The sequence below is a fragment of the Actinoplanes sp. ATCC 53533 genome (assembly GCF_003947245.1).
This window is the reverse complement of the sequence record NZ_QHHV01000133.1, coordinates 1-46,788: the sequence shown is the minus strand read 5'-3', so window position 1 is coordinate 46,788 and position 46,788 is coordinate 1. Positions and strand designations below refer to the sequence as shown.

Genomic DNA, 46,788 nt, shown 5'->3' with positions numbered 1-46,788 from the left:
GTTCATCGACGAAGCTCTGCGGGCTTACGAACATCCCGGCATCGTCTTCCGGCCGGGCCCTACCGGCCGCAGGGCCGCGCTGTCGGGCGGACCTGATGTTTGGGAGGTCGTTGCGGCGCTGACCGCTGTTCGTGATGAGGACCCGGCGTTGGACGAAGAGCCTCTCCTGCTGGAGCTGAGCAACGTCACCGGGCTTACCCCGGCGCAAGTCGGCGTCGTATTGCGCTATTACGCGGCATACCCCGAGGAAATCGATGAGCGGATTGCGCTCAACAGAGAAGTCGCCGACCGGGAGGAACAACTGTGGGCAGCCCAGCAGAAGCTGCTGCGGAAGCGGAAGCCCTGACTGCCGCCATTCTTGACGAGATGTATCCACCCGCGCTGGCCCAACGGTTACGGACGGACGGCCATGATGTTGTGGCGGTGTTGGATATCGAGGTCGGCTTGGCATCGAAGTCGGACGAGGATGTGCTGACCTGGGCCGCACGCAACAGCCGATGTGTGGTCACGGAGAACGTCGGCGACTTCGCGCGGCTGGCGCAGCGAGGGGTCGCGCACTGCGGCTTGGTGTTCGTCTCGGGCCGACGGTTCCCTCGCACCCGTTCCGGACTCCATCGACTGGGTGACGCACTGGGTGCCCTGCTTTCGGCGAAGAAACTACCCGGGCCGGGGCGGCATCACCTGGCTGTAGGAGCCCTGACTGGCTTATCCCGCGGCCCGGTCAGCCCTTGACGCCGTCGGCCGGTGCGATATGCGCGGTTTTGTGAGATCAAGTCTGGCGTGTGGGACCGAATACCCAGGAGATGCGGGTCCGACGAGGGGCGCAGCCGCGAGTTCCCGGGCGTGATGCCCTGCGGCAGGAGTGCGCGGCGGTCAGACGTGCAGGCTGCGTACGGTCCGGTCGAGTGCCGTCGCGGTGCGGTCGCAGGTGTCCCGCAGGTCCGGCAGCAGCGTGCGGCCCAGCTCGACGTCGCCGGCCCGGGCCGCCCGGTGGATCCGCTCGCACAGCTGGGCGAGCCGGACCGCGCCGACGGTCTCGCTGGACGCCCACAGCGACTCGGCCGCTGCCGCCGCCTGTCGGGTCTCGGCCCGGCCCAGCGCGACCTGCAGCCGCATCCGGCTGGCCGGCAGTTCGTCGAGGTAGGTGTGCACGAGGTCGGCCACGGCGCGCGCGTCGCCGTCGAGCGCGTCGTTGAGCCGGCCCAGCGCGCCCGGGTCGAAGTCCGCCTGGTCCTTGTCCCCGCCGTCCGCCGGGGCGGCCGGCGCCGCCCGCGAGGTCACGTCCTCGATCGCCGCCCGCAGCTGCTCCAGGTCCAGCGGCTTGGTGAGGAAGCCGTCCATGCCCGCGGCCAGGCACTCCTCGCGGTGCCCGGGCGAGGCGTCCGCCGTCACCGCGATGATCGGCGTGTGCCGGGACGGGGTCCGGATGAGCTCACCGGCGCGGATCCGCCGGGCCGACTCGGTGCCGTCGATGTCCGGCAGGTGCCGGTCCATCAGGACGACGTCGAAATTGTCGTTGAGGACGGCCCGCACCCCCGTCTCCCCGTCGACGGCGATGTCCAGGTGGTGGCCGAGCCGGGCCATCTGGCGCTGGGCGAGGATGCGGTTCACCTTGTTGTCCTCGATCAGCAGGACGCGCAGCCGGACGACCTCCGGTTCGGCCGCCGCGGCGCGCTCCGGGGCGGCCGGCCCGCGGGCGGCCAGGTCCGGGTCGGTGTCGAAGAGCAGGGTGTCGAACTTGATGATCGTGCCCCGGTCGTCGCTCTGCGCCACGGTCAGCGTGGCGCCGAGCCGGCGTGCCAGCCGGGTGGCCAGGAACAGCCCGATCTGGGTGGCTTCCTCGCTGGGCCGGTCCTGGCGCGTCGACAGCTGCCGCAGCGCGCCGGCCGACAGCCCCGGCCCGTCGTCGGCCACGGTGAACTGGATCCGGGCCGGGCTCTCGGTGAAGTCGCCGAGCCGCTCGGCGTACATCCGGGTCTGCCGCGCGCCGTGCCGCGCGGCGTTGCTCGCCAGCTCCAGCAGGAGCTGGCGCAGGGCCTCCACGTCGCCGCGCAGGGTGGCCGGCAGGTAGGAGTTGGCTTCGGCCCAGACGGCGCCGTCCGGGCCGGCCCGGCGGGCGACGTCGCGCAGCAGTTCCGCGGTGGAGAACGGCTGCGCCGGGCTCGGCTGGTCGCCGAGGAGCAACCGCAGCAGGATGAGCAGGCGGTCGCCGGCGACGAGCAACTCGGTGCCGCCGGCCCGCGCCTCCGTCACGATGCTGTGCGCCTCGTCGTCGAGGTCGGTCGTGCCGAGCAGTTCGAGGAAGCCGAGCAGGGAGTGCAACGGCGTGCGGACCCCGTGGCTGACAGCGGCGATCAGCACCCGCGCCACATCGGCGTTGATCTCCGGGGTTGCGACGTCGTTGTCGGCACCGCGCATGACGATGGGCTCCTAGTTCGCTGGTTGGCTCGCCTCTGAACGATCGGCGGCATGGTGGGAGAACTGAGGCGGTTGCCTCACACCACGCGCAGTTCCCGGTCGACGACGTGCAGCAGTCGCCCGATATCAACCGGTTTTGACATGAAATCGGTGGCCCCGGCCTCGTGCAGGCGGCGCTCGATGCCGGCCGTCAGGTCGGCCGTGACGATCACCACCGGGGTCGCCGCGATCGCCGGGTCGAGCCGGATCCCGGCCAGCACCTCCTCGCCGCTGCGCCCGGGCAGGTGCAGGTCCAGCAGGACCAGGTCAGGCCGGTGCTCACCCACCATCTCCAGGCCGGTGTCGCCGTCGGCAGCGACCAGCAGCCGGATGTGCGGGCGCCGGGTGAAGATGCGCCGCATCAGCATCGTGTTGGACGGATTGTCCTCGACGTAGAGCACGGTGTACTTGGTGATGTCCTCGCTGTCGGCGCCGTCCGGGGCGGCACCGTCCGCGTCGTCGCCGACCGGCACCGCGGCCGCGGCCAGCGGCAGATCGACGTAGAAGGTCGAGCCGACGCCGTGCACGCTGCGCACGCCGATCCGGCCGCCCATCGCGTCCACCAGGTTCTTGGCCAGGGCCAGGCCGATGCCGGACCCGTCGATGTCGGTGCGCTCCGCGCCGATCCGCTCGAACGGCAGGAAGATGTCCTCGAAGCGCTCGCTGGGAATCCCCAGGCCGGTGTCGGAGACCTCGAGGCGCAGCCAGCCGAGCGGCGACGAGAGCTCCGGCGCGGTCTCGGCCGACGGCACGGCCCAGGCGATCCGCACCTCGCCGCCGCTGCGGTTGTACTTGACCGCGTTGGACAACAGGTTGACCAGCACCTGCTTGAGTCGTTGCCGGTCGGCGACGACGTGCGGGGCGACGCCCTCGCCGCGGGTGCGCAGCGTCAGCCGCCGGTTCGCCGCGTCCGGCCGGACCAGGTCGAGGCTCTCCTGGGCCACGTCCGCCACCGACACCGGCTCCAGCGACATCGACAGCCGGCCGGATTCGATCCGGGAGACGTCGAGGGTGTCGTTGATGAGGCTCAGCAGGTGCCGCCCGGCCCGGCTGATCATGGAAAGGTTGTCGGCGTCCTCGCCGCTGAGCTCGGCGAACTCCAGCAGCTGGGTGAAGCCCAGGATCGCGTTCAGCGGCGTCCGGAGCTCGTGCGACATCCGGGACAGGAACTCGCTCTTCGCCCGGCTGGCGCGCTCGGCCAGGTCCCGGGCCTGCTCGGCCTCGTCCCGGGCGAGCTCGGCCTCGTCCCGGGCCCGCTCCGCCTCCTCGCGGGCGGCCTGCGCCCGGGCCTCGGCCGCCTTGCGCTGGCTGACGTCGTGCAGCACGCCGGAGAAGCCGGCCAGGTTGCCGTCGCCGTCGAACACCGCCCGGCCCTTGACCTCCATCCAGCGCACCCCGCCGCCGTGCGCCAGGAACCGCACCTCGCGGACGCCGCCCGGCTCACCGGCCATCGCCGCGGCCATGTGCTCCATCGCCAGCGCCCGGTCCTCGGGGTGGACGTTGGCGAGCGGGTCCGCGCCGACGGTGTCGGCGATCGGGTTGCCGGTCAGCTCGTACCAGGCGCGGTTCACGTAGGAGAGCGCGCCGTCCGGCCCGACGCGCACGATGACGTCGCCGACCTCGTCCAGCACCGAGCGGTGCCGCAGCTCGGAGGCCTCCAGGCCGGCGATCGCGCGCTGGGCCACGATGGCGCTGGTGCACAGCGCGCCGAACGGCCGTAGCAGCTCGTGCACGCTCGGCGGCCACGGCATCGCGCCGAGGGCGTCGAACCGGATCACGCCGATCAGCCGGTCGGCGACCTGCAGGGGCAGCACGACGAACGCCAGGTCCTCGTCCGTCTCCAGCCAGTCCCGCCCGTCGGCCGGGTCGATGAACCGGTAGCCGGGGGCGCCGTCCGGCCCGGCGGCGAGCGGTTCCACGCGCACCGTGCGGTGCGCCAGGGGCAGCGCGGACGCGCTACCCGCGTGCCACTCGTGGGCCACCACGATCTGGGTGCGGTCGGTCGCGGTGCGCCACAGCGACGCCCGGCCCGCGCCGATGAACTCGCCGATGGCCTTGAGCGCGGCGACGAGCGCGGCGTCCACCTCCTGCGGCGAGAGGTGCACCAGGCCGATCGCGTGCTCGGCCAGCAGCTCGGCTAGTTGTGCGCGCCACTCGGCCGGCGCGGAGTCCGTCAGGGCATCGGGCGTAGCCGGTGTCGGGTCGGCCACCGGGCGGGTCGAAAGAGTAGTCACGAGTCCAGAGATCGGTATTCCGGACAGTCACTTGACGTTTTCTTGAGCTCGTCACAGGGCCCGCCCCTTTGCTCACCCCCGCCGGTCCGCAGCCGATTGAAGGTCCGCCGAGACGCGGGGTAGCGGCGACGACCTACGGGGCATGAGGGGACTGCGCATCCATGGCGAAGGCTGAGGAGCTCAAGCAGGCGTTCGACGAGGTCATCTCCGATGGGGTACGCCGCGGGATGCTGCACAACACCGCCGAGGACGAACGGCTGGACGGGCGCATGATCACCCTGGCCGGCCGGCCGTTGGTGAACTTCGGGTCCTGCAGCTACCTCGGCCTGGAGACGCACCCCGCGATGCGCGCCGGGGTGATCGACGCCGTCGAGCGGTACGGCACCCAGTTCTCCTCCTCGCGCGCCTTCCTGTCGGCCCCGGCCTACGCGTCGGCCGAGCGCGCCCTGACCGCGCTGTTCGGTCGCGAGACGATCCTGACGCCGAGCACCACCCTGGGCCACCTCGCCGCGCTCCCGACGGTGGTCGAGTCGGGCGACGTGCTCCTGCTCGACCACCAGGTGCACCACAGCGTGCAGACCGCCGCCAAGCTCGTGCAGGCCCAGGGCACCCGGGTCGAGCTGATCCCGCACAACGACCTGCGCACGCTGCAGCGCCGCCTCGACGAGTACCGCCGCGACCACCGGCGCGTCTGGTACGCGGCGGACGGCCTCTACAGCATGTACGCGGACTTCGCGCCGATCGAGGAACTCAACGACCTGGTCGCCGCGAACGAGAACCTGTGGCTCTACATCGACGACGCGCACGCGTTCTCCTGGCTGGGACAGCACGGGCGCGGCTACGCGCTGGAGCGGCTGAGCCCGCTCGCCCTGACCCGCAGCATCGTCGCCGGCTCGCTGAACAAGTCGTTCGCCGCAGCGGGCGGCGCGCTCACCTTCCCGGACGCCGAGACCCGCCGCCGGGTGTTCACCGTCGGCGGCCCGCTGATCTTCTCCGGCCCGGTGCAGCCGCCGATGCTCGGCGCCGTGCTGGCCTCCGCCCGGCTGCACCTGTCGGAGGAGGTGGTCACCCGCCAGGCGCGGCTCACCGAGGTGATCCGGCTGTTCAACCGGCTCGCCACCGAGAACGGGCTGCCGGTGGTCAGCCCGAGCGAGGCGCCGATCCGGTGCGTCGGCGCCGGGCGGCCCGAGGTCGCCTATAACCTGACCGGCCGGCTCCGCGACGCCGGCTTCTTCGTCGACACCGCGACCTTCCCGGCGGTGGCGGCCAAGCGCTCCGGCGCCCGGATCGCGCTGACCGCGCACCACACCGACGACGACATCGTCAGCCTGGTGGAGGCGCTCACCGACGCGCTGCCCAAGGCCCTCGCCGACGAGGGCGACGACCTCACGACGCTCAAGCGCGCGTTCTCCCGCCAGCTCGCCGGCCGGCCCGTGCGGCTGCGCCCGGCCCAGGTGGCCGTGCCCGCGGCGCGCTCCGGCGAGCAGCCCCGCGAGCTGCGGCTCGAGCACCACACCACGATCGACGCGATCGACCGCACCGAGTGGGACGCGATGCTGGGCGGGCGCGGCGCGTTCGACTGGCAGGGGCTGCGCGCCCTGGAGGACACCTTCGCCGGCGACGACGACGCCGAGCCCGAGCACCGCTGGGCGTTCCACTACTGGATCGTGCGGGACCCCGCCGCCGGCCGGCCGGTCGCCGCGACGTTCTTCACCACGGCCATGTGGAAGGACGACATGCTCGCCGAACCGCACGTGTCGGAAGAGGTCGAGCGGCGCCGGGCCGACAACCCGTACTACCTGACCTCCACGATGATCGGCATGGGCTCGCTGCTCAGCGAGGGCGACCACCTCTACCTGGACCGGACGGCCGACTGGCGCTCGGCGCTGCGGCTCATCCTCGCCGCCGCGCGCTCGGAGGAGGACCGCGCCGGCGCCGCCGCGGTCGTGCTGCGGGACCTGCCCGACGGCGACGCCGAACTGCACGAGGTCCTACTCGGCGAGGGGTTCGCCCGGGTGCCGGTCTTCGACACCTGGACCCGCCCGATCGACTTCAGCACCGACGACGACTTCCTCGCCGGGCTGCCCAAGAAGGCCCGCTACCACCAGCGCACCAACGTGCTGGCCTGGGAGGGGCAGTACCGGGTCGAGGCGTACGCGGGCGGCAGCACGGAGGCCGCGAAGCTCTCCACCGGGCAGCGCGACCACCTGTACGGGCTGTACCGCGACGTCCACGCGCGCAACCTGGAGCTCAACGTCTTTCCGCTGCCGCGCCGGGTGCTCGACGCGGTGCTGGCCCGGCCCGGCTGGGAACTGGTCACGCTCACCCTGCACGACGGCCCGGACAAGCCGGTCGCGTTCGCGCTCCAGCACGTCGGCGCCGACCATGTCCAGCCGCTCTTCGTCGGCCTCGACTACCGGTACGTGGCGAGCCACCGCTCGTACCAGCAGACGCTGTGGCAGGCGATCCGCGCAGCGCAGCGGCACGGCGCCCGGCGGGTGCTGTTCGGGATGAGCGCGGACCTGCAGAAGTCCCGGTTCGGCGCGAGCCGCGAGCGGCGCTGGGTCTATCTCCAGTCGACCGACGGCTTCCACCTCGACGTGCTCAACCAGCTCACCGAGGGCCTGACGGTCGGCGCCGACTGACCGCCGGCACCGGCGCGGTGACCCGGGTACGGGCACCGCGCCGCGCGGTCACCTGGCAGAGAATGGCTTCATGACTTTTCGTGGCTGGCCGAGCGAGGCCCTCGACTTCTTCGAGGGGCTGAGCGCCGACAACTCCAAGACCTACTGGACCGACCACAAGGCGGTCTATGAGACAGCCGTGCGCGCGCCGACGGTCGAGCTGCTCGCGGAGCTGGAAGCCGAGTTCGGGGCGGGAAAGATCTTCCGGCCGTACCGCGACGTGCGGTTCAGCGCGGACAAGTCGCCCTACAAGACCAACCTGGGCGCCTGGCTGGAATTCGGCGGCTATCTGCAACTGTCCGCCGACGGGCTGGCCGCCGGCAGCGGAATGTACGAGATGGCGCCCGACCAGCTCGACCGGTATCGCCGCGCGGTCGCCGACGACCGGACCGGCGCGCAGCTGATCGCCCTCATCGCCGCCGTCGAGCGAACCGGGATCCAGGTGCGTGGCCGCAGCACGCTGAAGACCGCGCCCCGGGGTTATCCGAAGGACCATCCCCGGATTGACCTGCTCCGCCACAAGGGGCTCGTCACCTGGCAGGAGTGGCAGCCGGCGGCCTGGCTGGGCACCTCGGCGGCGAAGACCCGGATCGTCAAGTTCCTGCGCACCAGCCGGCCGCTCCGGCAGTGGCTGGAAGACACCGTGGGACGGTGATCAGCGGCTGGTCGCGTCCGCCAGGGCCCGTTCCACCGGCACCGGCCGGCCCAGGTAGAAACCCTGCCCGAGGGGCACGCCGCAGGCGACGAGCGCGTCGCGCTGCTGCGCCGACTCGATGCCCTCGGCGATGACGGTGCAGCCGTGCTCGCGGGCGAAGTCGACCAGCGAGCGGATCGAGGCGCGCCGCGCGCCCTCGGTCTCGATGCCGGCCAGCGACGCCCGCCCCAGCTTGAGGAAGGCCGGCTTCAGCGACTCCATCCGCGCCAGGGTGTCGTATCCCGCGCCGGCGTCGCCGACCGCGATCCGGACGTCCGCGGGCAGCCGGTCGAGGTCCGCCCGGTCGGCCTCCGCGACCTCCAGCACCAGCGGCCGGGCGCTCTCCGCCAGCAGCGGCTCCAGCTCGCGGGGCCGCCGCAGCAGGTCGCTGGAGATGTTGAGCGCCAGCCACGCGCCGTCCGGCAGGGCGTTCGCGGAGGCCATGGCGGCGCGGATGAGGGCGGCGTCGAGGTCGATGTGCACGCCCTGCGCCTGCGCCGCCGCCAGCCCTCGCTCCGGCCTTGTGCCGTCGGCGAAGCGGGTGAGGGCCTCGTAGCCCACCGCCTCCCCGGACCGCAGCTCGAAGATCGGCTGGAAGACGGTGAAGAAGGTGAACTCCTCGAAGGAGTTCGACCGGGACGACGGGGTCTGCGCTCCCCGCGTGGACCGGCCGGCGGCGGGCCGGACCGCGACCAGGCCGGAGGAGCCCCGATCGGAACGGTAGTGCAGCACCGAGGCCCAGTCGCCGATCGCGCCGTTCGGTGCCAGCGCGCGGCCCTCGGCATGGGTGGCCGGGGCCGGCTGCTTGGCACCGCCGGCCTCCCGGGCGCGCTTCTTCGGGTGCACCGGGCGGTACAGCCAGTTCCGCAGGTGGGTGAACAGGTCGACCAGGATGTTGCCCGGCCCGACGTACGCGGCCATCGCGTACGTCGCCAGCACCAGGTTCAGCCCGGCGAAGACCAGGTTGTCCCACTGGTGCAGCTGGATGTCGCGGACCACCGTCCAGGCACAGAAGGCGATCAGGGCGAGCGGTGCGATCAGGTACGTGGTGGCCGACGTCGTCCGGTCGCGGACCTTCGGCGTCCGTTTGAACGCGCTCTTCTCCCCGGTCAGCAGCTGCAGGATCGAGGCGAAGCTGCCGGAGAGGTTGACCGGCAGCAGGATCAGGTTGAAGCCGTAGACGCGCAGCACGTCCAGGCGGCGGTAGCCGCAGGCCTTCAGGTCCGCGCTCATCATCAGGAAGTACGGCACCGACACCAGCAGCAGGATCGGGTTGAGCAGGTCGGCGTTGAACGGGTAGACGAGCATGACCACCAGGCACACGGAGCTCCAGAAGATGGAGGCCATGTAGTTCACCCGCAGGAACAGCTCACCGAACCGGTTCTTCTTGCCCCGCGCCGCCCGGGCCCGGAACTGGTCCTTCAGCCGGGACAGGATCAGCAGCCCGCCGTTCGCCCACCGCTGGCGCTGGATGCACAGCGAGCCGAAGTCCGGCGGGGTGGCGCTGTAGGCCATGCGTTCCGGGTAGTTGTAGAGCGTCCAGCCGTGCACCCCGAGGTCGATCGTCGACTCGGTGTCCTCGATGACGGTCCGGTCCTGGATGTAGCGGCGGATCTCCCAGTCGCCCTCGTAGGCGATCTCGCGGATGTCGTCCAGCGCCTTCTTGCGCAGCACGGCGTTGGCGCCGACCCAGAACGTCGCGTCGTAGTGCGTCATCCCCTGGTGCACGATGTGCTGGATGTCGGTGGTGGCGCCGGAGATGCGCTCGATCCGGGTCGCCGATCCGGGGAACGCGCTGTACGGCGTCTGCGCCACCGCGTCTCGCTCGTGGGCGCCCTGCTCCATCAGGTGCACCAGCCGCAGCGCGTACTCCGGCAGCAGCACGCTGTCGGCGTCCAGGGTCAGCACGTAGTCCGGGTCCGGGATGGTCAGCTCGGCCTGCCCGGGCCCGGCCGGCACGAGGGCCACCCCGAGCGGGGTGTTGACCTCCTGGTAGCCGCCGCCCATCAGGCCGATGTAGCTGTTGAGGTTCATCGCCTTGTTCGGCTCGTGCGACAACGAGACGTACCGTTTGCGCTCGAAGCTCGTCACCGAGGCGTCGAAGACGGCCAGCAGCCGGCGGTGCAGTTGAATGAGCCGCTCCACCGGCAGGGCGGCCTTCTCCTCGGCGCCGCCCTCCAGCGCCTCGGCGATGGTGCCGAGGTCGTCGGCGAGCGCGTTCAGGATGTGGTCGACGAAGAAGGCGTCGGTGTGGTCCACCATCTCCTGCCGGCGGCCCAGGCCGTAGAGCCAGCCGGCGGCGAACCGGTATTCGGCGGCGAGGTCGCGCATGTCCTCCACGGTGCTGGCGTGCTCGTCGCGCTCGTCGAGGGAGTGCTCAAACCTCTCGTACGCGGTCCGCACCCGCCCGTACGGTATGGCCAGCTCGGCCTCGATCGCGCCCGGCAGCGCCCGGGCGGCCAGCAGCAGGTCGCGGGCGGCCCGGGTGCGCGGTCGCTGCGGGTCGTCGATGAGCAGCACGACCCGCAGGCCGGGATATTCCTGCAGCGCCGCCGAGAGCAGGGTGGTGCGGATGACGCGCTCGTCCTCCTGGTACGACGGCACGATGACCGTCACCGACGGCGTCGCGCCCTGCAGGTAGTTGTCCAGCACGATCCGCGGCGCCCGGTGATGCGCCCGGCTGCGGTAGAAGTAGCCGATCCGGGTGATCAGGTAGGCCGTCGCCGAGGCCGCGAGCCCGGTGACGACGATCATGTACACGATCGCCTCGATGGCCAGCCGCGCGGTGCTGGCCCGCCCGGCGATGAACTGCTGGATCACCGTGCCGATGAGGTAGCAGGCCCACACGGTGATGGTCAGCACGATCGCGAGCCGTCCCCGGGCGATGCGGCCCTCGGAGACGGCCGGCGGCACGAGCGGGTGGGGTGCCGACCGCCGGTCGGCACCCCACTGGCGCTGGGTGTCCGGCACGCGCTGGTCCACCGAGTTGCCCTTCATGGGGATGCCTCTCACCGTCGTGCGGCACGGATCGCCTGCGGACCGTCGCGCCCGTTCGTCTCCCCATCGGCCGTCCTGCGGGAAGTCTTAAAGGTTTTTGCCGTCGCGGGCCTTCACTCGTCGCCGAAGCTGCCGATCCGAGAGGTAGACGACCCACGACGGAGAGGGCCTCATGCTCACCGACCGCGCCATCCAGCAGTCCGTGCGGCCGGAGGACGACCCCCTCGCCGACGAGAACTGGCAGGAGCCGGAGGCGCCGGCCGAGCGGCTGTCGTGGCTCAGGCTCGGCCTGCTGATCCTGGTGCTGGCCGGCCTCGGCACCGGCGGCACCTTCGCGGTGCTGCACCTGCGGGACACGGCCGGCCCGACCGCGAAGTCGTGGGCCGTGCCGTACGTGGATGTCACGCTGACCCCGACCTTCGAGTTCCAGGATCCCGAGGCGAACCCGGCGAACGACGTGGCCCTGGCCTTCGTGGTCGCCGACCCCAAGGACGGCTGCGCGCCCAGCTGGGGTGGCGCCTACACCCCCGACGAGGCGGCCGCCTCCCTGGAGCTGGACCGCAGGATCAGCCAGCTGCGGTCCTCAGGCGGGAGCATCATGCTCAGCGTGGGCGGGCTGAACAACTCCGAGCTCGCCGTCGCCTGCACCGACCAGGCGCGGCTGACCGACGCCTACCGGCAGCTGGTGCGGCGCTACGAGGTGCAGACCCTGGATCTGGACATCGAGGGTACGGCCGTGGCGGACCAGGCGTCGTTGCGGCGGCGCGCGCTCGCCCTGGCGACGCTGCAGGCCGAGCGGGAGTCGGCCGGTGACCCGCTGGCGGTGTGGCTGACCCTGCCGGTGGCGCCGGAGGGCCTGACCGCCGACGGGCTCGGCGCGGTGCGGGCGACGCTGGAGGGCGGTGTCTCGCTGCGCGGGGTCAACGTGATGACGATGGACTTCGGGTCGGAGCAGGGCTCGGACCCCGACATGCTGGAGCTGTCCATCCGGGCGCTGGAGTCGACCCACAAGCAGCTGTCCGACCTCTACCTGCGGCTCGGTGTGCAGCTCACGTCGCCGCAGGTGTGGTCGAGGATCGGGGCCACGCCGATGATCGGCCAGAACGACGTGGACGCCGAGCGGTTCACCGTCGACGACGCGCGCGGGCTCGCCACCTTCGCCGTCGACAACGGGCTCGGCAGGGTGTCGATGTGGTCGCTGAACCGGGACGCCCGGTGCCGGGGGACCTTCACCAACGTCGTGGTGCACTCCAACACGTGCAGCGGGGTGGCCCAGGACGCGCTGGCCTTCTCGTCGGTCTTCGCGGGGCTGCCGGGCAGCGCGGTGGGCACGTCCGGCCGGGAATCGGTCGCGATCCCGGACCAGGAGCCGATCGTGGACGATCCCCGGACGAGTCCTTACCCGGTGTGGCGCCTCAGCGCCCAGTACGTGGGCGGCTACAAGGTGGTCTGGCACGGCGTCGTCTACGAGGCGAAGTGGGCGAACCAGGGCGCCGACCCCGCGGAGGCGGGCGACTCCAGCACCCCCACCCCGTGGTCGGTGATCGGCCCGGTGAGCTCGACCGAGAAGGCACCCCGGCCGAGTCCGGAGGTGACCGGCGTGAAGGACGAGTGGGAACAGGCGACCGTCTACGCCCGCGGGGACCGGGTGCTCTTCGACGAGCTGCCGTACCAGGCCCGGTGGTCGACGAAGGGCGATGCTCCGTCCACCGAATACCCGATCGGCCCGGACGACCCGTGGCAGCCGCTGTTCACGGTTCCGGGCGAGCCGGTGACCAATTAGGACTACGCGCTCGCCGGCCGGCCGTGCTGCGCCACGACCAGGCCGCTCTCGTACGCGACGACGACCGCCTGCGCCCGGCTGGTCAGGCCCAGCTTGGTCATCAAGCGGTTGACGTGGGTCTTCACGGTCGCCTCGGCGATGACCAGGTGATCGGCGATCTCGCCGTTGGAGATGCCCCGGGCCACCAGGCGCAGCACCTCGGTCTCCCGGCCGGTGAGCGCGTCCGTGCCCGCCACCGCTCCCGGCTTCTGGGCGGCGCGCGCGGCGTACGCCTCGACCAGGCCGCGCACCACGCTCGGCGCGAACAGCAGGTCGCCGCCCGCGATCGTCGTCACCGCGTTGAGGAGCCGCTCCGGCGGGCTGTCCTTGAGCAGGAAGCCGCTCGCGCCGGCCCGGAGCGCCTGGTAGACGTACTCGTCGAGGTCGAAGGTGGTCAGCACCAGCACATGCGGCCGGTCGGTCTCGCCGGCGGCGGCGAGGATCTCGCGGGTAGCCGCGATGCCACCGGCGCCCGGCATCCGGATGTCCATGATGATGACCTGCGGCCTGGTGCGCGCCGCCAGCGCCACCGCGGTCTCACCGTCGGCGGCCTCGCCGATGACCTCGATGCCGGGCGCCGCGCGCAGCAACGCGACCAGCCCGGCCCGGATCAGCACCTGGTCGTCGACGACGAGCACCGTGATCTTCCGCTCGGTGCTCCGCACCCCGTACCGCCTCTCGTGCTGTGCCACCGGACCCGCACGGTGCGGCGGCGGGTCAACCCTGCGATGTAGACAGACGTACCGCAGTGGTTGGTGGCCGGCGCGGCTACCACGTGGGTTGTACGTCAACATCCAACCATCTACGGATGTGTGACCGGTCGACCCTCTCCTACCTTGAACCCGACCTGGTGTGCATCGGCACACGCTCATGACGTAGGCAGTTCGGGGGACCAGTTCGTGACACACCAGCATCGCTCGGTCGCCGCAGGCCAGGGCGCTGGGTGGTCGAGGCGGGCGCTGCTCGCCGGCTGCGGCCTGGCGGGTGGCCTGGCGCTCGCCGGCTGCGCCGAGAAGACCCGGCCGACGATCGTCGATCAGGGTAACCAGGCGGCGGCCGATCCGCATGCCCGGGCGCTCAAGCAGATCCTCGACCGCCGCGCGAAGGCGATGGAGCAGGGCGACGAGCGCGCCTTCCTCGCCGACCTGGACGCGAACAACGCGGAACTGATCACGCAGCAGAAGATGTTCTTCGCCAACCTGCGCCAGTTCAAGCCCACGACGTTCCGTTACATCACGAGCTTCTTCGGTGACGGAAAGGTGAAGGACGGCGTACACCGGTTCGCACCGGTGCACGAGGTGATCCAACTGGCGGCGGACGCCGGCCCGGGCGGTGTGTCTCCGGCCGCGACCTTCCAGATCCTGGCGGCCCAGCGGGGCGACCAGCTGGTGATCACCGAGTTGACCCGCATCACCAGAAGGAACGGCGCCAAACTGGACGTCAGCGGGTTGCCGGCCACGGCTCCCTGGTACACCACGCCACTGACCGTCAAGCAGGCCGGCAACGTATGGCTGGTCGCCGATGCGAGCGTCACCGACCTCGACCGCTATGCCGCGCCCGCCGCGGCGGAGGCGAAGGGCATCGAGCAGATGTGGGGCAGTCGCACCCGGTTCCCCGGCCACGTGCTGTTCTTCACCAATGACGACGAGAACTTCGCCACTTGGTTCGGGGCGGGCGACGGCGTCCTCACCGTGTCCAAGTTCGAAGGTTTCCAGTTCCCGCAGTTCGGTGTCCGCCAGAACGGCGAGGTCTACGACAAGCAGTACGCCGGTTCACGCATCACGGTCAACCTCAAGATGATCGCGGCCTTCGGCGATGATCCCCGGCGGGTGATGCGGCACGAGCTGGCACACGCCGTGACCTCTCGCGCGGCCGCGCTCAGCCCGGGCAACGGGCTGCTGGGCCCGCCGCGGTGGGCGATCGAGGGGTTCGCCGCGTGGACGGAGGGCACGAGCGAGGCGTACCGCCGCAGGGCCGCCGGCTCGTTCAAGGGCCGGCTGCCCATCACGAAGGAGTTCTACGACAAGGACATCAGCTACAACTACGCCGCTGCCGCCACCACGTTCGGCTTCATCGAGCGGATCAAGGGGCGGGAGGCCGCGGTGGAGTTCTACGAAGGCGTCATCCAGCACAACGACGCGGACGGCGACCCCCTGGCCGACCTGCCCATCTTCAACACCGTCTGCACCCGGGTCCTGAAGATGTCCGCTGCGGACTTCAAGCAGAAGTGGGCCAACTACGTCCGGACGGGGGCATGACCGTGTCGAACATGCAGCCACCGGCACCGCCCGGTGCGACGGGTCCACCCGGCCCGATCGGCCCGATCGGGCCGGTCGCCCAGCCCGCCGTCGACCCGGTACGGGCCTGGCGGCGCCTGCGTCTCATCGCCCTGGCGGTCGCGCTGGTGACGCTCGTCGCCGGGGGCACGGGCGGATACCTGCTCACGCGCAGCGAGCGCAAGGCGTCGTACCGGGCCTCGTGCGGGAACCTGTACTGCATCCCGTCGCTCAAGGCCTCCAGTGTGCTCGACGCGCTGAAGGGACGGGGTTTCACCTGCACCGAGAAGCTCAACGGCCCGGAGTGCGAACTGCGCATCGGTGACACGACCTACCGGTCCCGCGTCTCGGACAAGGACGATCTGATCTACAGCTACGACAGCAGTGTCAACACCCACACGGCCGGCGAGGCACCGGCCTCGACCAAGGCCTACCTGGTGTGGCTCGCCGCCCTGCCGTTCTCCGACGACCCGGTCCTGACCGAGGAGATCAGCGGTTGGCTGCTCCCGCGGCTCAGCGGCGGCGCCGACGTCACGGCCACCATCGGCGGCTACCAATACCGGCTGTCGGCCCTGGACCAGCAGAACCTCCGGCTCGCCGTATCGGTGGGTTCGCGATGAGCGCGCCGCGCAAGCCGGGCGCCGCGGTCACGGTCCTGCTGATCGTGGGCGCGCTGATCGTCGGCGGGGTGCTCGGCAGCGGCCCGGGCGCGGTCGCCGCGTACTTCACCACGCAGCCGGACGGACCGACCGCGCCGCCGTCGATGCTTCCCGAGTTCCCCGACGCCGCCCGGCGGTATCTGCCGGACCTGACGGTCGCCAGCCTTGCCAGCGGCTGGCTGGTCAAGGCCAACGGCTACCGATGCGGCCCGTCGGAGATCAAGAGCCGGAGAAGCGCTGCCAAGAACCTGATGAGCTGCACCACCACCGAGGCCGGGCTGTCCTCGATGAACGTCGGCATTGAGTACGACGGCGACGCCCAGATCCAGTACGTGTCGGTGCGCTGCGGACACAAGCCGGGCTCGAACTACTGCAAGACCCTGTTCGCCGGCCTGGGCGATGCGCTGTTCTTCAGCCGGCGCGAGCTCGCCAAGCAGGCGGCGGAATGGGCCGGCGAGAATGTCGACGGCGACAACGTCAGCACCTCGATCGGCGGGATCCGCCTCTCGGTCGACCTCGGCTCGCACAGCATCACGGCGATACCGGACGCCTGAGCCGGAGTCCTGTCTTCCTCGACTTTGCCCCTGAGCCCGACGACGGGAGAGCTTCTCATGCCAGATCACAAGGGACCGGTACTCGTCATCGGCGCCACCGGTCAGCAGGGCGGCTGGGCTGCGCGGCACCTGCTCGAACGCGGCCGAGAGGTGCACGCCCTGGTGCGCGACCCCGGCTCGCCCGGCGCCCGGGCGCTGCGGGAGGCGGGTGCCACCCTCGTCGGCGGCGACCTGGATGATCCGGCGTCGCTGCGGACGGCGATGGAAGGCATGCACGGAGTCTTCCTCGCCCTGACCATGATGGCCGGGCCCAGGATCAGCCCCGAGGGCGTGGTGGCCGAGGAACGGCGGGGCAAGGCGGTGGTCGGCCTCGCCCGGGAATCCGGCGTCGCGCACCTGGTCTACAGCTCGATCAACGGCGCGGACGCTGGTTCCGGAATCCCCTACTACGACAGCAAATCGCGGATCGAGGAGCACATTCACGCGGCCGGACCACCGGCGACCATCCTGCGTCCGGTCTCCTTCATGGAGAACTTCGCCACCTACAACCGCCCGGTGCTGACCAACGGCGAACTCGTGGTCAGCCTCGCCGTCCGGCCCGCCGTACCGCTACAGCTGATCTCGGTGCGCGACATCGGCGCGTTCGGGGCGATGGCGTTCGACCGGCCCGGCCGTTTCCTCGGCCGGACCATCTCGATCGCCGGCGACGTCGGCACACCCGAGGAGATCGCGGAGACCTTCGGCTGGTACAGCGGCCTGCCGACCCGGTTCCACCAGACGCCCATCGAGCAGATCCGCGCCTTCGACGAGCAGCTGGCGCAGATGTTCACGTTCTTCAACGAGCACCCGTCCGACCTGGCCGACCTCTCGCAGTTGCAGGCGGACCACCCGGACCTGCTGCGGCTGAAGACCTGGCTGCACGCGACAGGCTGGAAACCATGAGTACGGAAGGTGGGCAGAGATGACCGACGGACTGCTGGTGCCGCCCGGTGGCGGCCGCAGACTCCAGACCATGACCCTGAAGGCGGGCGCCGAACAGTCGAAGATCTTCTCGGCGTTCGAGGCCGAGGTCGCCCCGGGCTTCGACGTGGGGGCGCACCGGCACCAGCAGGCGGAGGAGGTGTTCTACGTCCTCGACGGCGAGCTCGACCTGCTGGCCTTCGAACCGACCACCCAGGCCAACGGCGACTGGCGCAGCTGGGAGTCGAAGGCCGGCGCCACGGTCTTCCGGGGCGGACCGGGAAGCTTCATGTTCGTGCCCGCCGGCTGCCCGCACGCCTTCTTCAACCCGGGAACCGAACCGGCCCGGATGCTCTTCCTCGTCTCACCCGCCGGCCACGAGCGCTACCTCCAGGAGCTCACCGAGCTGCTCGCCGCCGGGGGACCACCCGACCAGGCCGAGATCGCGGCGCTGCGCCGCCGGCACGACATCCACCAGCTCACGCCGCTGATGAACCGCACGCCCGGAAACTAGGAGCCGCCGTGCGACCGAAGCTGCTCACCGCCGCGGGTCTCGCCCTGCCGCTGCTCGCGGTCATCGTCCTGCTGCTGGCCGGCCGGACGTCATTGGCGGTCTCCGCCGACGAGGAGGCGGCGGGGATCCCGCTCGCCGCCGTCGTCGTGCCGCTCGCCGTCGGCCTGCTGCTGACCCGGCTGGTGCCGTGGCGGCTGCCGGCGCTGACCGTGTCGGCTCGCGCGCCGGCCGTCCTGGTCCCCCTCGGGCCCGCCGGGCCGGCGGTGGCGGAGCCGGCGGAACCGACCGGTGTGAACCTGCGCCGGCAGGCGGTCGGCCTGGTCGTGATCGCGGTCGTCTTTCCCCTCGTGTCGCCGGTGCGGTCGGCGCCGGGTGGCGACCTGCTCTACCCGGCGCTCAAGCTGCTGCTCCTGCTCGGCGGCGGCTGGCTGGTCCTGCGGCGGTGGCCGGCCCCGTCGCCCGCCCGCGGCCATCGGGCGCTCCTGCCCCGCCGCTGGTACTGGCTCGGCCCGGCACCCGCGGTGCTCGCCTGGGCCTGGCTCGGCCACTACAGCCCGCTGGCCGGCGAGCCGGACCTCTCCGGGTACGCGACGATCGACCCGGTGTTCCTCGCCGGGGCGGCGGTCTTCACGTTCCTGACCGCCAGCGTCACGGAAGAGATCTTCTACCGGGTGCTGCTGCAGACCCGGCTGGAGGCGCTGCTGGGCCGGTGGCCCGCGATCGCCGCGTCGGCGCTGCTGTTCGCCGCCCTGCACGTCCACCGCTACGGCGACGGCCCGGCCTGGGAGATCACCGCGGTGATCCTGGTGTCCAGCGGCGGCCTCGGCCTGCTGACCGGCTACCTGTGGGCGCGGTACCGCAACGTGTGGGCGCTGATCGTGCTGCACGGCGCGGCGAACGCTCTCGGCCTGCTGCCGCTGCTGTTCACCTGAGCGGGCTGGGTTCAGCGTTCGATCAGCCAGGCGAAGCCGAGCGCGGGCAGAACGGCCCGTCCCTCCCGCACCTGCAGCGGCCCGTCGCTGCTGAGCGCGGTCTCCATCCAGCCGTAGTGCCCGATCGCCGCCGCGGAGATCGACTGTGGCTGCTCGGCGAAGTTGGCCAGGCCGATGAAGGTGCCGCTGCGGGGGTGCCGGCGGCGGAAGGCGAACACGTGCCCGTTGTCCACGCCGAGGATGCCGCTCTCCCCGCCGGCCCGCAGGGCGAGCAGGTCCTTGCGGGCCGCGACCATCCGGCGCAGCCCGGCGTAGACCATGCCCTCCAGCGTGGCCGGGTCGTGCCGGCGCCCGGCCGCCGCCCAGTCCATGGTGGGGCGGTGCATCCACCGGTTGTCGTCGGCGAGCGCCGGGTCGTCGAGGTAGCCGGCGTCGTTGCGCATCGCCAGTTCGTCGCCCATGTAGATGAGCGGGATGCCGCCGAAGGCGAAGGCCACCGAGTGCAGCAGGAGCAGCCGGCGGACGCCCTGCGGCCAGCTCGCCGGCTCCTCGGTGATGCCGCAGAGCGAGGCGGCGGTGCCGGAGATCCGGGCGTCGCCGGTCTCCGGATTCTCCTGGAACAGGGCGCCCTGAGCGGAGGAGGTGGGGAAGCGGCCGGAGAAGAAGGCGTTGAGGAAGTTCCGGTGGTTCCACCAGTCCCAGCCGACCGCCGCGGCGTCCTGCTCGCTGACCGCCCAGCCGATGTCGTCGTGCCCGCGGACGTAGGTCACCCAGGAGGACTCCGCGGGGATCGGCTTCATCCGCGACAGCGACTGGGCCATCAGCCGGGCGTCCTTGGTGGCCAGGCTGCTCCAGAGCATCACCATCAGCTGGTTGTGGTAGGCCAGCTCGCACTCCGGCCGGTACCGGTCGTGCCCGCCGAGGTAGGGCACCAGGTCGTCGGGCGCGACGATCGCCTCGGCCTTGAAGATCACGCCGGGCGCGGCGAGCCGGGTGAGCGCGTGCAGCGCCTGCACGATCCGGTGCACTTCCGGCTCGTTCATGCAGGTGGTGCCGACGCGCTTCCACATGAACGGGACAGCGTCCAGCCGGAACGCGTCGACGCCCCGGTTGGCCAGCCACAGGATGGTCTCCAGCATGGCGTGGAACACCGCCGGGTTGGCGTAGTTCAGATCCCACTGGTAGTTCCAGAAGGTCGTCCACACCCACTTGCCGTCGAACTGGGTGAACGAGCCCGGCGCGCGGTCCGGGAAGACCGGGACGATCGTGCGCTCGTACGCGTCCGGCATCTCCCGGTCCGGGAAGGCGAAGTAGAAATCCCGGTACGCCGGGTCGCCGGCCCACCAGCCACGGGCCCAGGCGTGCTCCTTCGCGGTGTGGTTGAGCACCAGGTCGACGCAGAGGCTCATGCCCCGGGCGTGCAGCCGGCCGGCCAGGTCGGTGAGGTCGTCCATCGTGCCCAGCCGCGGATCGACGGCACGGTAGTCCCGCACCGCGTACCCGCCGTCGTTCTCGCCCGGCCGCGGGGCCAGCAGCGGCATCAGGTGCAGGTACGTGACGCCCAGTTCGTCCAGATAGTCGAGGTGCTCGGCCACCGCGGGCAGCGAGCCGGCGAACCGGTCGGCGTAGCAGACGTAGCCGACCTGGCGGGCCCGCTGATACCAGTGCGCGTCGATCTCCCGCCGCCGGTCGAGGTCGCGCAGCTCGGGCGGGCGCGCCGCGGCGCCGGCGAGGGCGGCCCGGATCAGGGCCTCCAGCGGCACCGATCCGTAGACGATCTCCAGCGGCTCGAAGATGTCCGGCAGCGACGTCTCCAGCCGGGCGAGGAAGGCCACCGCCTCCGCGTGCCCGAGGCGCTCGGTGGCCTCGGTCGTCAACGACGGGAGCAGCGACCGCAGCGCGTCCGCCGCCCGGGCCCGTACCGAAGATCCATTCACCACCTCAAAGTAGCGTTTCGGACCGTCCCGGTCATGCTTTCCGCTGGTTGCCATCCGTGGCTGTGGACGATAGACAGTTGTGGTCTTGCGGGCTGACGTGCACGGCGACGTCGCGAAGGCCGCGTCGCGATCAGGGGGAGGGGCTTACCGTGACCGGACCGACCGACTGGGTACCAGCCGGCATCGACGTTGATCGTCCCAGCGCCGCACGGGTCTACGACTACTTCCTCGGCGGGGCGCACAACTTCGCCGTCGACCGGGCGCTGGCCGAGCAGATCGCCGCGATGACGCCGAACATCGGGGAGACCATGCGGTCCAACCGGGTGTTCCTGCGCCGGGCGGTGCGTTACCTGGTCGCGCGGGGGGTGCGACAGTTCCTCGACATCGGCTCGGGCATTCCGACCGCCGGCAACGTGCACGAGATCGCCCTCGACGCCGCGCCGGACTCCGCCGTGGTCTACGTCGACATCGATCCGGTCGCGGTCGAGCACAGCCGGGCGATCCTGGCCGGCGTCGACCGGGCCGACGTGATCTGCGCGGACGTCCGGGACGTCGACCGGGTGCTCGGCGAGGCGCAGAAGCTCGGCCTGCTCGACTTCGCCGAGCCGGTGGCCGTGCTGCTCGCCGGCGTGCTGCACTTCGTGCCGGACAACGACAGCCCGGCGGCGATCGTGGCGGCGCTTCGGGAGGCCATGGCGCCCGGCAGCTACCTGCTGGTGTCGCACGCCACGGCGGACGGGCAGCCGCCCGAGGTCGTCGAGGCCCAGCGGCTCTCCTCCCGCACCGCGACCGAGATCATGCTGCGCCCGCGGGCCGGGATCGCGGCGTATTTCGACGGGTTCGACCTGGTCGAACCCGGCCTGGTGTTCATTCCGCAGTGGCGGCCCGATCCGCGGGATCCGGTCGACGAGCACCCCGAGCAGGTCGGGGCCTACGCCGGCGTCGGCAGGAAGAGCTGAGTATCGGATGGGGTCGCATGGCGATGCGGGGCCGGCCACGCCCGCGGGGCTGGCCGGCTTCGCCGCGCACTGGCGCCGGCAGGTCGCGCACGAGGGGTTCGTGCCGCTGGACCTCGGCGGGCTCGACGCCCTGCTCCGGCGGCTGACCGACCGGCTCGGCGCGGCGTTCCGGGCGGAGTCGTTCGACCCCCGGGTGGCCGGCGAGGTCGGGTCCGCGCTGGTCGAGGCGCACCTGACCGAGCCCGCCGTGCTGTCCGCCACCGTCTCCCTGATCGGCACCCACCTGCCGGCGGCGGTCGGGGACGCCGGCCGACACCGGCAACGGGTCGTGGAGATCCAGGCCGCGGTGGCCGCCGGGTATGCCGCGGCGATCCGCGCCGCCACCATGGCCGAACAGGAGTTGCTCGGCCGGGCCGTGATCAGCGCGCACGCCGCCGCCGAGCGGGCGCTGCGGTCCAGCGAGGCGCGGCTGCGGGCGGTGTTCGACGGCGCGGCGATCGGCATCGGCGTCAGCACGATGGACGGCCGCATCGTGCAGGTCAACCAGGCGTTCGCCGACCTGCTGGGCTACACCGCCGAGGAGATGTGCGCCCTGCTGGTGCCGCAGCTCAGCCACCCCGAGGACCCGCCCGAGATGTGGAAGATGTACGCGGAGCTGATCGGCGGCGAGCTTGATCACGTAAGGATGGAGAAGGCCTACTACCGCAAGGACCGCGGGGTCGTCTGGACCGATCTGACGGTGTCGCTGATCCGGGACGAGGGCGGCGCACCGGAGTTCACCATCGCCATGGTGCAGGACATCACCGACCGGCGGCGGCTCAAGCACCGGCTGGAATATCAGGCCACCCACGATCCGCTGACCGGCCTGCCGAACCGCACGATGATCGGCGAGCACCTCGAACGGATCTTCGGCAGCGACGATCCGGACGCCCGGGTCGGGCTGTGCTACCTCGACCTGGACGGGTTCAAGCGGGTCAACGACACCCTCGGGCACCAGGTCGGCGACGATCTGCTGGTGGCGGTCGCCCAGCGGCTGCGGGAATGCGCCGCCGGCTTCCGGCAGGTCGCGGGCCGGATGAGCGGCGACGAGTTCGTGCTGCTGGTCGAGCACTCCAGCGGGGCGGGCGAGCTGACCGAGCTGGCCGGCCGGACGCTCGCCGTCCTGGCCGAGCCGTACCAGCTCGGCCAGCACCGGATGCGGGTGTCGGCGAGCATCGGCGTCGTGGAGAGCGTCGTCCGCGAGACCAGCGCCGCGGAGCTGATGAAGGCCGCCGACCTCACCCTGTACGTGGCGAAGTCGGAGGGGCGCGGGCGCTACGTGATGTACGACGCGGACCGTAACGCCTGGCAGGCGGCCCGCTACGAGCTGGCCGCCGCCCTGCCCGACGCCCTCGACCGCCGCGAGTTCTCGCTCGTCTACCAGCCGCTGGTGGCGCTGGCCGATCAGCGGGTGACCGGCGTCGAGGCGCTGCTGCGCTGGCATCATCCGGTGCTCGGCGAGCTGACCCCGGACGCGTTCATCGCCCTGGCCGAGGAGACCGGCATCATCGTGCCGCTCGGCCGCTGGGTCCTGCAGGAGGCCTGCGCCCAGGCCGCGAAGTGGGCGGGGGAGTTCCCGGAGCTGCGCGTCTCGGTCAGCGTCAACATCACGGTCTCGCAGGTGCACGAGCCGACCCTGCCGGCGGAGGTCGAGGAGATCCTGACCCGCACCGGGCTCGATCCCGCGCTGCTGGTGCTGGAGCTGACCGAGAGCGCGATCATGGACACCAACGGCCCGTTGCAGGCGCTGTCCAGCCTGGCGGACAGCGGCATCCGCATCGCGATCGACGACTTCGGCACCGGCTACTCCAACTTCGCCTACCTGCGCCGGCTGCCGGTGCACCTGCTCAAGCTGGCCGGGCCGTTCGTCGACGGGCTCCGCGATCCGGACGGCGGCGACTCGGTCGACGAGCGGATCGTCGAGACGATCATCCGGCTCGCGCACACCATCGGCGTCAGCGTGACCGCGGAGGCGGTGGAGACCCGGTCGCAGGCCGAGCGGCTGCGGGCCCTCGGCTGCGACACCGGGCAGGGCTGGCTCTTCTCGCGGCCGTTGCGCCCCGCCGCCGTCACGGACCTGCTGCGCCGTGCGGCGCCGGTGGGGGCGGGCCCCGACCGGTGACGGCCAGAAGTCGATCGACACAGGATCGATCGACACAGGATCGATCGACACAGGATCGATCGACACAGGATCGGTCAACACAGGATCGGTCAACACTGGTACGGTCGTCGACCGGCATTGATCATGGACCAGAGGGAGTTTCGATGCGGCGGCGCGGGTGGTCGACACCGTTGTGGACGCTGGCTAGCGCCATGCTGCTCACCGCGTGCGGGAGCGGGGCCGATCCGGCGACCTCCGCGAGTGCCGGCGCGGCGCCACCGCCGGTCGCGCCCTCGGCGATCGCGCCCTCGGCCGCCCCGTCGCTGGGACCCGGCAAGTACACCGGCGAGGGGGAGATCAAACCGCCTACCCTGCCCGCGCCGCGCGGGCAGGCCCTGCGGGTCAGCAACAAATACACCTACCAGGTGCAGGTGCTCGACGCCCAGACCACCGCGTCCGTTCCCGGCGTCCCCCCACCGGCGGGCACCACCGCGCTGGCGGTCCTGCTGAGGGTCGAGGCCGACCCGCCCGGCCGCCGCATCATGGCCCCGGTGCAGCGCCTGTCCATCACCTACCCGAGCTGCCGCCGCGACCAGAACCAGGACATCGCGTGCACGCTGGAGCACGGGACGCCGTACCGGACCGAGGACGAGATGCTCTACGGCGGTCGCGAAGTGCGGGGCATCGACCCGGTCTTCGGCGTGCTCGCCGCGAACACCGTGTACTACACCTGGGCGTGGCAGCTCATCTCGGAGAAGGCCGATCTCACCGGCGCCGCGCTCTGCGAGACCGGCGAGGACGACAGCTGCATCCCCATCGGAGCGATCAGGGCCGATTCCTAGGCGGCCGGCTTCGGCGGGGCCGGGACGCCCTCAGCCCTCGGTTCGGCCGGCGCCCGGCGGACAGCGCCGACCAGCCGGGCCGTGCCGGTGCGCAGCGCGGGACCGAGGCCGCGCGGCAGGTACAGCACGGTGGCCACGAGCAACAGCGCGTAGACGGCGTACGAGAGCACGCTCGGCGCGTAGCCGGGCATGCCGGGCTGGGTGCCCAGCGCGGTCAGCACCTGGACCAGCAGCACGATGACCGCGGCGCCGATGACCGGGCCGGCGATGGTGCCGAGCCCGCCGACGACCGCCATCACCACGTACTCGATGGACAGCAGCACCGGGAACGAGCCCGGCGCCAGGTAGCCGAGGTAGTAGGCGTAGATCCCGCCGGCCAGCCCGGCGAACGCCGCGGAGAGGGCGAAGACGGCGAGCCGGTAACCGCCGATCGCGACGCCGCTGGCCGCCGCGGCCGTCTCGCTCGTCGCGGCGGCGCGCAGCCCGCGCCCGGCCCGCGACGCGACGACGTTGCGGGAGATCAGCAGCACCACGGCCAGCACGACCCAGACCACGTAGGCGTATCCGACGTCGTCGCGCAGCTCGAAGCCGGCCAGCGACAGCCGTGGGATGCCCTGCAGGCCGATCGCGCCGCCCGCCCACTCGCCCTGCCCGAGCAGGGACAGCAGGATCAGCTGCATGGCCAGGGTGGCGAAGGCCAGGTGGTGCCCGCGCAGCCGGAGCAGCGGCGCGCCGAGCAGCACCGCCGCCAGCGCCGCGACGATCGGCGCCGCGACCAGGCCCACCGCCGTCGGCACGCCGCGCACCGCGAGCATGCCGGCCGCGTACCCGCCGATGGCGTAGAAGGAGGCCTGGCCGAGCGAGACCTGACCGGCGTACCCCATCAGCATGGACACCCCGACGGTGACCGTCGCGGCGAGACCGAGCAGCACGTAGATCGCGAGATGCTTCTCCGGCAGCAGCGGCGGGAGCGCCAGCGTGGCCAGGGCGAGGGCGGCGAGCGTCCACCGGTTCATCGTCATCGGGCCGCCTCCTGCTCCTGGACGGCGCCGGTGCGGGCGGCCTGCACGATCATCACCGTGAGCATCAGCAACAGGGCCACCTCCAACTGGTACGCGCCGCCGCCGTAGCCGGCGATCATCGTCTGCGCGACGCCGAGCAGCAGCCCGCCGGCGAGGGCGACGACCGGCCGGGTGAGCCCGCCGAGGATGGCCGCCGCGAATCCGTTCACGATCAACGTCACGTCGCTGTCGAACGTCACCTGCTGCACCGGGGTGGTCAGCACGCCGGCGAGGCCGCCGAGCGCCCCGCCCAGCGCGAAGGCGAGCAGGCCCATCCGGCGCACGTCGATGCCGACGACGCGGGCCGCGTACCGGTTGGAGGCGCAGGCGGACAGCGCCTTGCCCAGGTCGGTGCGGGCGAAGAACACGGCCATGACCAGGAAGACCGGCACCGCCACGCCCAGGATGAGCAGGTAGTGCGCCTGCAGGCGGGCGCCGGCGATGCCGGCCACGCCGGGCAGCCCGGGAAACGACCGCGGCTGGTCACCCCAGATCAAGATCTCCACCGCGTACGCGAGAACGCCCAGTCCCAGCGTGACGATCAGCGACGTGGCGGGCGTGGTGCCCGGGCGGCCGATGGCCACGATGCCGACGAGCAGCCCGGTCACCGCGGCGGCCAGCACCCCCGTCAGCTCCGCGGCCCCGTGCGGCAGCCCGGCGGCCAGCAGGGAGGAGGTCAGCATGGCCGCGATCACCGCGAAGGCGCCCTGCGCGAAGTTGACCACCCGGGTAACCCGGTAGATCGCGACCAGGCCGCTGGCCACGAGCGCGTACCCGGCGCCGATGCCCAGCCCGGTCAGCAGATATCCGACGAAGTCCGTCACCGCGCCGGCCCGTCCGTCGTCACGTGCCCGCCCAGGTAGGCGGCGGCCACCCGGGGGTCGCGGGCCAGCTCGTCAGCGTCGCCCCGCAGCGCGATGCGCCCCGCCTCCAGCACGTAGGCGCGGTGGCACAGGCCGAGCGCCAGGCGGGCGTTCTGCTCGATCAGCAGCACGGCCAGCCCGCGGTCGGCGTTGAGCGTGCGGAGGTGGCCGACCAGGTCGGCGACCACCAGCGGGGCCAGCCCGAGGCTGAGCTCGTCCACGACGAGCACGTCGGGCCGGGCCATCAGCGCCCGTCCGATCGCGACCATCTGCTGCTGGCCGCCGGAGAGGGTGCCGGCCCGCCGGCGCCGGAGACCGGTGAGCTCCGGCAGCAGCGGGTAGATCGCGCCGGTGCCCCGGCCGTGCCGGCCGTTGCGCCACCCGCCGAGGCGCAGGTTGTCGTCGACGGTCAGGTCGCCGAACATCTCCCGGCCCTCGGGCACCTGCGCCAGCCGGCCGTTCACGGTGATCTGCCCGGCGGCCGGGCGGATCAGCCCGGACAGCGCCTTGACCAGGGTCGACTTGCCGGCGCCGTTCGGGCCGATGAGCGCGACCAGCTCGCCCTCGCCGACCACCAGGTCCACACCCTCCAGCGCGGTGGCTCCCGAGTAGCGCACCGTCAGGCCCGAGACCTCGATGACATTCATGTCATCACCGGAGCGCTCGTGGAGGTGGTGGCCTGAATGTCGGGCCCCGGGTCTGATGTCTCTCTCGCACGATCGCTCATGCGGGCGCTTTCGTGGACGTGTCGGTGCCGAGGTAGGCGGCGATGACCCGGGGATCGGCGCGGACCTCCGCGGCGGTCCCGTCGGCGATCACCCGGCCCAGGTCGAGGACGGTGACCCGGTCGGCGAGGCGCATCACGAACGCCACGTCGTGCTCGACGAGCAGGATGGTCAGCCCCGACCCGCGCAGGTCCTCGATGAGCGTGGCGAGGTGTTCGCGCTCCTCGCTGCGCAGCCCCGACGCGGGCTCGTCGAGCAGCAGCAGCCGCGGCCGCCCGCAGAGGGCCCGGGCCAGCTGCAGGGCGCGCTGCTGGCCGAGCGGCAGCTCCTCGGCGGGCCGGTGCGCCCACCGCTCGATGCCGGTGCGGCGCAGGCTCTCGACGGCCCGGTCGCGGATCAGGCGTTCCTCGCGCCGGTGGGCGGGCAGCCGGAGCGCGCCGGTGACGAACCCGGCCCGGGTGGTGGCGTGCGCGCCGACCATGACGTTCTCCAGCGCGGTCATGCCGGGGAAGATCCGGGCCGCCTGGAAGACGATGCCGATGCCGAGCCGGGCCCGGCGGTGCGGCGGCAGCCGGTCGATGCGGACGTCGTCCAGCCGCACGGTCCCGGCGTCCGGTGCGAGCTGGCCGCCGATGAGGGCGAACAGCGTGGACTTGCCGGCGCCGTTCGGGCCGATCACCGCGCGCAGCTCGCCCGGCGCGACGGTGACGTCGACGTCGCGGACGGCGTAGACGCCGCCGAACGCCCGGGCGGCCCCGGTGACCGAGAGCGCCGCCCCGGTCATCGTCACTTGCCACCGACCGTCGCGAGCTTGGCCTTCGAATAGTCGGTGGGCACGAAGGTGCCGCCGCGCACCGTGTTGATGGAGATGTAGTCGGTGGTCAGTCCGCCGTGGTCGGTCGCGGAGTAGGCGTACGTGCCGTTCGGCGTGGTCAGCCGCAGCCCCTCCAGGGCGTCGCGGACCTTCTTGCGGTCCGTGCCGCCGGCCTTCTCGATCGCGGCCGCCAGCAGCTTCACTCCGCTGTAGCCGTCCTGGGCGAACTGGGGCGGCGGGTAGCCGTACTTGGCGGTGAACGACGTGGTCAGCTCGTCGACGGCGACCTTCTGCGGCCCGGCCGGCAGGGCGGACCCGACCACGCCGATGGAGCTGGAGACGATGACGCCGTCGGCCGCGGCCCCGGCCGGTTCGAGGAACAGCTTGCTGGCCTGCGCGCCGGTGAGCACCAGCGGGATGGTCAGCCCGGAGGCGGCGTACTGCTTGGTGAGCGCCACCGCGGGTGCGCCGGTCGCCCACACCATCAGCGCCTGGGCGGTCGAGGACCGGACGTGCGTGAAGACGGCGCCGAACTCGGTGGCGGTGGTCTGGAACTCCTCGATCGGGGCCAGCGTCACCCCGTACGTCCCGGCCTTGGCCTGCAGGCCTTTCGCGCCGGCGCCGGCGTAGGCGCTCTTGGTGTCGAAGGCGAGCGCGATCCGCTTCAGCCCGGAGGCCTGGAAGTACTGCAGGGCGGCCTCGGCGTAGGTGCCCGCGGTGGCGGGCACGACGAAGACGTACGGGTGCACGGGCTGGATCTGCTCGTCGGCCGGGGTGAGCGACAGATATGGGATCTCCTCCCGGTCGACCAGCGGGATCGTCGCGAGCGCGGAGTTGGAGAACGGCGAACCGATGATCGCGTCCGAGTCGCCCTTCAGCTCGTTGAAGGCCAGCACGGCCTGGTCGGGCATGCTCTTGTCGTCGCGGACGGTCAGCTCGAGCCGGCGCCCGCCGATGCCGCCCTTGGCGTTGATCTGTTCGACGGCCAGGGCGACGGACTTCTGGTTCTCGGTGCCCAGGGGCGAGTAGTTGCCGGTCAGCGAGACGATCTGGCCGACCCGGATCGGGTCCTGGCCGCCGCCGTCGCCGGCGGAGTCATCGCCGCAGCCGGCACCGGCGATCGCGAGGGTGAGGGTGAGGAGAAGCGGCACGGTTCTGCGCACGAGTACCTCCCAGTACTTCGAGTGCGAAGTGGCGCAAGGGGGTGAGCGCTCCGGCCGTTTCCGGCCGGTTGCGGCTGTGTGTCGATGTGGAGGGTCAGGAATCGAAGTTAGGCTCTTTCCTACACAGCCGTCAAGAATCTGCCTAACATCTTCTCCATGCCGCCGAGCGAAAGGCAGCCCCTTGACCGAGCCCGCCGAATCCCTGCCCGCCGAAGCCCAGCCCCGCCCGCAGACCCTGCTGCTGATGCTGCTCGGCGACTTCGTCCTCGACCAGGGCGTCTGCGTCTTCTCCGGCAGTGTCATCGACACGCTCGCCCGGCTCGGCGTCTCGTCGCACGCGACCCGCTCCACGCTGACCCGGATGGTCGGCCGTGACCTGCTCCGCCGCCAGCGCCACGGCCGCAAGATGTACTTCGGACTGACCCCGCGATCGACGGCGATCCTGCACGACGGCCGGACCCGCATCTGGGAGACCGGGGCGGTCAACGACCGGTGGGACGGCACCTGGACGCTGCTCTGCTTCTCGCTGCCCGAGTCCTGGCAGCGCCAGCGCCACGACCTGCGTTCCCAGCTCACCTGGGCCGGGTTCGGTCCGCTGCAGGGCGGCCTCTGGATCGCGCCCGGCCAGGCGAGCGCCCAGGAGATCGTCAGCGGCCTGGGCCTGGCGGCGCACGCCCGCGTCTTCCGGGCCCGCGCCGACGAGCTCACCGACATCGCCACGATGGTCGGCGACGCGTACGACCTGGCCGGGGTGGCCGCCCGCTACGAGGGCTTCCTCGACCGGTGGGACGGCCAGCCGCCGGTGTCCGACCCGCTCGCGGCCCGGCTCCTCATGGTCGCCGAGTGGCTCGGCGCGATCCGGCGCGATCCCCGGCTGCCGGTCGAGCACCTGCCGCCCGGCTGGCCGGCCGTACGTGCCCAGAAGCTCTTCCGGGAGCTGGAGGCCGCCGGCCTGGAACCGGCCCGGGCGACCGCCGCGACCCTGCTGGACCTGCGGCCCGACGAGGATTCCGGGGTCAGCTGAGCCGGGACGCCGTCGACACCCGGTTGCGGCCACCCCGCTTGGCCTCGTACAGCTCGGCGTCGGCGGACTTGATCAGTTGCTCCGCCGTGGACAGCGGCGTCGGCAAGGTCACCGCGATGCCGATGCTCACCGTCACGATCTTGTGCCCGGCCTTCTCGTGCGGCTCGGCCAGCGCGGCCACGGCCGCCCGGACCCGCTCGCCCACCCGGGCCGCGACGGCCTCATCCGCTCCCGGCAGGACGATCGCGAACTCCTCGCCGCCGTACCGGGCGACCAGGTCGGTGTCGCGGAGGGTGGCGCCGATCGCCTGGGCCACCTTGCACAGGCACTCGTCGCCGCTCTGGTGCCCGTAGTGGTCGTTGTAGAGCTTGAAGTGGTCGACGTCGACCATCGCGACCGCGACCGGCCGGGTCGGGCCCTGCTGCCACACCATGTCGAGCATCTGGCTCAGCCGGCGCCGGTTGGGCAGGCCGGTCAGCGGGTCGGTGACCGAGAGCTGCTCCAGCTTGTCGTTCGCGGCCCGCAGCGCCTCGGTGCGCTCGGCCACCCGGCGCTCCAGCGCGGCGTAGAGCAGGGCGTTGTCCAGCGAGACCGACAGCTGCCCGGCGATGAGCTCGACGGCGCCGAGCCGGTTGGCGCCGAACGCGCCGCGGCTGCGCCTGTTCTCCAGGATCAGCATCGCGCTGAGCGCGCCCCGGGTGAGGATCGGCACCGCCATCAGGGCGCACTCCGCCAGCGGGCGGAGGTACGGATCGGCGGCGAACCGGTCGTCGCGGACGGCGTCGTCGACCAGCAACGGTTCGCGGGTGCGCTCGGTGTAGCGGAAGACCGAGAGCGGGATCAGGCCGGCGGCCGCGGCCTGGTCCACCGGCAGCGCCTTGCCGCCGCTGTCGTCGCAGGGCGGCAGGAACCAGCCGGCCGCCTCCGGGTCCCAGAGCAGCATCCGGGTCGCGGTGGCCCCGGTCAGGGTGCGCAGCAGCTCGCCGACCTGGTGCTGCAGCCCGGTCACGCTGGTCTCCGAGCTGAGCGCCTGCGAGGCGCGCAGGACGGCGAGCGCGTCGATCATGTCGGAGGAGATGCTCGAACTCCGGCGGGCGTCGACCGTGTGCCGGGCGGTGCCGGCCGGTTCGGCCTCGGCGCGCAGGAACGGGAACTCGCGGTCGAGCTCGGCGACCTTGCCGGCGGCGCCCCAGGCCTCGTAGTGCCGCCGGGCGTCGTGCAGCCCCTGCCGCGCGGCGTGTTCGACGTCGTGTGCGAGGTGGAACCGGGCGCGCCGCTCCGCGACGTACGCCCGCTGCCAGGGCCGCTGCCGGGCCTCCGTCTCGCGCTGGGCCGCGTCGAACGCGCGGACCGCGCCGGCGAAGTCGCCGGTCGCCCAGGCCCGCTCGGCGTCGAGCAACTCCCGCAGGTGACCGAAGTTCCCCGGCGCCTCCGCCGCCCGGTCGGCGATCCAGCCGCGGTACCGGTCGAACTCGGCCAGCGGCGCGGCCCGCTCCGCGGCCGGCGCCGCGGCGGCCTGCCCGGCCAGCGCGAGCCCCTGGACCAGGTGCGCCTGGGCGGTCAGGTGGGTCGCCTCGTACGTCGGCTTGAGGGCGAAGCCTGCCGCCGCGTGCCGGGCCAGCGCCGCCTGATCCCCGAACACCGCGGCGACCACCGCACGCATGACGTGGTAGTTCCCGGCGCCCGTCGGGTTCGCCGCGAGCGAGGCGACATGGGTGGCCTCGTCGAACGTCGGGTCGCTCAGCTCGCCCGTTCTGCCGGTCTCACCCCGGAAGGCCCGCGCGGCCTGCCGGTACGCCGGCATCGCCGCCGCGACGTAGTGGTTGCCGGTCCGGGCGGCGAAGGCGAGGCCCCGCTCCACCTCGGCGAGCACGTCATCCAGCGTCGGCGCGCAGTCGAACACCTCGCCGGCCGAGGCGAAGAACGTGAAACCCGCGACGTACAGGTCGCCGCCGCGCACGAGGCCCTCGTGGGCGCGCTGAGCGTGCCGTACCGACTCCTCCAGCGGGTCGAACCACGGGCTGGCGCTCAGCGCGTAGAGGAAGCGCGCCTCGGAGGCCTGCGGTTCGAAGCCGAGCGCCTCTGTCACCGCCAGCACGTGGCGGACCGCGGCATAGCCGGTCCGGTAGTCGCCGCGCACGCCGACCGTGACGAACGCGGCGTGTGCCACCGGGCCGACCAGCGCGGCCGACGGCCCGCGCCGGGCCCACATCCGCGCCGCCGAGGTCATGAGCCACGCCATGACCGGCGCGCCGCAGAAGAACGCCGCGGGGATCGCCCTGTTGATGATCTTCGCGATCGCGTCGGCGAGCGGCTCCGCGGTGCCGGCCCGGCTCACGTCGCCGGCCACGTCCGCGCCGTCCACCCAGGCCTTGAGCGCGTCGACGCCCCGGTCGATCTCGCCGGGCAGCGCCTCGGCCGCCGGTGCCGGGTGGCCCAGCCCGGCCAGCACGGCCAGGCCGAGTTCCACCGCCTCCACGGGCCGGCCACGCGCGGTCAGGCTGGCCATCTGGATGCTCGCCGCGCCGGCCCGCACGAGCCGGTCGGTGCAGCCACCGTCGATCCTCGTCCACACGGCGTCGGCCTCGTCGAAGCGGCCGAGCCCGACCAGCGCGGCGTGCCGATCGACGTCGAGCGCGTCCCGCAGGTCGCCGCCGGCCGCGGGCACCCGGTCGGCCAGCCCGGTCGCGGCGGCGAGGAAGCGTTCCACGACCGGATAGTTCGCCAGCTGCCGGGCATGCCCGGCGGCCTCGTGGAGCAGCCGGACCACCAGCGCGGCCTCGGCGGGCTCGGTCAGTTCCCCGGCCACCGGCAGGTACTGCTCGGCGGCCAGCACGCGGTAGCCGGGCACGGCCGAGAGCCGGCGGGCGACCGCGAGGCGCAGGGTGCGCAGCGCCGCCTCGTCGAGCCGCCGGTGCGCGGCCTGCTGCACCCGGTCGTGCCGGAAGCGCACCCCGGGGTCGGCGCCCTCCTCCATGACCAGCAACCCGACCTCCAGCGCCGGCTCGAGGAGGTGTTCGACATCGGCGGGCGAGTCCGCCGGCGCCGCGGCGTGGCGCAGCAACCGCAGCTCCACGTCGCTGCCGAGACAGACCATGACGTCCAGGAGGTCCCGGGTCGGTGCGGGCAGGGCATCGATCCGCGCCGTGAGCAGCGCCACCACGTCGCCTAGGCCGATGTGCCGGCGCACCGCCCCCGGATCCCAGGTCCAGCCGTCGTCGGCGGGCGTGAGGGCGCCGTCGCGGCGCAGCGCGTTGACGAACTCGACCGTGTCGAACGGGTTGCCGCCGCTGTGTGCGCGGATCGCCTCGGCCAGCTCGTCCGCCCGGGCGACCGGCGCGCGCAGCATCTCGGCCAGCAGCGCGCCCAGCTCGGCGGCGGGCAGGTTGGCCAGGCGCAGGTGCGGCGCCGAGTGGTGTTCGCCCCAGCGGGCGAGCATCGCCGCCAGCGGGTGGGCCGGGTCCACCTCGGCCTCCCGGTACGCGCCGGCCACGAGCACGCCCCGCAGGCTCTCGTCGGCGGCGACGGCGTCGATCAGGCCGATCGGGCCGGCGCCACCCCACTGGAGGTCGTCGATGACGATGACCAGCGGGCGGTCGGCGTCGGCGAGGGCGCGCAGCATCGACAACGCGCTCTGCAGCAGCCGCACCTGAGCCCGCAGCGGATCGTCCGGCTCCGCCTCCGGGGCCACCGAGAGCAGCTGCTCGAACTCCGGGAGCACCGCGGCGACCAGCCCGGCGTTCGCGCCGACGGCCGCGAGCAGCTTCTCGCGGACGGCCACCAGCCGCGACTCCGGCTCGGCGAGCAGCATCCGGCCGATCCCGCGGAGCGCCTGCTTCAGGGCGTCGGAACCGGGGTCCTGGCGGTACTGGTCGAACTTCCCGCTGACGAACCACCCGCCGGCGGCGGTGACCAGCGGGCGCAGCTCGTCGATCAGGGCGGTCTTGCCGACCCCGGGCGCGCCGCTGACCAGCATCGCCCGGGTGTTTCCGGCGATGGCGCCGGCGAGGGCGGCGCGTACCGTCGCGATCTCGGCCTGCCGGCCGACCAGCCGGGCCGGTGCGGTGAGCCGCCACGGGAAGTCGCGCTCGCCGGTGGCGAAGGCGACCTCGCCGCCGCGGGCGCGCTCGTCGCGCAGCCGGCGCAGGTCGTGCAGGACGCCCTCGGCGCTCTGATACCGCCGGTCCGGCTCCTTCTCCAGCAGGTGCGCGATGATCTCCGACAGGACCGTGGGAATCGCCGGATTCACGTGCGACGCGGACGCCGGCACGCGGATCAGGTGGTCGTAGACGAGTTGCAGGGGATCGCCGTCGCCGAACGGCGGCATGCCGGTGGCGAGCTCGAACAGGGTGGCGCCGAGGGCGTACAGGTCGGCCCGCTGGTCCACCGGCCAGCCGGTGCGCCCGGTCTGCTCCGGGGCGAGATAGGCCAGCGTGCCGGCGATCTCGGTGTGGTGGGTGAAGGCGGGCCGCTCGGTGGCGAACGTGGTGGCCAGGTCGTAGTCGATCAGAATCGGTCGCATCGGCTGGCCGGTGACCACGATGTTGGCCGGGTTGATGTCCTTGTGCACGACGCCGCGACGGTGCAAGGCGGCGATCACCTGGCCCAGCTCGATCGCCAAGCCGATCAGGTCGTCCGGCCCGGCGAGGCCCTCGGGGGTGAGCGGCCGGCCGTCGTCGTCGGCCAGCACGACCGAGTGGGCGTCCTCGGGGCCGGCGGCCAGCCGCGGCACCCCCGGTACGCCGGCGAGCCGGCCCAGGATGGCCCGTTCGTGGCGGCAGCGGCGGACGGCGTCCGGACCGGACAACTCTTTCCGGATCAGCGTGCCCGCACCGTCCGCGGCCCGGACCCGGAACACCCGGGTGCGGTTGTTCTCGAAGATGAGAACCTCGTCGGTCATCCCGTCCCCTTACTCGGCCCTTTGCTGGCCCGTTCGGCTGGGTGTGACAGAGCCTGAGCGTTTTGCACCGCGCCCGCAACCCATCGGCAACTCAGCAAGCCCTTGACGACGGCGTTGTTACCGTTAACATCTGGCCGTAACAATTGATGGTCCAAGATGCGGTGAAGGTGAGATCACGGTGACGGCGAAGCTGGATCGACGGTCCCTCTTGCGTGGATTGACCCTGGTCGGCGCCGCGCCGGTGGTGCTGGCCGGCACCGCGGGACAGGCCCTGGCCGCACCCGCGACCGGCCCGGTGTCCGCCGCGGCCGCCGCCGCGGTGCCGGCGGCGTGGAAGCTCCGGCCGTTCGCGCTCGACGAGGTGTCGCTGGGCAAGGGGATCTTCGCGGACAAGCGCAGCCTGATGCTCGGCTACGCCCGCGGGTACGACGTGGACCGTCTCCTGCAGGTCTTCCGGGCCAACGCCGGGCTCGACACGCTCGGCGCGGTGGCGCCGGGCGGCTGGGAGGGTCTCGACGGTGAGGCCAACGGCAACCTCCGCGGGCACTACACCGGCCACTTCCTCACCATGCTCGCGCAGGCGTACGGCAGCACCGGCGACGCCGCCTTCGCCGACAAGATCAAATACATGATCGGCGCGCTGACCGACGTGCGCACCGCGCTGCGCGCCGACCCCGTGCTGCTCAGCGCGCCGGGCCGGTTCGGCACGGCGGTGCGGCAGGTCCGCGGCTCGAACCAGTACGTCAACCTGCCCGGCACCCTGCTCGCCGGCTCCACCGCGGTCACCGTCGCCGCCTGGGTCAAGCCGGCACACGCCGCCAACTGGGCGCGCGTCTTCGACTTCGGCAACGACACCCAGCGGTACATGTACCTGGTGCTGCGCAACGCCGGCGGGGTCCCGCGGTTCGCCGTCACCACCAACTACGCCGGCGGCGAGCAGGGCATCAACGGCACCACCGCGCTGCCGCTCGACGAGTGGAGCCACGTGGCGGTCACCGTCGGCGCCGGCGTCGGCCGGCTCTACGTCAACGGTGTCCAGGCCGGCGTCAACACGGCCATGACCATCACCCCGGCGGTGCTCGGCACGCTGCGCAACAACTGGCTCGGCCGCTCGAACTACGCCGGCGACCCGGTCTACGCCGGCGGGCTCGACGACGTCAACTTCTGGTCGCGGGAGCTCAGCGCCGCCGAGATCGCCGGGCTGCAGGCCGGCCCGGCCGCCACCGCCGCGGCCGGCGCGGGCGACCTCGCGTCGTACGCCTGCGACGAGACCGGCGGCGGCACCCTGACCGACGCCTCGCCGCGCGGCCAGCACGGCACGCTGCTGCGCACCTGGGGCGGGCCGAGCCACCCCGGCTTCCTCGCGGCGTACCCGGAGACCCAGTTCATCACGCTGGAGTCGATGACCGCCAGCGACTACACCCGGGTCTGGGCGCCGTACTACACGGCGCACAAGATCCTGCGCGGCATCCTGGACGCGTACCTCAACACCGGCGACGCCCGCGCCCTCGACCTGGCCGCCGGCCTGTGCGACTGGATGCACGCGCGGCTGTCCAAGCTGCCCGCGACCACCCTGCAGCGGATGTGGGGGCTGTTCTCCAGCGGCGAGTTCGGCGGCATCGTCGAGGCGATCTGCGACGTCTACCGGCTCACCGGCAAGGCCGAGCACCTGGCGCTGGCCCGGCTGTTCGACCTCGACAAGCTCATCGACAGCGCCGCCGCGGGCACCGACACCATCACCAACCTGCACGCCAACCAGCACATCCCGATCTTCACCGGGCTGCTGCGGCTCTACGACGAGACCGGCGAACAGCGCTACCTGGACGCCGCGCGGAACTTCTGGCCGATGGTCGCGCCGGCCCGGATGTACAGCATCGGCGGCACCAGCACCGTGGAGTTCTGGAAGGGCCCGGGTGCGATCGCCGCGACGTTCAGCGACACCAACGCGGAGACCTGCTGCGCGTACAACATGCTCAAGCTGAGCCGGATGCTGTTCCTGCACGAGCAGGACCCGAAGTACATGGACTACTACGAGCGGGCCCTCTACAACCAGGTGCTGGGCTCCAAGCAGGACACCCCGGACGCGGAGAAGCCGCTGGTCACGTACTTCATCGGGCTGCTGCCCGGGCACGTGCGCGACTACACCCCGAAGCAGGGGACCACCTGCTGCGAGGGCACCGGGATGGAGAGCGCCACCAAATACCAGGACTCGGTGTACTTCGCCGCGGCCGACGGCACGTCGCTGTACGTCAACCTCTACAGCCGGTCGCGGCTGACCTGGGCGCGGCACGGGGTCACCCTCACCCAGACCACCCGCTACCCGTTCGAGCAGTCGTCCACCATCACCGTCCGCGGCCGGGCGACCTTCGACCTCCGCCTGCGGGTGCCGGGCTGGGCCACGGCCGGCTTCACGGTGCACGTCAACGGGCGCCGGGTCGCGGGACAGGCCACGCCGGGCAGCTACTTCACCGTCAGCCGCAGGTGGCGCGACGGCGACACCGTCCAGGTGCGGCTGCCGTTCCGGCTGCGGGTCGAGCAGGCCCTCGACGCCCCGGCGACCCAGTCGCTGTTCTACGGCCCGATCAACCTGGTGGCCCGCAGCGCCAGCACGTCCTACCTGCCGGTCGGGCTCTACCGCAACTGCGCGCTCTCCGGCGACCTGCTGCCCAGCCTCACCCCGGTGGCGGGAAAGCCGCTGCACTACACCCTGGACGGCGTGGAGTTCGCGCCGTTCCTGGAGGGCGCCGAGGACCCGACGCACGTGTACTTCACCCGGTCCGAGCCCACCGTCGCGTTCGGCGGCACCGACTCCGGCGTGGCCAACCCGGCCAAGAGCGACGGGACCACCCTGCTCGACGAGATCTGGGCGGGTGCGCCGTTCGCCGGCAAGCCGGCGCTGGTCAAGAAGGTCAAGGACACGGTCGACGCGTGGGTGGGCGGCGGCCTGCTGCCCGCCGCCGACGGCGCGACGGTGGTGGCGACCGCCCGCAAGGCCCGGTACGCCGCCTGCTGACGGCGCGGTTGCCTCGTCACCGGCCGTGGGCCTACCGTCACGGATGATGGTCGTGGGTTCCGCATCGGGGAAAGGCGGCGAGCCGGCATGCGCGAGGTTGATGTCGCCATCATCGGTGCCGGCCCGACCGGGCTCTTCGCCGCCTACTACGCGGGCTTCCGCGGCCTGACGGTCGCGGTCATCGACACGCTGCCGGAGCCCGGCGGGCAGATCACCGCCATGTATCCGGAGAAGGACATCTTCGATGTCGGCGGCCTGCCCACCATCAAGGGCCGCGACCTGGTCGCCAACCTGGTCGCCCAGGCCGCGCCCTTCGGGCCGGCCTACCTGCTGGGGGTACGGGCGGAGAAGCTGTCCTACCGCGACGGGCTGCCCACCCTGCACCTGGCCGACGGCACCGATCTGGGCTGCGGGGCCGTCATCGTCACCGGCGGGCTGGGCAGCTTCACCCCGCGCCCGCTGCCGGCCGCGAGTGCGTACACCGGTGCGGGGGTCGTCTACTTCGTGCCCCGGCTGGACGATCTGGCCGGGCACGACGTCCTCATCGTCGGCGGCGGCGACTCGGCCTTCGACTGGGCGCTCGCGCTGCACCCGGTGGCCCGGTCGGTCACGCTGGTGCACCGCCGCGACCGGTTCCGCGCGCACGCCGCCACGGTCGGCCGGGTGCGGGAACTGCCCGTGAACATCCTGGTGAACGCGCAGGTCACGGCGCTGCACGGCGCCGAGAAGGTGACGGCCGCGGACATCGCGGTCGCGCCGGACGGCACGCGGCGCGTCCCGGTGGACACGGTGGTCGCCGCGCTGGGCTTCACCGCCGATCTCGGCCCGCTCGCCGAGTGGGGCCTGCGACTGGACCGCCGGCACATCGTGGTGACCAGCACGATGGAGACCACCATGCCGCGCATCTTCGCCGCCGGTGACATCGTCGAATACCCGGGCAAGGTCCGGCTGATCGCCACGGGCTTCGGCGAGGCGGCCACGGCGGTCAACAACGCGGCCGTGGCCATCGATCCCGCTGCGCACCTCTTCCCCGGCCACTCCTCCGAGGCGGGCTGACCCGCGCGGGGTCGCGGCAAGGGTCGGATCAGCGCGACTGTCGGCTTCGTGCCACCGCACCCTGACGCCACCGTGACACCTTCGCGGAGCATCGGTCGCAGCAGCCGCCACCGACGGGGGCCGCACGAGAAGGGGGAACCGCATGTCGCGGACAATGGTGATCGGGTGGCGGCCGGTGACGATCGCCGGGCTGGCTGTGGGGCTGCTGCTGACGCCGGCCGGTGCGGCGCAGGCGATCCCCCCGCCGGCGCGGGCGACCGGGACCAGCGCGTTCGACGCGCGGCCGGTCAAGGCGGCGACCGCGACCTGCCCCGAGGAGACGGTGAGCTACGCCGGCGGCGCCGTGGTCAACTACGGCCCGGCCGGCGGCAGCGGGGTGGCGCTGACCGGCATCGACGCGGACAGCACCGACGATTCGATCACCGTGACCGCCGCCGCGGCACCCGGTCGTCCCGGCAACTGGTCGGTCACCGCCATCGCGATCTGCGAGTCGTCGATCGAGCCGTGGCGGATCATCAGGTCCGGCAGCGGCACGGCCACCGCCACGTGCCCGGAGCAGACCCGGCTCTACGGCCTGGGGTTCCAGATCGCGGGCACGCCGACCGCCGCCCACGTCCGGGAGATCTCGCTGGACCCGGAGCTGACCCGGGTCCGGGTCACGGCCGGCGGCCCGGCGGCGGGCACAGCCAAGGTCACCGCGACCGCGCTGTGCCGCCCGCCGTCGGACATGCGGCGGCTCCGGGCCGTGACCGACGCCGCCGGTTGGCCGAAGTTGGTCAGCGGGCAGGACACCGACCCGGATCTCCACGTCTACGCCACCGGCGCCACGGTGACCGGACCCGCCGCGGCGACGCTCGACGCGATCGTGCCCGGCCCCGACGGCGGCCGGACCTGGGCGCGCGGCACGCTGGTCGGCGTGTCGGCCCGGTTGGCCGGCAGGTTCCGCGGGGCGGACGACGGTCAGGACGGCTCGCTGACGATGGAAGCCGCGCTCAGCGGGACCTTCCACTGACGGCAGCGCGGGGCGCGAGCAGGCTCCGGTCCGGCGGGCGCACGCCGATGGCGCGCATGGCCTCGCCGTACCGGTCGAAAGCCCGCCGGGCCTCGCCGTGCCGCCCGGCCCGCACCAGGCAGCGCACGAGGCCGCGGTGCGCGGCCTCGTCGTAGGGGTCGCGCTCCAGCAGCCGCAGCAGGTAGCCGACGGCCGCGTCCACCCCGGCGGGGCCGCTCACCTGGACGAGCATGCGCAGCATGCTGAGGTACGCGGCACGCGTCTCCTCGCGCAGCGGGGCCGACCACGGCGCGTACGGCTCGTCGGAGAAGGCATCGGCACCATGGTGCCGGTCGACGGTGACCAGCAGGTCCCGGGCCTCGGCCAGGTCGCCGGCGGCCAGCAGCCGGCGGGCCCGCGCGACGTACGAGAGGAAGTCCTCGACGTCGACGCGGGCCCGGCTCACGTCGAGGGCGACGCTCGCCAGGTCGGCCACCAGGTAGTGGTCGGCGGGCCGGGCCCGGACCGGGTCCAGCACCCCACGCACGATGGAGAGCAGCACCGACAGCCGGTGCCCGGTCTTCGCCGGGTCGTCGTCGGGCCACAGCAGCTCGCAGAGCTCGTCCCGGGGCATCGGCCGGCCGCGCCGGGCCACCAGGACGCGCAACAGGTCCCGGGCCTTGCGGGACTGCCAGCGCGACGACGGCACCGGCTCGCCGTCCACCCGTACCTCGAAACGGCCCAGGGCCTGGATCGCGACCTCGGCCGGATGGCACGCGGAGTCCGCGGGGCCGGTGCGGCCCTTCGCGGGGTTGGCGTGGCCCGGGCTGACCGTTCTCGTCCCGCCCGCCGCCGGCTCGGCCGGCCGGCCGAGCCGCAGCGGCAGGTCGATCACCACGGCGCCGGCCGCCTGCAGCCGCTCGGCGGCGATCAACCCGAGGATCCGGTCGTCCGGCCCGGCGCCGGGCAGCCGGCTGATCGTCACCATGACCCGGGCGGCCTCCACCGCCGCGCCGCCGTCGGTCCAGATCGCGTGGCACTCCCGCAGCGCCGCCCGGGCCCGGACCGGATCCGCGTCCGGACCGCCGGCCTGTGCCGCACCCCGCAGCTCCAGCGCGTCGGCCAGGCCGGGGCGGTCACCCTGCGCGCGAGCGGTCGCGCAGGTCCGCTCGGCCAGCGCGCCGGCCTGCTCGCGGTCGCCGCGGCACAGCGCCACCCAGCCCTGCGCCAGCAGCGCGGGCACCCCCGCCCCGGCGGCACCCGTCCGCGCCGCCGCCGCGGCGGCATGGCCGGCCGCGCGGTCCGGGTCGTCGGCCAGCAGCACCAGCGCCAGCCCGGCCTCCGCCGGTACGAGCACATGGACGTTCCCGGCCTCCCCGGCCACCCGTACGGTCGCGTCGTAGGCGGCGCGCGCCTGCTCACGCCAGCCCCGCCGGCGGTAGACCTCGCCGAGCCCGAGCTGCGCCCCGGCCACCCGCCGCGACCCCATCGCCCGATACGCCGAGATCGCGCGCTCGTACTGCCGGACCGCCTCGTCGTAGCGCCCCAGCATGGCCAGCGCGTCGGCCTCGTTACAGACGGCGATGGCACGCAGGCTGGGCTGGCGAGCGGCGGCGGCGTACCGGCCGCAGGTCCGGGCCGCCGCCAGGGCCTCGGGGTAGCGGGCGGCGCACAGCAGCCGGTAGGTCCGGTTGGTGTAGATCCGGGTCAGCAGGACCACGTTGCCGACGCGTTCCGCGATCGGCAGGGCCTGGCGGTAGCTCTCCTCGCTGCCGGCATCGTCACCGAGCGCGCCCAGGCACAGGGCCAGGCTCACGTGCGCGGTGGCCAGCGCCGCGGCCAGTTCATCGGCGTCGCGGTCACGGTCGGCACGGCCGTAGCCGTCGCGGTCGCCGCTGCCGTAGCTGTCGCGGTCGCCGCTGCCGTTGCTGTCGTGGTTGCTGTTGCTGTCGTGGTTGGCGTTGGCGTCGCTGCCGGTGGTCGTGCGGGCCGCGGTGACCGCGTCGCGGGCACAGCGCAGGGCTGCTTCGGGGCATCCGGCCAGCAGGTGTGAGTTCGCCGCCCAGGCCGCCAGCAGTGCGGCGTCGACCGGTGGGTGCGGGCCGGGTCCGGCCTCGGCGAAGGCGGCCAGCGCGGCCCGGGCCTCACCACGCTGATAGTGGATGCGGCCGGTGCGCCAGGCCAGCGCGGCGCTGCCGGGCGGTAGCCCGGGGGCGGCCGCGGCGTGCGACTGCGCCGCGGCGTCGAGGGCTCCGGTCGCCCGCTGGGCGTCGCCGAGCAGCAGCCACAACCTGGGCGTTCGCAGCGCGACCGGCAGCGCGACGAGCAGCTCCACCAGGGTTTCCGCCTCGCCCGCGCCCAGCATGGCCTCGCCGTGGCGGTTGAGCACCCGGGCACAGTCCTCGGCCCGTCCTGACCGGTGATATGCCAGCGCGGCGGCCACCGGCGGACCGTGCTCGTCGAAGAAGCCGGCCGCGATCTCGGCCGCGCTGGTCGTGCCGGGCACGCCGGCTGTTCCGGTCGTGCCGGGCATGCCGGTCGTTTCGGTCGTGCTGGGCGTGCCGGTTGTGCTGGACGTGCCGGTTGTGGTGGGTGTGTTGGGAGTGCCGGTTGGGTCGGGGGCCGGGTGGGAATCGGTGCGCCTCGACCGGCGGATGACCTCGGCGATCACCGGCACGATCCGTCTGGCCGGGGCCGGCCCGCCGGGGACCGGTCGTGGCGAGCCGGCGGTGGTCAGCAGGCCGCTGCCGGTGAGCAGCCGAAGGGTCTCCTCGCTGTGCGGATGGCCCAGCGCCCGGCACAGCCCGGCACCGACCGGCGCCAGGTCACCCAGCTGGGCGAGCAGCCGGGCCGCCGCCTCGGGCAGCGCCGGCAACACCTCTTCCTCCAGGTAGTTCGCGATGAGACCGCCCGGGGCCGCGATCACCGGCAGCAGCGGCCCGTGCGGCACCCCGCCGGTCCGCAGGGTCTCGGCGGCGAGATGGACCAGCGCCGGCCAGCCCGCGGTCGCCTGGTGGATTCGCTCCGGCAGGTCCCGGGCGTTGAGGTCGTAACCGCCGGCGTCACCGTCCGTCAGCTCGTACCCGGTGGTCAGCAGGTCGGCGATCCGGTCGACCGACAGTGACAGTTCGGCGGGCCCGACGTCGGCGCGCGGAAGCGCGGGCGCCGCGGTGCCCAGCGGCCATCGGGAGGCCAGCACGACGTCGACGTCGCCGGCGTCGGTGCTGGTCAGCCTCGCCAGCGTCTCGGTCAGGGAGCGCGCCGTGCCGGGTGGCAGCCGCGGCAGGTCGTCGAAGACGAGCTGGCTGGCCCCGGCGTGAACCTCGTCGAGCACCACGCCGGCGAGTGCGTCCACGGGCTCGCGCGGACCGGGCGGCAACCCGCGGTGCCAGCTCGCCCGGTCGGCCGGATACCACCCGCGCATGGCGGTGGTCTTGCCGTAACCCGCTGCGGCGGCCACCACCCGGCAGGTGACCCCGGGTGCCGCCGGTGCGCGCCGGGTCTTCGCTGTCGGATGCACCGCGCCTCCCGCGCACAGCCTGGTCTCGGCGGACCGCGAGCGCAATTCAATGTCGTGAACGCGCCACCCGGCCGGCCACACCGCTGAGCGGTGCTTCGGTGGTCCAGGCCCTCGGCGGAGCGACCGACACTTGGCAGCCGGCCGTCTTCCAGGAGTGGGCGAAGCAGCCGGGGCTTCGCCGCTGCTCGTCCTCACGACGTAACGGAATTCTCCGGGCGGGTTAGTACCGGAACACCGCGACCATGGTGTTCAGCCGGCCGGAGATGTCGGCGAGTTCGGTGGCGGTGGTCTCGGCAGCCTGGGCGGCGTCGCGGGTCGCGGTGGTCACCTGGACCACCTCGGCGAGCTGGCCGCTGATCTCCGACGTGCCGCCGGCGGCCCGGTTGAGGTCGTGGGTCATGCCGTTGGTGGTGGCGCTCTGCTGCTCGACGGCGGACGCGATGGTGTTCTGGTAGTCGTTGATCTTCTCGATGACCTCGCCGATGCCGGCGATGGCCTCGACCGCGGTGCGGGTGTCGTGCTGGATGACCTCGGTGCGCCGGCTGATCTCCTCGGTGGCCTTGGCGGTCTCCTGGGCGAGATCCTTGACCTCGCCGGCGACCACGGCGAAGCCCTTGCCGGTCTCGCCGGCGCGGGCCGCCTCGATGGTGGCGTTGAGGGCGAGCAGATTGGTCTGTTCCGCGATGGCGGTGATGGCCTTGACGACGCTGTCGATCTCCGCGGACGAGGCGTCCAGCTTGCGCATCATCTGCTCGGCCTTGGCCGCGGTCTCCACCGCGCCGGCCGCCACCTGGGCCGCCTCGGTGGCGCTGACGGCGATCTCCCGGATGGCGGCGCCCATCTCCTCGGCGCCGCTGGCGACGGCCTGCACGCCGGCGCTGACCTCCCCGGCCGCCGCGTCGATGGCGCCGACCCGGGAGGACGCCTGGTCGGTGCTGCCGGTGAGGCTGCGGCTGGCCTGCTGCAGCTCGGTGGAACGGTCCGAGAGGCCGGTGCTCATGCCGGCCAGCGTCTGCATCGTGACGCGCAGCTGCCCGGCCGCGCGGTGCACCGAGCGTGACATCTCACCGATCTCGTTGGCGGCGGTGTCCGGCTCCCGTTCGGTGAGGTCGCCGTCGGCCATCGCGGACACGACCTCACGCAGCGCGTTCAGGCGCCGGTTGAGCGTCCGGCCGACGAGCAGCGCGAACAGGCCGGCCAGCAGCACGCCGACCGCCAGCACGACACCGATCGTGAGCTTGGCCGTGTCGGCCGCCGACCGGGCCTCGGCCGCGCTGGACGTGGCGTGCGCCTGCGAGAGCGTGACCAGCCCGTCGAGTTCTTCGATCGCCTTGGTGGTGGCGGGATTCAGCGTCGTGCTGCGGAACTGCTCCCACTCAGCGATCTTGCCGGCGTTCTTGAGCGCCGAGGACTGCTTGCGCAGGTCGAGGTACGTCGTCCAGGTGCCCTGGAAGGTGTCCATCGCGGCCCGTTCGCCGGCGCTGACGGTCAGCGCCGAATACTCCTGCACTCTGGTGGTGACCAGGTCGTAGTGCTCGGTCGCCTCGGCGCCGTACGCTTTCGCCTTCTCCGGATCCGTGGCGGTCAGGTTCGACAGGCCCGCCCAGCGCCCGTGCCAGATGAGCTGCTGGATGTCCTTCAGCGTGGCCAGCGGCACCAGGGCCTCGCTGTAGATCGCCTCCGCCCGGTCCGCGGTGGTGTTCGTGCGGACGATCCCGACAGCACCCACGGCCAGCGCCGCCAGCAGGGCGACCGCCGCCGACGCCAGCAGGCTGCTTCGCATGCTCAGGGAACGCACGTTTGTCTCCTCCCGACCACCCGACCTGCCCACGCGGGGATCCGCGTGGCAGTCGCGCCGGGATCGGCCCGGAAATAATGAGATCATCAAACAGGTGCGAGATCATCATTTATCTGGAATTCATGGGCATTTCCGGTACGCGACGGGTAGCCCCTGGGCTAGATGATCTATCCCAGGGAAGCCGCGCCGCCCCAAGATCCGGCCATGCCCGGCCGCATCGGCGGAAGTCGCTGTATGTCGGTGGATCTTGGTTGTCGGTGCCGTCTAGGCTGCCCCGCATGTACAACGGGGACATTGATCGATTCATCTGGCGCCGGCGTGTGGTCGTCGGCCTGCTCGCCCTCGGCGTGGCCGCCGCGCCGGCCGGCTGCACCACGGCGGCCACGAAGAGCGGCGACGCTCCGGTCGCCGGGGCCGCCTCGCCGAGCACGGTCCCGGCGAAGCACTTCGGGCCCGCCTCCTTCGGCAAGCTGACCATCACGATGACCGAGAAGGACGCGCTGGCCACCGGGGAGCTGCAGACCTCGCCGGTCTCCACCGTGCTGGGCAAGAACGTCTACTCGTTCGTGGGTGGGCCGAAGCCCGACCCGAAGCAGATGGCGGCGGACGACAAGACGGAGAAGGCCGTCGAGAAGGCGGACGCGGGCACCGACCAGTCCGCCGCCGGCTCGGCCAAGGCCGCCGAGGCGTACGCCGATTCGGCGCAGCGCATCGTGGAACGGCTGGAGTCCTACCTCGACGCCGGCGGCGCGTCCTTCCGGGGCGGCGCGCTGCACTCCATCGCCGCGCCGAAGGATGCCGCCACGGAGGCCGGTATCAAGCGCGGGTCGACGCTGGCCGAGCTGAAGGCGGCCTGCGCCGGCAAGGGGCTCAAGAGCAGTTCCAAGACGGCGTACGAGCTGCCGGTGGCCGGGCACGCGGGCTGGACGATCCTGTTCGAGCTCAAGGACGACACCGTCAAGTACATGTCCATCGGCAAGGCCGGCTGAGCCGGGCCGGGCTCGGCCGGGATGGGCTCGGCTCGGCTCGGCTCGGCCGGGATGGGGATGGGCTGGGCCGGGATGGGCCGGGATGGGCTGGGCTGGGCCGGGATGGGCCGGGATGGGCTGGGCTGGGCTGGGCTGGGCTGGGCTGGGCCGGATGGGCTGGGCCGGATGGGCTGGGCTGGGCCGGATGGGCTGGGCTGGGCCGGATGGGCT

General features: G+C 72.6%; 33 protein-coding genes and 1 pseudogene. 21 read left to right on the top strand and 13 right to left on the bottom strand.

The window, feature by feature from the left end; translation table 11 throughout:
* Nucleotides 1-346 (top strand): hypothetical protein (locus tag DMB66_RS37445; RefSeq protein ID WP_125808863.1); only part of this gene is annotated, 346 nt, incomplete at its 5' end.
* Between the two features lie 20 nt (nt 347-366).
* Nucleotides 367-732, top strand: coding sequence for a DUF5615 family PIN-like protein (locus DMB66_RS66145; protein ID WP_158647497.1), 366 nt, complete (start codon nt 367-369; stop codon nt 730-732).
* 141 nt (nt 733-873) lie between these two features.
* On the opposite strand, the gene DMB66_RS37435 is transcribed toward DMB66_RS66145, so the two are convergent.
* Both DMB66_RS37435 and DMB66_RS37430 read right to left on the bottom strand, forming a co-directional pair.
* Nucleotides 874-2,418 (bottom strand): response regulator, encoded by a 1,545-nt coding sequence (locus tag DMB66_RS37435; RefSeq protein ID WP_125808862.1) that lies wholly within the window; start codon nt 2,416-2,418, stop codon nt 874-876.
* Nucleotides 2,419-2,495: 77 nt separating this feature from the next.
* Nucleotides 2,496-4,691, bottom strand: coding sequence for an ATP-binding protein (locus tag DMB66_RS37430; protein WP_125808861.1), 2,196 nt, complete (start codon nt 4,689-4,691; stop codon nt 2,496-2,498).
* A gap of 161 nt (nt 4,692-4,852) precedes the next feature.
* Between DMB66_RS37430 and DMB66_RS37425 the strand changes: the two genes are divergently transcribed.
* Together DMB66_RS37425 and DMB66_RS37420 are read left to right on the top strand one after the other, a co-directional pair.
* Nucleotides 4,853-7,336, top strand: a complete 2,484-nt coding sequence (locus tag DMB66_RS37425) for an aminotransferase class I/II-fold pyridoxal phosphate-dependent enzyme (RefSeq protein WP_125808860.1) — start codon at nt 4,853-4,855, stop codon at nt 7,334-7,336.
* A gap of 70 nt (nt 7,337-7,406) precedes the next feature.
* A complete protein-coding gene (locus DMB66_RS37420) occupies nt 7,407-8,030 on the top strand; it encodes a DUF2461 domain-containing protein (RefSeq protein WP_125808859.1) in 624 nt (207 codons plus the stop codon).
* Here DMB66_RS37420 and DMB66_RS37415 read toward each other — a convergent pair whose 3' ends face one another.
* Nucleotides 8,031-11,066 (bottom strand): EAL domain-containing protein, encoded by a 3,036-nt coding sequence (locus DMB66_RS37415; protein ID WP_125808858.1) that lies wholly within the window; start codon nt 11,064-11,066, stop codon nt 8,031-8,033.
* Between the two features lie 172 nt (nt 11,067-11,238).
* On the opposite strand from DMB66_RS37415, the gene DMB66_RS37410 reads away from it, so the two are divergent.
* Nucleotides 11,239-12,849 carry a chitinase gene (locus DMB66_RS37410; RefSeq protein WP_125808857.1) on the top strand — a complete coding sequence of 537 codons (1,611 nt, stop codon included), beginning with the start codon at nt 11,239-11,241 and terminating at the stop codon, nt 12,847-12,849.
* A 2-nt stretch (nt 12,850-12,851) separates the two neighbouring features.
* Here the strand turns inward: DMB66_RS37410 and DMB66_RS37405 are convergent, their stop codons facing one another.
* On the bottom strand, nt 12,852-13,580 hold the full coding sequence (locus DMB66_RS37405; protein WP_233625114.1) for a response regulator transcription factor: 729 nt from the start codon (nt 13,578-13,580) through the stop codon (nt 12,852-12,854).
* 207 nt (nt 13,581-13,787) lie between these two features.
* Between DMB66_RS37405 and DMB66_RS37400 the strand changes: the two genes are divergently transcribed.
* From DMB66_RS37400 to DMB66_RS37375, 6 genes are read left to right on the top strand one after another with little or no spacing between them, the layout of a single operon-like run.
* A complete protein-coding gene (locus DMB66_RS37400; protein ID WP_125808855.1) occupies nt 13,788-15,146 on the top strand; it encodes a hypothetical protein in 1,359 nt (452 codons plus the stop codon).
* Nucleotides 15,143-15,784 (top strand): hypothetical protein, encoded by a 642-nt coding sequence (locus DMB66_RS37395; RefSeq protein ID WP_125808854.1) that lies wholly within the window; start codon nt 15,143-15,145, stop codon nt 15,782-15,784. The genes DMB66_RS37400 and DMB66_RS37395 overlap by 4 nt, the downstream gene beginning before the upstream one ends.
* Nucleotides 15,781-16,377 carry a hypothetical protein gene (locus DMB66_RS37390; protein ID WP_125808853.1) on the top strand — a complete coding sequence of 199 codons (597 nt, stop codon included), beginning with the start codon at nt 15,781-15,783 and terminating at the stop codon, nt 16,375-16,377. Before DMB66_RS37395 ends, DMB66_RS37390 begins: the two co-directional genes overlap by 4 nt.
* A gap of 57 nt (nt 16,378-16,434) precedes the next feature.
* Nucleotides 16,435-17,319, top strand: coding sequence for an NmrA/HSCARG family protein (locus tag DMB66_RS37385; RefSeq protein WP_125808852.1), 885 nt, complete (start codon nt 16,435-16,437; stop codon nt 17,317-17,319).
* Between the two features lie 19 nt (nt 17,320-17,338).
* A complete protein-coding gene (locus tag DMB66_RS37380; RefSeq protein WP_125808851.1) occupies nt 17,339-17,851 on the top strand; it encodes a cupin domain-containing protein in 513 nt (170 codons plus the stop codon).
* A gap of 8 nt (nt 17,852-17,859) precedes the next feature.
* Nucleotides 17,860-18,783 carry a CPBP family intramembrane glutamic endopeptidase gene (locus tag DMB66_RS37375; protein WP_125808850.1) on the top strand — a complete coding sequence of 308 codons (924 nt, stop codon included), beginning with the start codon at nt 17,860-17,862 and terminating at the stop codon, nt 18,781-18,783.
* A gap of 11 nt (nt 18,784-18,794) precedes the next feature.
* On the opposite strand, the gene DMB66_RS37370 is transcribed toward DMB66_RS37375, so the two are convergent.
* Entirely contained in the window at nt 18,795-20,720 is a 1,926-nt protein-coding gene (locus tag DMB66_RS37370; RefSeq protein ID WP_199752851.1) for an amylosucrase, read from the bottom strand.
* 149 nt (nt 20,721-20,869) lie between these two features.
* Here DMB66_RS37370 and DMB66_RS37365 point away from each other — a divergent pair, with 149 nt between their 5' ends.
* Genes DMB66_RS37365 through DMB66_RS37350 form a run of 4 tightly spaced genes read left to right on the top strand, consistent with a single transcriptional unit; the run spans nt 20,870 to nt 24,661 of the window.
* Nucleotides 20,870-21,679: an SAM-dependent methyltransferase gene (locus DMB66_RS37365; protein ID WP_125808848.1), complete on the top strand. Its 810-nt coding sequence runs from the start codon at nt 20,870-20,872 to the stop codon at nt 21,677-21,679.
* A 7-nt stretch (nt 21,680-21,686) separates the two neighbouring features.
* Nucleotides 21,687-23,840: a bifunctional diguanylate cyclase/phosphodiesterase gene (locus DMB66_RS37360; RefSeq protein ID WP_125808847.1), complete on the top strand. Its 2,154-nt coding sequence runs from the start codon at nt 21,687-21,689 to the stop codon at nt 23,838-23,840.
* On the top strand, nt 23,806-23,961 hold the full coding sequence (locus DMB66_RS66140) for a hypothetical protein (protein WP_125808846.1): 156 nt from the start codon (nt 23,806-23,808) through the stop codon (nt 23,959-23,961). The genes DMB66_RS37360 and DMB66_RS66140 overlap by 35 nt, the downstream gene beginning before the upstream one ends.
* Before the next feature lie 22 nt (nt 23,962-23,983).
* Nucleotides 23,984-24,661, top strand: coding sequence for a hypothetical protein (locus DMB66_RS37350; protein ID WP_125808845.1), 678 nt, complete (start codon nt 23,984-23,986; stop codon nt 24,659-24,661).
* Here the strand turns inward: DMB66_RS37350 and DMB66_RS37345 are convergent.
* The 5 genes from DMB66_RS37345 to DMB66_RS37325 form a co-directional block, all read right to left on the bottom strand.
* On the bottom strand, nt 24,658-25,683 hold the full coding sequence (locus DMB66_RS37345) for a branched-chain amino acid ABC transporter permease (RefSeq protein WP_233625113.1): 1,026 nt from the start codon (nt 25,681-25,683) through the stop codon (nt 24,658-24,660). The two genes, DMB66_RS37350 and DMB66_RS37345, sit on opposite strands and share 4 nt — an antisense overlap.
* On the bottom strand, nt 25,680-26,546 hold the full coding sequence (locus tag DMB66_RS37340; protein ID WP_125808844.1) for a branched-chain amino acid ABC transporter permease: 867 nt from the start codon (nt 26,544-26,546) through the stop codon (nt 25,680-25,682). Before DMB66_RS37340 ends, DMB66_RS37345 begins: the two co-directional genes overlap by 4 nt.
* On the bottom strand, nt 26,543-27,232 hold the full coding sequence (locus tag DMB66_RS37335) for an ABC transporter ATP-binding protein (RefSeq protein WP_125808843.1): 690 nt from the start codon (nt 27,230-27,232) through the stop codon (nt 26,543-26,545). The genes DMB66_RS37340 and DMB66_RS37335 overlap by 4 nt, the downstream gene beginning before the upstream one ends.
* A 76-nt stretch (nt 27,233-27,308) precedes the next feature.
* Complete coding sequence (locus DMB66_RS37330) at nt 27,309-28,094, bottom strand: ABC transporter ATP-binding protein (protein ID WP_125808866.1); 786 nt, start codon at nt 28,092-28,094, stop codon at nt 27,309-27,311.
* A 2-nt stretch (nt 28,095-28,096) separates the two neighbouring features.
* The gene (locus DMB66_RS37325) at nt 28,097-29,287 is read right to left on the bottom strand and encodes an ABC transporter substrate-binding protein (protein WP_125808842.1); all 1,191 of its coding nucleotides are present in this window, start codon (nt 29,285-29,287) and stop codon (nt 28,097-28,099) included.
* Between the two features lie 181 nt (nt 29,288-29,468).
* Here DMB66_RS37325 and DMB66_RS37320 point away from each other — a divergent pair, with 181 nt between their 5' ends.
* Nucleotides 29,469-30,311 carry a PaaX family transcriptional regulator C-terminal domain-containing protein gene (locus tag DMB66_RS37320; RefSeq protein ID WP_233625112.1) on the top strand — a complete coding sequence of 281 codons (843 nt, stop codon included), beginning with the start codon at nt 29,469-29,471 and terminating at the stop codon, nt 30,309-30,311.
* On the opposite strand, the gene DMB66_RS37315 is transcribed toward DMB66_RS37320, so the two are convergent.
* Complete coding sequence (locus DMB66_RS37315) at nt 30,304-35,211, bottom strand: diguanylate cyclase domain-containing protein (RefSeq protein WP_125808841.1); 4,908 nt, start codon at nt 35,209-35,211, stop codon at nt 30,304-30,306. The two genes, DMB66_RS37320 and DMB66_RS37315, sit on opposite strands and share 8 nt — an antisense overlap.
* Nucleotides 35,212-35,389: 178 nt before the next feature.
* On the opposite strand from DMB66_RS37315, the gene DMB66_RS37310 reads away from it, so the two are divergent.
* The 3 genes from DMB66_RS37310 (at nt 35,390) to DMB66_RS37300 (ending at nt 40,292) form a co-directional block, all read left to right on the top strand.
* A complete protein-coding gene (locus DMB66_RS37310; protein WP_125808840.1) occupies nt 35,390-38,224 on the top strand; it encodes a beta-L-arabinofuranosidase domain-containing protein in 2,835 nt (944 codons plus the stop codon).
* An 87-nt stretch (nt 38,225-38,311) separates the two neighbouring features.
* A complete protein-coding gene (locus tag DMB66_RS37305; protein WP_125808839.1) occupies nt 38,312-39,280 on the top strand; it encodes an NAD(P)/FAD-dependent oxidoreductase in 969 nt (322 codons plus the stop codon).
* Nucleotides 39,281-39,422: 142 nt separating this feature from the next.
* On the top strand, nt 39,423-40,292 hold the full coding sequence (locus tag DMB66_RS37300; protein WP_125808838.1) for a hypothetical protein: 870 nt from the start codon (nt 39,423-39,425) through the stop codon (nt 40,290-40,292).
* Here DMB66_RS37300 and DMB66_RS61630 read toward each other — a convergent pair.
* Both DMB66_RS61630 and DMB66_RS37280 read right to left on the bottom strand, forming a co-directional pair.
* Entirely contained in the window at nt 40,273-43,791 is a 3,519-nt protein-coding gene (locus DMB66_RS61630) for a BTAD domain-containing putative transcriptional regulator (RefSeq protein WP_158647496.1), read from the bottom strand. The genes DMB66_RS37300 and DMB66_RS61630 overlap by 20 nt on opposite strands.
* A gap of 220 nt (nt 43,792-44,011) precedes the next feature.
* Nucleotides 44,012-45,589, bottom strand: a complete 1,578-nt coding sequence (locus tag DMB66_RS37280; RefSeq protein ID WP_233625111.1) for a methyl-accepting chemotaxis protein — start codon at nt 45,587-45,589, stop codon at nt 44,012-44,014.
* A 278-nt stretch (nt 45,590-45,867) separates the two neighbouring features.
* On the opposite strand from DMB66_RS37280, the gene DMB66_RS37275 reads away from it, so the two are divergent.
* Together DMB66_RS37275 and DMB66_RS64375 are read left to right on the top strand one after the other, a co-directional pair.
* Nucleotides 45,868-46,578 carry a hypothetical protein gene (locus DMB66_RS37275; RefSeq protein ID WP_125808836.1) on the top strand — a complete coding sequence of 237 codons (711 nt, stop codon included), beginning with the start codon at nt 45,868-45,870 and terminating at the stop codon, nt 46,576-46,578.
* A 21-nt stretch (nt 46,579-46,599) separates the two neighbouring features.
* Nucleotides 46,600-46,788 (top strand): annotated as a pseudogene (locus DMB66_RS64375) (peptidase S8 and S53 subtilisin kexin sedolisin); the annotation flags it as partial.

What these genes read in the sequence shown, in the direction of transcription:
- DMB66_RS37315 (WP_125808841.1), bottom strand. Translation starts at nt 35,211, where the DNA reads ATGACCGACGAGGTTCTCATCTTCGAGAACAACCGCACCCGGGTGTTC.
- DMB66_RS37350 (WP_125808845.1), top strand. Translation starts at nt 23,984, where the DNA reads ATGCGGCGGCGCGGGTGGTCGACACCGTTGTGGACGCTGGCTAGCGCC.
- DMB66_RS37390 (WP_125808853.1), top strand. Translation starts at nt 15,781, where the DNA reads ATGAGCGCGCCGCGCAAGCCGGGCGCCGCGGTCACGGTCCTGCTGATC.
- DMB66_RS37305 (WP_125808839.1), top strand. Translation starts at nt 38,312, where the DNA reads ATGCGCGAGGTTGATGTCGCCATCATCGGTGCCGGCCCGACCGGGCTC.
- DMB66_RS37435 (WP_125808862.1), bottom strand. Translation starts at nt 2,418, where the DNA reads ATGCGCGGTGCCGACAACGACGTCGCAACCCCGGAGATCAACGCCGAT.
- DMB66_RS37380 (WP_125808851.1), top strand. Translation starts at nt 17,339, where the DNA reads ATGACCGACGGACTGCTGGTGCCGCCCGGTGGCGGCCGCAGACTCCAG.
- DMB66_RS37360 (WP_125808847.1), top strand. Translation starts at nt 21,687, where the DNA reads ATGGGGTCGCATGGCGATGCGGGGCCGGCCACGCCCGCGGGGCTGGCC.
- DMB66_RS37345 (WP_233625113.1), bottom strand. Translation starts at nt 25,683, where the DNA reads ATGACGATGAACCGGTGGACGCTCGCCGCCCTCGCCCTGGCCACGCTG.
- DMB66_RS66145 (WP_158647497.1), top strand. Translation starts at nt 367, where the DNA reads ATGTATCCACCCGCGCTGGCCCAACGGTTACGGACGGACGGCCATGAT.
- DMB66_RS37395 (WP_125808854.1), top strand. Translation starts at nt 15,143, where the DNA reads ATGACCGTGTCGAACATGCAGCCACCGGCACCGCCCGGTGCGACGGGT.
- DMB66_RS37275 (WP_125808836.1), top strand. Translation starts at nt 45,868, where the DNA reads ATGTACAACGGGGACATTGATCGATTCATCTGGCGCCGGCGTGTGGTC.
- DMB66_RS37410 (WP_125808857.1), top strand. Translation starts at nt 11,239, where the DNA reads ATGCTCACCGACCGCGCCATCCAGCAGTCCGTGCGGCCGGAGGACGAC.
- DMB66_RS37335 (WP_125808843.1), bottom strand. Translation starts at nt 27,232, where the DNA reads ATGAATGTCATCGAGGTCTCGGGCCTGACGGTGCGCTACTCGGGAGCC.
- DMB66_RS37415 (WP_125808858.1), bottom strand. Translation starts at nt 11,066, where the DNA reads ATGAAGGGCAACTCGGTGGACCAGCGCGTGCCGGACACCCAGCGCCAG.
- DMB66_RS37300 (WP_125808838.1), top strand. Translation starts at nt 39,423, where the DNA reads ATGTCGCGGACAATGGTGATCGGGTGGCGGCCGGTGACGATCGCCGGG.
- DMB66_RS37420 (WP_125808859.1), top strand. Translation starts at nt 7,407, where the DNA reads ATGACTTTTCGTGGCTGGCCGAGCGAGGCCCTCGACTTCTTCGAGGGG.
- DMB66_RS37385 (WP_125808852.1), top strand. Translation starts at nt 16,435, where the DNA reads ATGCCAGATCACAAGGGACCGGTACTCGTCATCGGCGCCACCGGTCAG.
- DMB66_RS37425 (WP_125808860.1), top strand. Translation starts at nt 4,853, where the DNA reads ATGGCGAAGGCTGAGGAGCTCAAGCAGGCGTTCGACGAGGTCATCTCC.
- DMB66_RS37330 (WP_125808866.1), bottom strand. Translation starts at nt 28,094, where the DNA reads ATGACCGGGGCGGCGCTCTCGGTCACCGGGGCCGCCCGGGCGTTCGGC.